Origin of the sequence: Neobacillus muris (assembly GCF_943193175.1) — a bacterium.
In the GTDB taxonomy this organism is placed as follows: domain Bacteria; phylum Bacillota; class Bacilli; order Bacillales; family Cytobacillaceae; genus Neobacillus; species Neobacillus muris.
Genome location: NZ_CALPDF010000013.1, coordinates 1 through 57,671 on the forward strand (window position 1 = coordinate 1; position 57,671 = coordinate 57,671).

58 protein-coding genes and 1 pseudogene (1 of these 59 running past the window's edge) are annotated in these 57,671 nt (G+C 46.8%); 46 read left to right on the forward strand and 13 right to left on the reverse strand.

Translation table 11 applies throughout. The features are described 5' to 3' along the window. Positions 1–247 precede the first annotated feature (247 nt). Positions 248–1,231 (reverse strand): nuclease-related domain-containing protein, encoded by a 984-nt coding sequence (locus tag NFS43_RS10885; protein ID WP_251551695.1) that lies wholly within the window; start codon positions 1,229–1,231, stop codon positions 248–250. 168 nt (positions 1,232–1,399) lie between these two features. On the opposite strand from NFS43_RS10885, the gene NFS43_RS10890 reads away from it, so the two are divergent. The 12 genes from NFS43_RS10890 (at position 1,400) to NFS43_RS10945 (ending at position 14,692) form a co-directional block, all read left to right on the forward strand. Then, positions 1,400–2,023, forward strand: coding sequence for a TetR/AcrR family transcriptional regulator (locus NFS43_RS10890; RefSeq protein ID WP_251551696.1), 624 nt, complete (start codon positions 1,400–1,402; stop codon positions 2,021–2,023). 14 nt (positions 2,024–2,037) lie between these two features. After that, a complete protein-coding gene (locus tag NFS43_RS10895) occupies positions 2,038–2,922 on the forward strand; it encodes an ABC transporter ATP-binding protein (RefSeq protein ID WP_251551697.1) in 885 nt (294 codons plus the stop codon). 6 nt (positions 2,923–2,928) lie between these two features. Next, positions 2,929–3,726 (forward strand): ABC transporter permease subunit, encoded by a 798-nt coding sequence (locus NFS43_RS10900; RefSeq protein WP_251551698.1) that lies wholly within the window; start codon positions 2,929–2,931, stop codon positions 3,724–3,726. A gap of 14 nt (positions 3,727–3,740) precedes the next feature. Beyond that, a complete protein-coding gene (locus NFS43_RS10905) occupies positions 3,741–4,538 on the forward strand; it encodes an ABC transporter permease subunit (RefSeq protein ID WP_251551699.1) in 798 nt (265 codons plus the stop codon). A 162-nt stretch (positions 4,539–4,700) separates the two neighbouring features. After that, complete coding sequence (locus tag NFS43_RS10910) at positions 4,701–6,428, forward strand: ABC transporter ATP-binding protein (RefSeq protein ID WP_251551700.1); 1,728 nt, start codon at positions 4,701–4,703, stop codon at positions 6,426–6,428. Then, positions 6,429–8,276 (forward strand): ABC transporter ATP-binding protein, encoded by a 1,848-nt coding sequence (locus NFS43_RS10915; protein WP_251551701.1) that lies wholly within the window; start codon positions 6,429–6,431, stop codon positions 8,274–8,276. It begins immediately after the preceding gene. Positions 8,277–8,565: 289 nt separating this feature from the next. Next, on the forward strand, positions 8,566–9,810 hold the full coding sequence (locus tag NFS43_RS10920) for an MFS transporter (protein WP_420910322.1): 1,245 nt from the start codon (positions 8,566–8,568) through the stop codon (positions 9,808–9,810). Between the two features lie 297 nt (positions 9,811–10,107). Continuing rightward, the gene (locus NFS43_RS10925; RefSeq protein WP_251551702.1) at positions 10,108–11,289 is read left to right on the forward strand and encodes an ABC transporter substrate-binding protein; all 1,182 of its coding nucleotides are present in this window, start codon (positions 10,108–10,110) and stop codon (positions 11,287–11,289) included. A 71-nt stretch (positions 11,290–11,360) separates the two neighbouring features. After that, complete coding sequence (locus NFS43_RS10930) at positions 11,361–12,242, forward strand: branched-chain amino acid ABC transporter permease (RefSeq protein WP_251551703.1); 882 nt, start codon at positions 11,361–11,363, stop codon at positions 12,240–12,242. Positions 12,243–12,254: 12 nt separating this feature from the next. After that, entirely contained in the window at positions 12,255–13,229 is a 975-nt protein-coding gene (locus tag NFS43_RS10935) for a branched-chain amino acid ABC transporter permease (RefSeq protein WP_251551704.1), read from the forward strand. After that, positions 13,207–13,983, forward strand: a complete 777-nt coding sequence (locus NFS43_RS10940) for an ABC transporter ATP-binding protein (RefSeq protein WP_251551705.1) — start codon at positions 13,207–13,209, stop codon at positions 13,981–13,983. The genes NFS43_RS10935 and NFS43_RS10940 overlap by 23 nt, the downstream gene beginning before the upstream one ends. A 1-nt stretch (position 13,984) precedes the next feature. Then, positions 13,985–14,692: an ABC transporter ATP-binding protein gene (locus NFS43_RS10945; RefSeq protein ID WP_251551706.1), complete on the forward strand. Its 708-nt coding sequence runs from the start codon at positions 13,985–13,987 to the stop codon at positions 14,690–14,692. Between the two features lie 41 nt (positions 14,693–14,733). Here NFS43_RS10945 and NFS43_RS10950 read toward each other — a convergent pair whose 3' ends face one another. After that, entirely contained in the window at positions 14,734–16,542 is a 1,809-nt protein-coding gene (locus tag NFS43_RS10950) for a TIGR04190 family B12-binding domain/radical SAM domain protein (RefSeq protein WP_251551707.1), read from the reverse strand. 372 nt (positions 16,543–16,914) lie between these two features. On the opposite strand from NFS43_RS10950, the gene NFS43_RS10955 reads away from it, so the two are divergent. Beyond that, positions 16,915–18,756, forward strand: coding sequence for a GAF domain-containing sensor histidine kinase (locus NFS43_RS10955; RefSeq protein ID WP_251551708.1), 1,842 nt, complete (start codon positions 16,915–16,917; stop codon positions 18,754–18,756). Continuing rightward, positions 18,731–19,393 (forward strand): response regulator, encoded by a 663-nt coding sequence (locus tag NFS43_RS10960; RefSeq protein ID WP_251551709.1) that lies wholly within the window; start codon positions 18,731–18,733, stop codon positions 19,391–19,393. The genes NFS43_RS10955 and NFS43_RS10960 overlap by 26 nt, the downstream gene beginning before the upstream one ends. 121 nt (positions 19,394–19,514) lie before the next feature. Here the strand turns inward: NFS43_RS10960 and NFS43_RS24390 are convergent, their stop codons facing one another. Further along, on the reverse strand, positions 19,515–19,646 hold the full coding sequence (locus tag NFS43_RS24390; RefSeq protein ID WP_277613935.1) for a hypothetical protein: 132 nt from the start codon (positions 19,644–19,646) through the stop codon (positions 19,515–19,517). A 94-nt stretch (positions 19,647–19,740) separates the two neighbouring features. Between NFS43_RS24390 and ybaK the strand changes: the two genes are divergently transcribed. Then, positions 19,741–20,217 carry a Cys-tRNA(Pro) deacylase gene (gene ybaK / locus NFS43_RS10965; protein ID WP_251551710.1) on the forward strand — a complete coding sequence of 159 codons (477 nt, stop codon included), beginning with the start codon at positions 19,741–19,743 and terminating at the stop codon, positions 20,215–20,217. Positions 20,218–20,355: 138 nt separating this feature from the next. Next, positions 20,356–21,456: a PRK06851 family protein gene (locus NFS43_RS10970; RefSeq protein ID WP_251551711.1), complete on the forward strand. Its 1,101-nt coding sequence runs from the start codon at positions 20,356–20,358 to the stop codon at positions 21,454–21,456. 67 nt (positions 21,457–21,523) lie between these two features. Here the strand turns inward: NFS43_RS10970 and NFS43_RS10975 are convergent, their stop codons facing one another. Then, entirely contained in the window at positions 21,524–21,676 is a 153-nt protein-coding gene (locus tag NFS43_RS10975) for a hypothetical protein (RefSeq protein WP_251551712.1), read from the reverse strand. A 136-nt stretch (positions 21,677–21,812) separates the two neighbouring features. On the opposite strand from NFS43_RS10975, the gene NFS43_RS10980 reads away from it, so the two are divergent. Genes NFS43_RS10980 through NFS43_RS10990 form a run of 3 tightly spaced genes read left to right on the forward strand, consistent with a single transcriptional unit; the run spans position 21,813 to position 24,493 of the window. Then, positions 21,813–22,505 (forward strand): DNA alkylation repair protein, encoded by a 693-nt coding sequence (locus NFS43_RS10980; protein ID WP_251551713.1) that lies wholly within the window; start codon positions 21,813–21,815, stop codon positions 22,503–22,505. A gap of 48 nt (positions 22,506–22,553) precedes the next feature. Then, the gene (locus tag NFS43_RS10985; RefSeq protein WP_251551714.1) at positions 22,554–23,408 is read left to right on the forward strand and encodes a Cof-type HAD-IIB family hydrolase; all 855 of its coding nucleotides are present in this window, start codon (positions 22,554–22,556) and stop codon (positions 23,406–23,408) included. Positions 23,409–23,422: 14 nt separating this feature from the next. After that, complete coding sequence (locus NFS43_RS10990) at positions 23,423–24,493, forward strand: PQQ-dependent sugar dehydrogenase (protein WP_251551715.1); 1,071 nt, start codon at positions 23,423–23,425, stop codon at positions 24,491–24,493. A gap of 218 nt (positions 24,494–24,711) precedes the next feature. Here the strand turns inward: NFS43_RS10990 and bshB2 are convergent, their stop codons facing one another. The 3 genes from bshB2 to pdxK form a co-directional block, all read right to left on the reverse strand. Continuing rightward, the gene (bshB2, locus tag NFS43_RS10995; protein ID WP_420910323.1) at positions 24,712–25,380 is read right to left on the reverse strand and encodes a bacillithiol biosynthesis deacetylase BshB2; all 669 of its coding nucleotides are present in this window, start codon (positions 25,378–25,380) and stop codon (positions 24,712–24,714) included. An 81-nt stretch (positions 25,381–25,461) separates the two neighbouring features. Then, positions 25,462–25,833 (reverse strand): YojF family protein, encoded by a 372-nt coding sequence (locus NFS43_RS11000; RefSeq protein WP_420910324.1) that lies wholly within the window; start codon positions 25,831–25,833, stop codon positions 25,462–25,464. A 117-nt stretch (positions 25,834–25,950) separates the two neighbouring features. Next, the gene (pdxK, locus tag NFS43_RS11005) at positions 25,951–26,763 is read right to left on the reverse strand and encodes a pyridoxine/pyridoxal/pyridoxamine kinase (RefSeq protein WP_251551717.1); all 813 of its coding nucleotides are present in this window, start codon (positions 26,761–26,763) and stop codon (positions 25,951–25,953) included. Positions 26,764–27,314: 551 nt separating this feature from the next. Between pdxK and fdhD the strand changes: the two genes are divergently transcribed. From fdhD to NFS43_RS11070, 14 genes and pseudogenes are all read left to right on the forward strand, one after another. Further along, entirely contained in the window at positions 27,315–28,091 is a 777-nt protein-coding gene (gene fdhD, locus NFS43_RS11010) for a formate dehydrogenase accessory sulfurtransferase FdhD (RefSeq protein WP_251551718.1), read from the forward strand. Positions 28,092–28,171: 80 nt separating this feature from the next. Continuing rightward, positions 28,172–28,744, forward strand: a complete 573-nt coding sequence (locus NFS43_RS24650) for a twin-arginine translocation signal domain-containing protein (protein ID WP_478354351.1) — start codon at positions 28,172–28,174, stop codon at positions 28,742–28,744. 12 nt (positions 28,745–28,756) lie between these two features. Beyond that, a pseudogene (fdnG, locus tag NFS43_RS11015) lies at positions 28,757–31,153 on the forward strand (formate dehydrogenase-N subunit alpha); the annotation flags it as partial. A 2-nt stretch (positions 31,154–31,155) separates the two neighbouring features. Next, positions 31,156–31,980, forward strand: coding sequence for a 4Fe-4S dicluster domain-containing protein (locus NFS43_RS11020; RefSeq protein ID WP_251551720.1), 825 nt, complete (start codon positions 31,156–31,158; stop codon positions 31,978–31,980). After that, complete coding sequence (locus tag NFS43_RS11025; protein ID WP_251551721.1) at positions 31,973–32,677, forward strand: formate dehydrogenase subunit gamma; 705 nt, start codon at positions 31,973–31,975, stop codon at positions 32,675–32,677. Before NFS43_RS11020 ends, NFS43_RS11025 begins: the two co-directional genes overlap by 8 nt. Positions 32,678–32,834: 157 nt before the next feature. Next, positions 32,835–33,644, forward strand: coding sequence for a formate dehydrogenase accessory protein FdhE (locus tag NFS43_RS11030; protein ID WP_251551722.1), 810 nt, complete (start codon positions 32,835–32,837; stop codon positions 33,642–33,644). Positions 33,645–33,657: 13 nt separating this feature from the next. Then, positions 33,658–34,257 carry a molybdenum cofactor guanylyltransferase gene (mobA, locus tag NFS43_RS11035; protein WP_251551723.1) on the forward strand — a complete coding sequence of 200 codons (600 nt, stop codon included), beginning with the start codon at positions 33,658–33,660 and terminating at the stop codon, positions 34,255–34,257. Between the two features lie 15 nt (positions 34,258–34,272). Further along, positions 34,273–35,505 (forward strand): molybdopterin molybdotransferase MoeA, encoded by a 1,233-nt coding sequence (locus NFS43_RS11040; RefSeq protein WP_251551724.1) that lies wholly within the window; start codon positions 34,273–34,275, stop codon positions 35,503–35,505. Positions 35,506–35,518: 13 nt separating this feature from the next. After that, a complete protein-coding gene (locus NFS43_RS11045; RefSeq protein ID WP_251551725.1) occupies positions 35,519–37,441 on the forward strand; it encodes a molybdopterin biosynthesis protein in 1,923 nt (640 codons plus the stop codon). 12 nt (positions 37,442–37,453) lie between these two features. Further along, a complete protein-coding gene (locus NFS43_RS11050) occupies positions 37,454–37,921 on the forward strand; it encodes a molybdenum cofactor biosynthesis protein MoaE (protein WP_251551726.1) in 468 nt (155 codons plus the stop codon). Continuing rightward, positions 37,914–38,147: a molybdopterin converting factor subunit 1 gene (gene moaD / locus NFS43_RS11055; RefSeq protein WP_251551795.1), complete on the forward strand. Its 234-nt coding sequence runs from the start codon at positions 37,914–37,916 to the stop codon at positions 38,145–38,147. The genes NFS43_RS11050 and moaD overlap by 8 nt, the downstream gene beginning before the upstream one ends. 198 nt (positions 38,148–38,345) lie before the next feature. Beyond that, positions 38,346–39,368, forward strand: coding sequence for a thiazole biosynthesis adenylyltransferase ThiF (locus tag NFS43_RS11060; RefSeq protein WP_251551727.1), 1,023 nt, complete (start codon positions 38,346–38,348; stop codon positions 39,366–39,368). 258 nt (positions 39,369–39,626) lie between these two features. Next, positions 39,627–39,902: a YwdI family protein gene (locus tag NFS43_RS11065; protein ID WP_251551728.1), complete on the forward strand. Its 276-nt coding sequence runs from the start codon at positions 39,627–39,629 to the stop codon at positions 39,900–39,902. A 16-nt stretch (positions 39,903–39,918) separates the two neighbouring features. Then, positions 39,919–40,290: a DUF423 domain-containing protein gene (locus NFS43_RS11070; RefSeq protein WP_251551729.1), complete on the forward strand. Its 372-nt coding sequence runs from the start codon at positions 39,919–39,921 to the stop codon at positions 40,288–40,290. A 37-nt stretch (positions 40,291–40,327) separates the two neighbouring features. Here the strand turns inward: NFS43_RS11070 and gerQ are convergent, their stop codons facing one another. Both gerQ and hemQ read right to left on the reverse strand, forming a co-directional pair. Next, positions 40,328–40,837, reverse strand: a complete 510-nt coding sequence (gerQ, locus tag NFS43_RS11075) for a spore coat protein GerQ (RefSeq protein WP_251551730.1) — start codon at positions 40,835–40,837, stop codon at positions 40,328–40,330. A 239-nt stretch (positions 40,838–41,076) separates the two neighbouring features. After that, complete coding sequence (hemQ, locus tag NFS43_RS11080; protein ID WP_251551731.1) at positions 41,077–41,826, reverse strand: hydrogen peroxide-dependent heme synthase; 750 nt, start codon at positions 41,824–41,826, stop codon at positions 41,077–41,079. Between the two features lie 268 nt (positions 41,827–42,094). Here hemQ and pta point away from each other — a divergent pair, with 268 nt between their 5' ends. Continuing rightward, complete coding sequence (gene pta, locus NFS43_RS11085) at positions 42,095–43,066, forward strand: phosphate acetyltransferase (protein WP_251551732.1); 972 nt, start codon at positions 42,095–42,097, stop codon at positions 43,064–43,066. A gap of 99 nt (positions 43,067–43,165) precedes the next feature. Next, positions 43,166–43,990, forward strand: coding sequence for an octanoyl-[GcvH]:protein N-octanoyltransferase (gene lipL, locus NFS43_RS11090; protein ID WP_251551733.1), 825 nt, complete (start codon positions 43,166–43,168; stop codon positions 43,988–43,990). An 85-nt stretch (positions 43,991–44,075) separates the two neighbouring features. Here the strand turns inward: lipL and NFS43_RS11095 are convergent, their stop codons facing one another. After that, on the reverse strand, positions 44,076–44,828 hold the full coding sequence (locus NFS43_RS11095) for an RsfA family transcriptional regulator (RefSeq protein ID WP_251551734.1): 753 nt from the start codon (positions 44,826–44,828) through the stop codon (positions 44,076–44,078). Positions 44,829–45,181: 353 nt separating this feature from the next. On the opposite strand from NFS43_RS11095, the gene NFS43_RS11100 reads away from it, so the two are divergent. From NFS43_RS11100 to NFS43_RS11115, 4 genes are all read left to right on the forward strand, one after another. Next, complete coding sequence (locus tag NFS43_RS11100) at positions 45,182–45,403, forward strand: YuzB family protein (RefSeq protein ID WP_251551735.1); 222 nt, start codon at positions 45,182–45,184, stop codon at positions 45,401–45,403. A gap of 275 nt (positions 45,404–45,678) precedes the next feature. Then, the gene (locus tag NFS43_RS11105) at positions 45,679–46,974 is read left to right on the forward strand and encodes an HD domain-containing protein (protein WP_251551736.1); all 1,296 of its coding nucleotides are present in this window, start codon (positions 45,679–45,681) and stop codon (positions 46,972–46,974) included. A gap of 34 nt (positions 46,975–47,008) precedes the next feature. Continuing rightward, on the forward strand, positions 47,009–47,530 hold the full coding sequence (locus NFS43_RS11110) for a YwgA family protein (RefSeq protein WP_251551737.1): 522 nt from the start codon (positions 47,009–47,011) through the stop codon (positions 47,528–47,530). A gap of 131 nt (positions 47,531–47,661) precedes the next feature. Beyond that, on the forward strand, positions 47,662–47,874 hold the full coding sequence (locus NFS43_RS11115; RefSeq protein ID WP_251551738.1) for a hypothetical protein: 213 nt from the start codon (positions 47,662–47,664) through the stop codon (positions 47,872–47,874). A 57-nt stretch (positions 47,875–47,931) separates the two neighbouring features. Here NFS43_RS11115 and NFS43_RS11120 read toward each other — a convergent pair whose 3' ends face one another. After that, on the reverse strand, positions 47,932–48,249 hold the full coding sequence (locus NFS43_RS11120) for a 2-hydroxymuconate tautomerase (RefSeq protein WP_251551739.1): 318 nt from the start codon (positions 48,247–48,249) through the stop codon (positions 47,932–47,934). Positions 48,250–48,353: 104 nt separating this feature from the next. Between NFS43_RS11120 and NFS43_RS11125 the strand changes: the two genes are divergently transcribed. Continuing rightward, positions 48,354–49,004 (forward strand): site-2 protease family protein, encoded by a 651-nt coding sequence (locus NFS43_RS11125; protein ID WP_251551740.1) that lies wholly within the window; start codon positions 48,354–48,356, stop codon positions 49,002–49,004. Positions 49,005–49,020: 16 nt separating this feature from the next. Next, positions 49,021–49,533, forward strand: a complete 513-nt coding sequence (locus NFS43_RS11130) for a YwhD family protein (RefSeq protein WP_251551741.1) — start codon at positions 49,021–49,023, stop codon at positions 49,531–49,533. Positions 49,534–49,671: 138 nt separating this feature from the next. Here the strand turns inward: NFS43_RS11130 and NFS43_RS11135 are convergent, their stop codons facing one another. After that, positions 49,672–51,744 carry a transglycosylase domain-containing protein gene (locus tag NFS43_RS11135; RefSeq protein WP_251551742.1) on the reverse strand — a complete coding sequence of 691 codons (2,073 nt, stop codon included), beginning with the start codon at positions 51,742–51,744 and terminating at the stop codon, positions 49,672–49,674. 483 nt (positions 51,745–52,227) lie between these two features. Between NFS43_RS11135 and speE the strand changes: the two genes are divergently transcribed. The 5 genes from speE (at position 52,228) to NFS43_RS11160 (ending at position 56,765) form a co-directional block, all read left to right on the forward strand. Then, positions 52,228–53,058: a spermidine synthase gene (gene speE, locus NFS43_RS11140; RefSeq protein ID WP_251551743.1), complete on the forward strand. Its 831-nt coding sequence runs from the start codon at positions 52,228–52,230 to the stop codon at positions 53,056–53,058. A gap of 92 nt (positions 53,059–53,150) precedes the next feature. After that, positions 53,151–54,023, forward strand: coding sequence for an agmatinase (gene speB, locus NFS43_RS11145; RefSeq protein ID WP_251551744.1), 873 nt, complete (start codon positions 53,151–53,153; stop codon positions 54,021–54,023). A 229-nt stretch (positions 54,024–54,252) separates the two neighbouring features. Then, complete coding sequence (locus NFS43_RS11150) at positions 54,253–54,672, forward strand: YwiB family protein (RefSeq protein WP_251551745.1); 420 nt, start codon at positions 54,253–54,255, stop codon at positions 54,670–54,672. Beyond that, positions 54,669–56,339, forward strand: coding sequence for an arginine--tRNA ligase (argS, locus tag NFS43_RS11155; RefSeq protein WP_251551746.1), 1,671 nt, complete (start codon positions 54,669–54,671; stop codon positions 56,337–56,339). The genes NFS43_RS11150 and argS overlap by 4 nt, the downstream gene beginning before the upstream one ends. 246 nt (positions 56,340–56,585) lie before the next feature. After that, positions 56,586–56,765, forward strand: coding sequence for an H-type small acid-soluble spore protein (locus NFS43_RS11160; RefSeq protein WP_251551747.1), 180 nt, complete (start codon positions 56,586–56,588; stop codon positions 56,763–56,765). A 102-nt stretch (positions 56,766–56,867) separates the two neighbouring features. On the opposite strand, the gene NFS43_RS11165 is transcribed toward NFS43_RS11160, so the two are convergent. After that, a protein-coding gene (locus tag NFS43_RS11165; RefSeq protein ID WP_251551748.1) for a phospholipase D-like domain-containing protein crosses the window boundary here: on the reverse strand, positions 56,868–57,671 show its 3' portion. 111 nt of this gene lie beyond the right edge of the window; the window shows 804 of its 915 coding nt (coding positions 112–915); the start codon falls outside the window, past its right edge; the stop codon is at positions 56,868–56,870.

Consider the following 57,671-nt stretch of genomic DNA (forward strand, 5'->3'; position numbering starts at 1 on the left):
GCAACTGTCGGGAGAGAAGCCGCCACTGTCGGAAAAGCCGAGCTAACTGTCGAAAAGGAATGCCACTGTCGGATAGGTGAGCGCAACTGTCGGGAGAGAAGCCTCCACTGTCGGAAAAGCCGAGCTAACTGTCGGGAGAGAAGCCGCCACTGTCGGAAAAGCTGAGCTAACTGTCGAAAAGGAATGCCACTGTCGGATAGCCTAGTCCAACTGTCGAAAAGATAGACCACGCCAAGTCACATAAAATCTATTTTTTATTAAAACTACTAACATCCATTAGATACTTCAAATATCTAAACTTGCCTTCAGTCTGCCAATTCATGCTTTGCAACACACGTTTTGCTACCTGGATATCCTCTATCCCCAAAAACTCCCGGCATTCACGATTTGTAATATCTCTCTTCATCAGCAAAAACCAATCAAGCAAATTTTTTTCATGAGCAAGACGGTCATTAACCAAGCAAAAAGGGCAATGCCAAGTCCTGGGAAGCTTAATCATCCCAATTCTGCCGCAATGAAAGCAACGCACTCCAGGCCGGAAAGCACGGCCGGATACTCCATAGGATTCAGAAATTGGTCTGGGGATATAGGGACGATGGCTATGAAGCAGTTCATCGGAAAGCCAGGTAAATGTTTCAAGATCCAGCTTCTTGGTTTGCTGGGGAATACTTTTCATCATGAAGGGAATGGAGTTGGGGAACAAAATCTTCGTTTTAGCCGGGGCAGCCGTAACAATTTGTTTGGGATAGGCCAAAACGACAGCACCGAAGATAGGGAGCCGAATATTATGATGGGCAAGCCAATCTCTCAGCAATTCACAATTTCGGTCTAATTGGGCGACTGGACTTTCAAACCCGTCTCGCTGGCCGTCCTCCCTTGTTCGGATTAACTGTGGAGGGTTATCCCTAAATTCCAGCATGCCCGCAATATTTTTAACTTCTAAAATAAATCCATACCAAGGAGTCTGCACATAGGTGTCCATCTGAAAGCCCTCGTCAGAGGAAGGAGATAAATCGTGAAAGACATGATGTTCAAATGGAATAGGGCTCCTCCTCAGAACCTCAGCCACCCTCTCCTCCCCGCCAATCCCGGCCTCCACCGCCGACTGCTTGGCAGCCAAAATCGGAAGCAGCGGATGCCCCTCGGACAGCCGGGCCTGTCCGGCTAACAATCCTTGAAGCTTCAAAGAAAAATCTCTTTCTTTTACCGTACAAATAGCAACCACCTCCATAAAAATGCCTTACACCATGCATCGTAGCACACCCATTTGCGCGATACTATGCGTGTATGGGCAATTTCATAATTTTGTAAAAAACAACTATTGACCACGGTAGTCAACGGAGGTAAAATTTCATTGACTCATCTGGTCAATCTCTAAAAAAAGGAGGGAATCGATCAATTGTTTTCCAAATTTTTTAGCCTGGAGAAGGAGAAACAAGACCGAATTATTAACGCAGCCATCAAGGAATTTGCCCGGAAAGGATATGATCGGGCGTCCACCAATGAAATCGTCAAAGAAGCCGAAATCTCCAAAGGGCTGCTGTTCCATTATTTCGGCAACAAAAAGAAGCTGTTTTTTTTCCTGTTTGATTATTGCATCGAATTAATCACCGAGGAATTTTATAAAAAAATGGATTTTCAAGAGACCGATTTTTTTGCCCGGATATGGAAGGCCATCTTAACAAAAATGGACCTCCTGGCCATTCATCCTGACCTCTTCAAATTTTTCGAGCATATGTTTCTCGATGAATCAGCAGAAATAAAAGAGGAGCTGGAAACACGAAAAAAAGAAATAACCTCGATAAATTTTGGCCGAATTTATGAAGGAATCGACATGACCAAATTCAGGGAAGATGTTGAACCTGAAAAAATCTTGAAGATCATCACCTGGACATTTGAACGATTAAGTGACGAAGCACTCCGGGAAGCAAAGCTGACGCCAGAGCGAGAAATCAATTATCCACAAGTGGTAGAAGAAACGAAAGAATATATCGAAGTGTTAAAACAAGTTTTTTACCAATAAGGGGGCTTGCAAAAATGAATGTAATTGAGATCAAAAACCTGACAAAGAATTACGGCAAATCAAGAGGGATCACCGACATCAGCTTTAACGTCGAAGAGGGCGAGATTTTCGGGTTTATCGGGCCAAACGGCGCCGGCAAGTCCACCACCATCCGCACCCTGCTGTCATTAATCTATCCGACCAGCGGCAGTGCCGCGATTTTCGGTAAGGACTGCATCCAATATGCCCCGGAAATCAAGAAGGAAATCGGCTACCTGCCTTCTGAAGTTTTTTACTATGACAATATGAAGGTAAAGGACCTATTAAACTATTCCGCCAGTTTTTATAAAAAAGACTGCAGCAAGAGAATCAAAGAGCTGGCCGAAATCATGGACCTTGATCTCAATAAAAAAATCGATGACCTATCGCTTGGAAACAAAAAGAAGGTTGGGATTGTCCAAGGGCTGCTGCATTCGCCTAAGCTGATCATTCTCGACGAACCGACCAGCGGCCTCGACCCGCTGATGCAGCAAAAGTTTTTTGAACTGCTGGAAGAAGAAAATAAAAAGGGCGCGACGATCTTATTTTCTTCGCATATCCTCAGTGAAGTGCAGCGATTATGCAACCGAGTAGCCATTATCAAGGAAGGCAAAATAGTTACCGTTGAAAAAATCAGCACCTTAAAGGAAAACAACTATAAGAAATTCAAGGTGGAAACAAAAGAGCCGCTTGACGCCAATTATTTCAATCTTGACGGCATCAACAATCTAACTGTTGACGGCCCTATCACCAGTTTCCTGTTCAGGGGCAACATCAATGCCGTGATGCAAAAGATTGCTGCAATTGACATTGCCAACCTTTGGATTGAAGAGCCTGATCTTGAGGAGATTTTCATGCATTACTATGAAAAGGAGGCCTAGGAAACTATGAATATATTCATGCATGAAATGAGGGCGAATCGGAAATCAACCATCATTTGGTCCATCTCCTTGATCCTGTTGACCATTTTGTTTATGTCGATGTACACAGCCTTCTCAAAGGATGCGGAGGAATTTATCAACGTCATGTCCAATTATCCGGAGCCGGTCAGAAGAGCATTCGGGATTAATCTTGATGATTTTTTTTCGATCCTTGGTTTTTATAGTTATCCGCTTTCAATCATTACTCTTTGCGGCGCAATTCAGGCGATGAATCTCGGGACGGGGATTGTCAGCAAGGAGATCCGGGAAAAAACAGCCGATTTCCTCCTGACAAAACCGGTCACAAGGACCGCTATTTTAACGGCAAAGGTATTGGCAGCCTTTTTTTCGCTTGTCATCACATTCGTCCTTTTCTTTGCAGCGGCAGTTCTTATGGCAAACGCCGTAAAAACGGATGACTTCAGCCTGAAAATCTTCTTTTTGCTGTCACTGACTGTGCTGTTGGTGCAGTTGATCTTCATGGCGATTGGCATCATGGTTTCGGTCATTGCCCGGAAACTAAAATCAGTCCTGGCTGTGTCGCTTCCGATTGTCTTTGCCTTTTACTTTGTGGGGATGTTCTTTGATACGACAGAGGAGGAAGCCAAACGTTATATCTCGCCATTTAAATATTTTGATACAGCCTATATCATGAAGCATGCGGGCTTAGAAGCGCCGTTTTTACTGGCAGGGGCGATGATTGTCATTCTGGCCATTGCCGCGAGTTATTTTGTCTATTCCAAAAAGGATATCCACGCGGTGTAAAGGGGGCGTAAATCATGAATATATTTTTAAAAGAATTGAAGTCACACCGGAAATCACTGATTTTTTGGTGCATTGGCGTCTTTTTGATGGTCGCATCGGGGATGATGAAATATGAAACCTATAAGTCCTCTGGCCAATCGCTGGAAGATATGATCAAAGAGCTGCCTAAATCGCTGAGAGCTGTACTGGGTTTTAATGATTTGGATGTCACGAAGGCGAGCGGCTATTTTGGCATGCTAGTCATCTATTTGCTCCTCATGGCCACCATCCACGCCGCCATGCTCGGAGCGGCCATCATCGCGAAGGAAGAGCGGGACAAAACATCGGAGTTTTTGTTCGTTAAGCCCGTATCGCGCCATACCATCATTACGGCAAAACTTCTGGCGGCCTTCGTGAATATTGTCATTTTCAACCTGGTCACCTTTGCATCATCCGTTATGTTGTTGAACCAATACTCTGATGGAGAGGATGTCACTGGCAATATCGCCGTCAACATGGCGGCCATGTTCATTTTGCAAGTCCTGTTTATGGTTATCGGCACCGCCCTTGCAGCTTGGAAACGAAGGCCCAAGAATGCTGCTTCGCAGGCAGCGGGTATCCTGCTGCTGACCTACGTGCTGTCGATTGCCATCGATTTGAACGAAAAAATGGAAAATCTTAAATATCTCACTCCATTTAAATATTTTGAGGCCAAAAACATCATGGATGGCGGCGGATTAGATGGGGTGTTCGTACTGATATCGATGGTGCTCATAGCTGTCCTCACAGCTGTTACGTATCTGTGTTATCGAAAAAGAGACTTGAGTGCATAAAGGAAGGACCGGGTTGGCTGCCCCGGTCTTTTTGCGGCTTATAAGGGTCTGTCAGACGCCGGGTTTTCTTTTCTGGATAAAAATGAAAGCTTTATTAGTTGTTTATTGGAAGGAATCAAACCTATAATACAGTTATTCAGATTCAAGCACCGAGGTGGGACCATGGGGTTTTTTAAAAAATACATAAAGAAATATTGGAAGTCGTTTAGTACCGCGGTTTTATTCCTTACGATTGAGGCGGTCTGCGATCTGCTGCAGCCAACGGTGATCGCCCATATTGTCGATAATGGCGTCGCCAATAAGGATTTGCATTACGTGTTAAAAATGGGCGGTTTGATGCTTGGCATTACTGCGATAGGTGCTGTTGCCGCCTCGACCCGAAGCATTATGGCCAGCATCACGTCACAAGGCTTTGGCACAGAGCTGAGAAGTGATTTGTTTAAAAAAGTCCAAACCTTATCTTTTAAAAATCTCGATAAATTTGAACGGGCCTCGCTTGTTACAAGGCTCACCAATGATGTCACGCAGGTACAGGTGTTTGTTAACGGGCTGATGCGGATCTTCGTCAAGTCGCCGCTGCTGGCCATTGGCGGGCTGATCATGGCTTCAAGGCTGAACATGCACCTCGCGGTTGTCCTTGCGGCCGTCGTGCCAATTGTTGCCATTTTAATTGTCCTCAATATGAAATTTGGCTTTCCTTTATTCTCCAAGGTCCAGAATGCCTTGGACCGGGTCAACCTGGTGATGCGGGAATATTTATCCGGAGTCAGGGTAGTTAAGGCATTTAACCGGTTCGGCGTTGAAGTGGAGAAATTTTCTAGGGCAAATGAACAGTTCAAGGATCAATCGATTGCTGCCAGCCGGGTAATGGCGGTATTCAGCCCGGCAATTATGCTGACCGTGAATTTGGGGATTGTGGCGGTGCTTTGGCTAAGCGGGATCGGGGTCGAATCAGGAACAGTCCAGGTTGGCCAAACCATTGCATTTATCAACTACATGACGCAAATTTTATTTTCCTTGATGATGATTTCCATGGTATTTAATATGTTTGTCCGTGCCAGGGCATCTTCGGCAAGAATCGGAGAAGTATTTGCCGAAGAGGATGATTTCTCCTGGACAAAGGAAACCATCTCCTCCCCTGCTGAGACCGGAAGAATTGATTTTGAAAATGTCAGCTTTTCCTATGATCTGAATGGTGAAGAACCAGTATTGAAAAATATCAATCTGGCTATCCTTCCCGGGGAAACCGTCGGGATCATCGGCTCCACAGGTTCCGGAAAAAGTACATTGGTCAAGCTGATTCCCCGCTTTTATGACGTGGTGAGCGGCTCGATCAAAGTGGACGGAGTGGATGTCAAGGATGTGAATCCAAAGGCACTGCGTGAGAGGATCGCTTTTGTTCCGCAAAAAAATATTTTGTTTACTGGAACCGTGGCGGAAAATATCCGCTGGGGCAAAGAGGATGCGGACCTGCCAGAAATTGAGGCAGCCGCACAGGTTGCCTGTGCTGAGGAGTTTATTGCGGCTTCCCCGGAAGGTTATGAAACCAAAATTGGGCAGGGCGGTGTTAATTTTTCGGGCGGGCAGAAGCAGCGGCTGGCGATTGCCAGGGCTTTAGTCAAAAAACCGGAGATCCTGATCTTGGACGACAGCACGAGTGCCGTTGATGTCGCCACTGAGGCCAAAATGAAGGCAGGCTTAAAAACCTATGCCAGCGGAATTACCTGCATTTTGATTGCCCAGCGGATCACCTCGATGATGGATGCGGATAAAATTGTGGTGCTGGATCACGGAGAAATTGCCGGTATCGGGACCCATGACCAGCTCTTAAAGGAATGTACGGTTTATCAGGAAATTTATCGGTCACAAATGGGCAAGGAGGTGGTGTAGATGGCAAACGGGACACCACAGAAGAACAACCCTCCGGGACCGCCGCCGCTTCGGCCTGGCGGTCCACACCAGCGCGGGCCGGTTGTCAAACCAAAGAATTTTAAAGGCACGCTTAAGCGGTTGTGGGATTATTTTGGAAAAGAAAAAAAGATGCTGACGATCATCTTTATGTTTATCATCATCGATGCAGTTCTGGTTCTGCTTAACCCCTATTTAATTGGCAAAGCGATCGACGCGATGAGTGTAACAAAAGGGGGAGTCAATTTCAGCTTTCTGGAAGTCATGATTATCGTGCTGATCAGCGCCTATGCGGCAAGTGCGGTCCTCAATTTCTTGCAAGGCTGGCTGATGGCTGGCGTTGCCCAGCGGATTGTCCGGGAATTAAGAGATTCCCTGTTTAAAAAGCTGCAGCGGCTGCCGGTGGCCTTTTTCGATAAACGGCCGCACGGCGAATTGATGAGCAGGCTCTCAAATGATGTGGATAATGTCAGCAGCACGATTTCGCAGTCAACCACCCAGTTAATGTCCGGGCTGATTGGCATTGCCGGGTCGCTCGTGATGATGCTCGTGTTAAGCCCTATTTTAACATTGGCAAGTTTAATTACGGTGCCGCTTGTCTATTTGCTCACTAGGAGCATTGCCAAGCGGACCAGTGTGCTATTTAAAAATCAGCAGGTTCAGCTGGGAAAATTGAATGGCCAGATTGAAGAAACGATTTCCGGAATTGAAGTGGTAAAGGCCTTTAACCATGAGGAGAAGGTGATTGAGGAGTTTGATGAGGTCAACACGAAGCTGCGTGAGGTCGGCCTTAAGGCGCAAATTTGGTCGGGATTTTTGATGCCTATCATGAATGTCATCGGAAATCTTGGCTTTGCGGTGGTGGCGATCGTGGGCGGTGTGCTTGCAGTCAATGACCTGATTACTGTTGGGGCAATCGCCAGCTTTATCACCTACTCCAGGCAGTTTGTCCGCCCGCTCAATGATCTTGCGAATATTTTTAATATCCTCCAGTCCGGTGTGGCCGGGGCTGAGCGTACTTTTGAGGTTATCGATGAGCAGGAGGAGCCGGATGATCCGCCTCACGCCGTTCGGCTTGAGAGTCCCCGCGGCCATGTGGCCTTTGATCATGTCAGTTTTGGCTATCGTCCGGATGTGCCGATTTTAAAAAACGTCAGCTTTGAGGTCGAAGCGGGTACGAGTATCGCCTTGGTCGGCCCGACCGGCGCCGGGAAAACGACGGTGGTAAATCTCCTGACAAGGTTTTATGATGTGACAGCCGGCAGTATCCGGCTTGATGGCCGCGACATTCGCGATTATACAAGGGACAGCCTGCGGCGCTGTTTTGGGTTCGTCCTTCAGGATACGTATTTGTTCACTGGGACGATTAAAGAAAATATTAAGTACGGGAAGCCGGATGCAACGGATGAAGAAATCGTTACGGCGGCCCGGATGGCGGGGGCGGATGGCTTCATCAGGCGGCTCCCGCGCCAATATGAAACGCTTTTATCGGAAAATGGCGGGAATTTAAGCCAAGGGGAGCGCCAGCTGCTGGCAATTACGCGGGTCATGCTGGCAAAGCCCTCCCTATTGATTTTGGATGAGGCGACAAGCAGTATTGATACGAGGACCGAGCTCCATATTCAGAAGGCGATGCTTGCCCTTATGGAGAATCGCACCAGCTTTATCATTGCTCACCGGCTGAACACGATTCGTGATGCCGACATCATAATGGTCATTGATCAAGGTGAAGTGATCGAGGCGGGCAGTCATGAGCAGCTAATGGCGAAACAAGGAAGATATTATCAGATGTTTTCCAGCCAGTTCAAAAATGCGGAAACAGCTAGCTAAAACGGTTGGCCACTGACAGAGAGCAGTGGCCATTTTTTTATTGGTAGATTTCCTGATATATTGATTATTTTCCTGATAAATCTCAAATTTTGCTGATATAGATCATTTTTTGCTGATATATTTAAATTTTTCCTGATAAATTTGCCGGCCCAATTTATTGGTTAGGCATTATTTTTTTGATGACAACTGTAAAGACACCTGTTAAACTAGTCCGTAGATCGCTTTTTCCTAGTGTAAAATGATTTTTGGGGAATAATGTAAATAGCATGCTGAACTTGGAGGGATTAAAATGAATGGCACAAAACAGGCTGCCGGGGGACAAATCTGGGGATTGAAGAAGGAGTCCGCTTCCAGCCGAAAATTATTGGGGATCGCCGGCATGGGCTGGATGTTTGATGCGATGGACGTCGGAATGCTGTCATTTATCCTGGCCGCCTTGCAGACTGAGTGGCAGCTGACCCCGGGACAAATGGGCTGGATTGGCAGCATCAACTCCATCGGGATGGCTGCCGGGGCATTTATTTTTGGGATTATGGCCGATAAAGTCGGACGTAAACAGGTCTTTATCATTACGTTATTGCTGTTTTCATTAGCGAGCGGTGCATCGGCCTTTGCCACCACGTTTACCGTCTTTATTATACTAAGATTTCTCATTGGCATGGGATTGGGCGGAGAACTTCCGGTCGCCTCTACGCTGGTTTCGGAGAGTGTTCCGGCTGAAAAGCGCGGCAGGACAGTCGTTCTCTTGGAAAGCTTTTGGGCTGGCGGCTGGCTGGCGGCTGCCGTCATTTCCTATTTTATCATTCCAAAGTATGGCTGGCAGACGGCCCTCATTATAAGCGCCCTCCCTGCCCTGTATGGATTGTATTTGCGGATTGGGCTTCCGGATTCGCCAAAATACACCGAGATGCAAGCAAAGCCAAAGCCAACGGTTGCCCAAAGCTTAAAGGATTTATGGTCCAAGGGTCATGGCCGGCAGACGGCAGTACTGTGGATTGTCTGGTTTTGTGTGGTGTTCTCCTACTATGGCATGTTTTTGTGGCTCCCGAGTGTCATGGTGATGAAGGGCTTCAGCTTAATTCAGAGCTTTCAATACGTGCTGATCATGACACTGGCACAGCTGCCAGGCTATTTTACCGCTGCTTGGTTTATTGAAAAAATCGGACGGAAATTTGTATTGGGCGCCTATCTCATCGGGACTGCCGTGAGTGCCTATTTCTTCGGCACCGCTGACTCGCTCGGCCTGTTAATGGCATCCGGCATCCTGCTATCCTTTTTTAACCTTGGAGCCTGGGGCGGCCTTTACGCCTACACGCCGGAGCAATACCCGACCTCGATCCGGGCAACTGGAACAGGAATGGCGGCGGCGGTCGGAAGGCTGGGAGGCGTGCTGGGACCGCTGTTGGTCGGCAGCTTTGTTGCGCGGAATGTATCGGTATCGATGATTTTTACGATCTTTTGTATAGCCGTCTTAGTTGGCGCCTTTACTGTCTTATTTTTGGGAAAAGAAACGAAAAAACAAGAATTAGCATAATAAATTAGGGAATAGGATCTCTCGCTTGAGAGGTCTTTTTTTATGTTGGAAAAACCGAAATCATTTTGGGACAAAACTTTTAGGAACCTAGCTGTTTTCCAGTCTTTGGTCCTTTATTGAGTTAACACTATAAAGACTATAGAAATATTAATATTTATTATTTTCTAAATTATTTTAAAAAAACAAATCTTTTGACTAGACGAACGACCTATTATTATGTACAATGTTTTCAGAATATTATCTCTTTTTAGATAAGTAAAGATAACTTGGGAAATTTTATAAAACGGGGGTAAAGAAATGAGAAAAAGAAAACTTGCTGGAATATTCATGTCGCTAATGGCAGCGGCAGGTGTTATTGCCGGCTGCAGTTCATCCAGTTCAAGCGGCGGCGGAAGTGACGAAGGCGGAGAGATCAAGATTGGCGCGAACCTGGAACTGTCGGGCGGTGTGGCATCCTACGGCCAATCTATTAAAGAAGGCATTGATTTGGCACTCGAGGAAATTAACAAAGAGGGAATTGACGGGAAAAAGATCAAGCTTGTCACTTATGACAATAAGTCAGAAGCACCAGAAGCAATTGCCGGTGCAACCAAGCTGATCAGCCAGGATAAGGTTGCGGCGATCATCGGCTCAGCGACGAGCGGAAATACGAAGGCCCAAATTGAAATTGCCCAAAGCAACAGCACACCTTTATTAACACCTACTGGCACGGCTTCTGATGTAACCGTGAAAGACGGCAAACTGAATGATTTCGTTTTCCGTACCTGTTTCATTGACCCGTTCCAAGGGACGGTTGCAGCCCAGTTCGCAGCGCAGGATCTGAAGGTAAAAACGGCAGCGATCTTTATTGACAGTTCAAGTGACTACTCAAAAGGTTTGGCCGATTCCTTTAAAGAGAAATTTGAGGCAGAAGGCGGAAAAATTGTAACGCAAGAGGCATATGTGGCAAAAGATACTGACTTTCATTCCCAGTTAACGAATATAAAAGGAAAAAATCCTGATTTCGTGTTTATTCCTGGCTATTATGAGGAAGTCGGCCTGATTGTCAAACAAGCCCGTGAATTAGGCCTTACGGTTCCATTAATGGGAGCTGACGGATGGGATTCTCCTACATTAGTTGACCTTGCTGGAAAAGAGGCATTAAACAATACATTTATCACAAATCACTATTCCTCTGGCGATGACGATGCTAAGGTACAAGAATTTGTCAAGGCATTTAAAGCCAAGTACAAGGACAAATCTCCAGATGCCTTCAATGCTTTAGGATATGATTCTGCTTATTTCATTGCCGATGCGATTAAGCGTGCCGGCAGCAGCGACCCTAAGAAAATTCAAAAGGCGCTTGCCGAAACAGATGGACTTGAGCTGGTTACGGGTGTCATGAAGCTTGATAAGAACCATGATCCGATTAAGTCTGCGGTCATCCTTGAATATAATGATGGCGAGCAGCAATTCAAATCAAAGGTAGACCCTGAATAGAATAGCAATGAATAGGGAGAGCGGGGTCTCCCTATTCGCTTTTAAAGTCCTTTCTAAGGAGTGTTTTGGACATGGAACAATTTATACAGCAGCTGGTTAACGGTATTTCCTTGGGGAGTATCTACGCGTTGATTGCCCTTGGCTATACGATGGTATACGGAATTGTGAAACTGATTAACTTCGCCCATGGGGACGTCTTCATGGTCGGCGCATTTATTGGCTTTTATTCGATTACGATATTAGATTTGGGATTTTTCCCGGCATTGTTAATCTCCATGGCAGCTTGCGCCATCTTTGGGGTGTTAATTGAACGGATTGCTTACAAGCCGCTAAGGAATGCGACAAGGATTGCGGCATTGATCACCGCCATAGGCGTATCGCTGTTCATTGAGTATGGAACGATTTATCTTCGCGGTGCACAGCCGGAGGCGTACCCGAATGATGCAGTTCCGTTAAAAAGCATCGAGCTTTTTGGTGTGAAAATCAGCGGCCAGTCGATTCTGATACTAGCCGTATCGATCATCTTAATGATTGTCCTTCAATTCATTGTCCATAAAACCAAGATTGGCAAAGCCATGAGGGCGGTTTCCCATGACATGGATGCAGCCAGATTAATGGGGATTAATGTCAACAACACGATATCTGCTACATTTGCGATCGGCTCTGCTCTTGCCGGGGCTGCCGGCGTCATTTTTGGCATGTATTATACAAAAATTGACCCATTAATGGGGATTATCCCGGGATTGAAGGCATTTGTCGCGGCAGTATTAGGCGGAATCGGCATGATTCCTGGCGCGATGGTCGGGGGATTGCTGCTCGGTGTTATCGAGGCTCTCGTAAGTGCAGTCGGCGGTTCACTATGGCGCGATGCCGTTGCCTTTGTTGTCCTTATTTTAATATTAATTTTCCGCCCTGCCGGCCTTTTTGGCAAAAATGTCAGGGAAAAGGTGTAGGGGGCGAGAGATATGGCGAAAAGTACAAAAAATGTAAAGAGTTTTTGGGGCACCATCGTGTTAGTGATTATTTTGTCCGTCGTCATCCAATTTCTCATTAATGGGGGTACGCTAAACCCGTTTTATGTCAATACCTTATATTCGATTGGCATTAATATTATCTTGGCTGCCAGCCTGCATTTAATTATCGGGATTACCGGGCAGTTTTCGATTGGACATGCTGGCTTCCTTGCTGTTGGTGCCTATGCCTCGGCGATTGTCACGATGAAATTGGCGCTGCCGTTCCCGGTTGCCATAATAGCCGCAGGGCTGGCTGCAGCGGTTGCCGGATTGATTATCGGGATTCCGACATTAAGGCTGCGCGGCGATTATTTGGCAATTGCTACGCTCGGGTTTGGCGAGATTGTCCGGATTGCCTTTTTAAATATTGACTATGTCGGCGGTGCCAGCGGGATGACGGTTTCCCATCTGATCACCTGGCCAATTCTGATTACCTGTGTCTTGATCACCATCATTGTTATTGTGAACTTTACGAATTCCACCCATGGCCGGGCATGTCTGGCGATAAGGGAAAACGAAATTGCGGCAGATGCGATGGGAATCAATACGACCTTTTATAAGGTCATGGCGTTTGCGATTGGCGCCTTTTTTGCCGGCGTGGCCGGAGCCCTGCATGCCCATAACTTTTATATTATTCAGCCTGTCAACTTTGGCTTTTTAAAATCGTTTGATATTTTGATCTTTGTGGTGCTTGGCGGACTTGGCAGTATGTCCGGATCCGTCATCGCGGCGATTTTACTGACGATTATTTCCACCTTCCTGTCCAGCTATCCGGAAGTGCGGATGGTCATCTACAGCCTGGTGCTGATTGTGATGATGCTGTTCCGTCCGCAGGGGTTAATGGGCACCAAAGAAATTACCGCATTCTTTAAGGCTGGCCGGTCTGCTAAAGGAGGCATGCAAAATGACAAACACACCGTTGCTTAAAGTCGATCATGCCGGCATCCGCTTTGGCGGTTTAAGGGCTGTATCGGATGTTAATATGGAATTGAAAGAAGGAGAATTGGCCGGATTAATTGGTCCTAACGGTGCTGGAAAAACTACCTTTTTCAACCTGCTGACAGGGGTTTATGTTCCAACCGAGGGCAGCATTTTGCTGGATGGCAAAAGGTTAAACGGTCTGGCCCCGTATAAAATTACGAAAAAGGGCATCAGCCGGACGTTTCAAAACATAAGGCTATTCAGTGACTTGACGGTATTGGATAATGTAAAGGTGGCTTACCACTCGCTTGCCAAACATTCGATCGCCAGCTCAATCCTGAGGCTTCCTTCCCACTTCTCGGGAGAGAAGGAAATGGAAGAAAAGGCGATCGAATTTTTGAAAATTTTTAAGCTGGATGGCGTGATGGAGGAGCAGGCAAAAAATCTGCCGTACGGGCAGCAGCGCCGGCTGGAAATTGCCCGGGCTTTGGCTGCAAATCCGCGGCTGCTCCTGCTCGATGAACCGGCGGCTGGGATGAATCCTCAGGAGACAGAGGAACTGATGAATCTTATCGCGTTAATCCGGGAGAAATTTTCATTAACGATTTTGTTGATTGAGCATGATATGAATCTAGTAATGGGTGTTTGCGAGAGGATTTATGTGCTGGACCATGGCCAATTGATTGCCGACGGCACGCCGGAACAAATCAGAAACAATCCAAAAGTCATCGAAGCGTATCTCGGCGAGGAGGTCTCTTAACATGCTGAAAATTAAGGATATCAACGTTTATTACGGCAATATTCATGCCTTAAAGGGAGTCTCGCTGGATATTCAGGCTGGTGAGATTGTGACACTAATTGGGGCCAATGGGGCGGGAAAAAGTACGCTGTTAAAAACGATTTCCGGTTTATTAAAACCAAAAAGCGGCGAGATTCTGTTTGAAGGCGAGCATTTGGCAGGCAAGGTTCCGCAGACGATTGTGAAACGGGGAATTTCGCAGGTCCCGGAAGGACGCCGCGTGTTTGCAAATATGTCGGTGGAGGAGAATCTGGAATTGGGTGCTTACCTGCGCAAGGATAAAAGTGGCATCCAAGAGGATTTCCAGAAGGTCTATCAATTATTTCCACGCCTGCATGAACGCCTTAAGCAGCAGTCCGGCACGCTGTCAGGGGGAGAACAGCAGATGCTGGCAATGGGGCGTGCGTTAATGGCCCGCCCTAGGCTGCTTTTGCTTGATGAACCATCGATGGGGCTGGCACCGCTGCTGGTCAAGACCATCTTCCGGATCATTGAGGAAATCAACCAAACCGGAACAACCATCCTGCTCGTAGAACAAAATGCCAATATGGCACTATCGATTGCTGACCGTGCTTATGTCATCGAAACAGGAAAAATAGTCGCCTCGGGCACAGCTGAAGAACTAGGGGAAAGCGACCAAATTCGAAATGCCTATCTTGGCGGGCACTAAAAAAAAGAAGCGGGATTTGGAAGATCCAATTCCCGCTATTTTTACATATCTGCCTTTCTCCGTTCAGCATCGAGCTTGAATTGATATCGGTGCTGCGGCTGGAGCATATGTTTGAACTTGATTTTATATTCCTCATACAGTTGTTCAAGACCCACCAATGCAAGGGAGAAGAAGTTGGCATAATTCTTTTGTACCTCCCACTTCAACTCGTTCTTGCCGCAAATGCTGTACTTGTTTAATTGTTCAATTTCCTCTTGGAGCTTATCCAGTTCCGGCTTTTGCTGTTCCACAGGAAGCGCCAAAATATAGTCGATTTTTTCAATATATGCCTGTGATTTTTCAATCTTCTCTTTGATTTCAAGATGTCCGGCCTTGTCAATCAAGTGATACCTTAATTTAAAGTCGTTCAGCTTCTGGGCGGCTTCATAGGTCGAATTGACGATGTCATCCCGGGTCATTTCCTTTGTTTCGAAGCTTAACATATGCTTCCAGGATGGCTGGCATATTGCCTGGCGGTGATCCTCCAGCGTGTGGCAGAATTTTTTATAGCCATAGATTTCCGGATGCTCAAATGCCGGGCTGGCCGGATCCAGGAACGGCGCCAGCGGGGCAACAAAGTAGAAAATTCTCGGATCCTTGTTGCAGGCAAGATGGATTTGCTCGCAAAAATCAATGTTGGCAACGGCGCTTTGATACGTCTGGCCAGGCACTCCGACCATGAAGAACAGGTCGATTTTTTTACAGCTGTGCTTTAACGCGAAATTTAAGGTTTCGATAACCTTTTGGTTGGTGCAGTTAAATTTCCCATTGAATCGGCGGAGGCCCTCTTCATAGGTTTCCAAAGTAATTTCAATGCTGTATTTTGGACAGCTGTCCTCCATCATTTTAAAGAATTCCTCATCGGCATATTGGAATAATTCAAACACAATTTCATTTTTCAAATTCAGTTCTTTTAATCCGCTGAAAAATTCCCTCACATACTCGCGTCCGCCTTGGCGCAGATCATGCAGGATAAAGATCGGCGCCCGGCTGAATCGGGAAATAAATTGGATATCCTCAATCAGCTTTTTCGGGGACCGTAACGCCAGCTGGTTCCGGTTGCAGTTCTGGTCGTAGGCATCTCGGGAACCGCCGCAGATCAGGCAGTTTTGTGTGCAGCCGCGGGCTGTCAGCAAGGCGGTGTTCGGGTATTGCAGCCAGCCGTTGTATGGCAGCGGATCAAGGAAATTCCGGTATTTGAACACGGAGCGCACCGTATAACGGTAGCCAGGAACGTCCACATCATCCAAGTCGGAAGGGACATACGTAATGGGGTTATAGCCGATTTCCTTGCCTTTTTTCCAGGTCAGATTCGGGATATCCGCATAATGGGTATTTCCGGTCTCCAATTTATTCATCAATAGCAGCATCAGCTTTTCGGTGGAGTCACCGCGCATTACGAAATCGATGAACGAATATTCAATCAATTCCTTGTGGTAGTAGGTCGAGGATAGCCCGCCGAAGATTATTGGCGTTGTTGGGTGGAGCTCCTTTACCAGCTTCGCCAATTCAATGCTGCCATGGGCATGCGGCAGCCAGTGCAGGTCAATTCCGAACGCACGTGTTTTTATATTTCTTAGTTTTTTCTCCACATCAAAGGATTCGCTCATTAACATTCTGTTTGCTATATTGATAATCTTGACCCGCAGGCCGTATTGTTCTAAATAATCCGCAATGCTCGTAAGCCCTATCGGATACATTTCAAAAACGGGCGATGATGGGACCACATCGCTGATTGGGCCGGCAAGCAGGGAATTTTTCCGAAAGTCGTAAACACTTGGTGCATGCAGCAGCACTAAATCATATTTCATCCTTCTCACTCCAACTCGTATTTGCTGAAAGACAGCATATTTTTATGTCATAAGTCCACAAGAGGCTTGGATTTGTGATGTTTTTCACAAGAATAAGTAAATGACTATAGAAGAAATTCTATCTTGCTGCTACTAGTTTACTATAATAAAAGCTTGCTGCATGGCGAAACATTGACGAATTTTCGTTAATTTTGTGGAAATTCTGTGGAAATGGTTTGTTTTTATTGGGAAAATTAATGAAATCATAGGAATACTTTACTCCTATATTGTGTTTTGATATGTAAATAAAGTAAACTTAAATTAACAGAAAATTGGATAATTTAGCGGCGGAATGGTGGTGCTAGGGGAATGGGCAATCCAGGTGAATTTCAGATGAGAGAAAGGCTGGCAAGAACCCTAATGTGGCTGACTACCTTTATTGGTGCTTGGCTTTTCCTTCAATTCGGCATCTTGCAGCTAACCGATCAGGCAGAGCCGGAGATTTTGGCCCTATTAGTGATGATGCTGATGGTGGTGGAGCTGTTTCCCCTGCCAATTTGGAGGGGAAGTGTAACGGTTTCTTTCCCGATTGTTTATGTCATTTATACGGTTGGCGGGCTGCCCTTTACGCTAGCAGCCTTTGGAACGATTGCCGCAGCCGTGAATCTCCTCCAAAGGCGGCCGCTTCGGATTGCCCTATTTCATCCGGCTTTATTAATCATTAGTTTTCTTTGTGGTTATTGGATAACGGATGCGCTGTTCCCTTTGCTGCCGTATGGGGGAGTCTCAACAGTGGCAAGGGGCATGGAGCATTTTAGCCTTTTCATGCTTCCGTTTTATATGATGAATAATTTCATCATCGCGCTTTTGCAGGTGATCCAGCCGCAATCTTACGGCTTTCAGGCTTGGAAGCGGAAGCTGGTCCAAGAAATCAATAGTTTTCTCATTTCTTTCAGCTATTTAGTGCTGTTTGTTGTCGTTAGAATCGAGAACCGAGGAGTCATTGATGCATTCTCTTACTTTTTCTTTTTCTCGCCGCTGGTATGCTTTGCTTTGCTCAGCTCTATTATTGCTAATTTAAAAAAAGAAAAGGCAAAGCTCAAGGCGCTTTTCAGTATTTCGTCCGAGTTGAATAAGAAGATTGCTTTTTCGGATTGGTTAACTTTTTTAAAAGAGAACCTTCAGAAATTTATTGATGCAGAAGCTTGGATTTTATGGAAACGGGACAAGGAAGGCTGGAGGCTGTGCTTTGCTTCAGGGCTCGACAATCAGAAAATAGACTTAGTGGACAGGCTTCCGGAAGGCTTGGACAATATGAGAATGTTAACAGTTTACCATGATACGGCCAAAGCCTCCGGACCGGCTGGAGAGTGTTTCAAAAAAGAGGTTCGTTCCTTGTTGTATGCCCCCTTAATCATTGAAAAGGAATTGGTAGGAATGTTTGTTTTTGGGCGCAGAAGGACAAAAAGCTTTAGGGAGGAAGATATGCAGGCTGCCGCTACACTGGCCAATCAGCTGGCTGTCCTGATCAAAACCAAGTGGCTGTTTGATGAGCAGAAAAAGCGGTTAATTTTGGAGGAAAGAAACCGGATTGCCCGGGATATCCATGATGGGGTGGCACAATCGCTGGCTGGTGCGATCATGAACCTGGAAACCGCCCAGCGCAAGTTCAACAAGCTGCCTGGCGATTCGTTCCGATTAATTCAGGAAAGCACGGAAAAATTGCGGAGGAGTCTTAAAGAGGTCCGCGAATCGATCTACGCTCTTCGTCCCTATCCGACAGAACGGGTGGGTCTCAAAACAGCCATTTTATCCAAAATCAAAACCGTGCAGCAGGAAACGGGTTTACAATTCAGTCTGGAGACGAGGGGGCTGGAGTTCCAGTTAAGTCCGATGGTGGAAAAAATTTTGTTTGATATCTCCCGGGAAAGTGTCCAAAATGCCATAAAGCACGCCCAATGCACGAGAATTGAGATTCTTCTAAGCTACCAAAAGGAAAATGTTTTATTAAAGATCAAGGATAATGGCAAAGGGTTTTCGCTGTTTCAAGCCATGGTCAAGGCACGAAAAGACCCGCATTTTGGAATATTGCATATGAATGAAGCGGCAGAAAAAATTCATGCATCCTTGCAAATCGACAGCAAGCCAGGGGCCGGGACGGAAATTACGTTGACGGTGCCAAGAATGGGAATTGAAGGTAGGGATAAACTTGATCAATCTTATGTTAGTCGATGACCATGCCGTTCTAAGGGATGGGCTAAAAAATATTATTGAAATGGAAACTGATATCCAGGTCGTGTCAGAAGCGGTGAATGGAGACGATGCGATTGCCAAAGTAAAAGAGTCCCAGCCGGATGTGATTCTGATGGATATCAATATTCCTGAAAAGAACGGGATTGAAGCGACGAGAGTCATCAAAAAGCTGTTCCCGGAGATTAAGGTTTTAATGCTAACGATGTATGATCATGACGAATATTTTATGTCCGCCATCCGGGAAGGGGCAGATGGCTATCTGCTGAAGGATGCTCCTTCGCAGAATGTCATTGATGCGATTCGCGGGGTGTCCAATGGGCAGTCTGTGATTCATCCGGCGATGACTAAAAAGTTTTTAGGCTTTTGCCGGCCGAAGGAGGCGGAACCGGAGCTGGAGCCGGCTGAGGGACGGCTGGAATTCACGCTGACGGATCGGGAGAAGGAGGTCTTGTTATGCTTGGTGAGAGGGATGAATAATAAGGATATCGGGCAAACACTCTTTATCAGCGATAAGACTGTAAAAATCCATGTCAGCAATATTTTTAAAAAGCTTGGTGTAAAAAGCCGTTCCCAAGTCGTTATTTATGCGGTGCAGCACCAGCTAGTACCATTTACATAGGATTTAAGGATATAACTTTAGTTAATGGGTAATAGTACCAGTTATACATCTTTTGTTAAATCGTATAGTGGTGTTGGAGGGGGTTCACTTTAAACGTGATCCTCTTTTTTGATTACTGGGCTTAAGTGCCGGTAAACGACTGGAAATGGTTGATAAGTGGAGGAGAAACGCCGGTAAAGTGTGAAAAAGTGCCGATAAAATAGTGAACTTTGCCGGTAAACGAGTCAAAAGCGCCGGTACCCGCTAGAAACACCTTCAGACTTTACAAAATCCCCCAGCACACCACTAGAGCATGGGCCAAACCGGCTGTTATAATAGGTATAATTTTTAATAAAGGGATGATACACATGGCTCTATCAAAAACAAATGCAATGCGGATCCTCGATTCACACAAAATCAGCTACGAAATGCTTACATATGAGAACAAAGACGGCAAAATTGACGGGGTCTCGGTGGCAGAGAAAATCGGCCGGGATCCAAAGGAAGTCTATAAAACACTTGTCACTCAAGGCGCGAGCAAAAACCTATATGTGTTTGTCCTACCAGTTGCAACAGAGCTGGATTTAAAAAAAGCAGCAAAGGCGGCCGGCGAGAAGAACGTGGAAATGATTCCAGTAAAGGATATCCAAAAATGGACAGGCTATATCCGCGGCGGCTGCTCCCCCATCGGCATGAAAAAGCAATATAAAACCTTTATTGATGAAACCTGCCGCCAAATCGATACGATTATCGTCAGCGCCGGAAAAATCGGTGTGCAAATGGTACTGGCACCCGATGAGCTTCAAGAAGTCACCAATGCTGAAATATCTGACATCATCAAATAGCCGATATGGAAGAAAAGCTGCCATAGGCATTCACCTATAACCCCACCTTGGCATAGGCTATGGTGTGAAGATCATGCTGCATCATCTGATCAAAAAGCCAGATTGCAGTGGATTCGTGGAAAAAGGGAGAGTTGATGAATGGCAGGGAAAATAAAGCATTATTTCGCAGGGGGCAACACAGCCAGAGGGTTTTATAATCTGTATGATTCCAATCTCCAGGGACTGGACCGGCTGTTTATTTTAAAAGGCGGTCCGGGAACCGGGAAATCATCTTTGATGAAAAAAATCGGCAGCGAGTGGGTCGAGAAAGGCTTTGATATTGAGTTCCTTCATTGCTCTTCAGATAACGATTCGATTGATGGCGTGCTGATTCCCGCAGTAAAAGTGGGAATTGTGGACGGTACTGCCCCTCATGTCATCGAACCGAAGGCGCCCGGAGCAGTAGAAGAATACATCAACCTGGGTGAAGCATGGGATGCCAAGGTTCTTAGCTCCCATAAGAAAACCATCCAGAAGCTGACCAAGCAAATCAGTGAATCATTCCAAAAGGCGTATGACACGTTTAAGGAAGCGCTGGACATTCACGATGATTGGGAGAAAATCTACATCAACAGTATGGATTTCCAAAAAGCTGACCAATTGACGAAAAAACTGGCAGACGTGTTTTTTGGAAAAATGAAATTAAACAAACAGGCCGATGTCCGCCACCGCTTCCTTGGAGCGGCGACCCCGAAAGGTGCGGTCGACTTTGTCCCGAATCTGACGGAAGACATACAAAAACGGTACTTTATCAAAGGGCGCCCTGGTTCCGGGAAATCCACGATGCTGAAGAAGCTGGCCCAGGTAGCAGAGGAGCGAGGGGTCGATACAGAGGTCTATCATTGTGGCTTTGACCCGCACAGCCTAGATATGCTGATTTTCAGAGAACTAGGAATTGCCATTTTTGACAGCACGGCACCACATGAATATTTCCCAAGCCGCGATGGCGACGAAATCATAGATATGTATGAACTGCTCATTGAGCCGGGCACAGATGAACTATTTGCCGAAACCATCAGCAAAATATCCGCAAATTATAAAAACAAAATGGCCCAAGCCACCAGTCACTTGGCCCGCGCCAAACAACTTCACGACGAACTCGAAGAAATCTACATCACGGCAATGGACTTCTCAAAAGTAGAAAACATCCAACAGAAAATCGCAGAAGAAATCAACCAAATGGCAGGCGTAAGTGCCTAAAAGCAGTGGGGACAGTCCCCCGCCGCTTTAAAACGTTACTGTGCCGGGGGACAGTCCCCGGCACGTTTTAATGTGGGTTGGTTTTGCTTTGCTGGCTTTTGTTGCGTTTGTTGCCTTTGCTGTTGTCGCCGCTGGTGAATTCGGTGGCGAATTCAGCTTCGGCATGTCCGGCTTTTGGCGAGTTTTGGTTCATGCTGCTTTTATTAAATTTTTTTGTCATGATGCTGCCCCTTTCGTTTGGATTCATAGATAGTTTGGCAACGGCTGTCGGGTTTATTCATAGGGACAGTTGTAACGATGAAAAAGTTGGAAAATTAATGGAATTCCAGATAAACTAAAACATAGGAACCGAAACGATGAAAGGAAGGACCAATGTGCCGGCCATAACCGACCTTCTCAGACGATTATTTGAAGAAAACCGCGATCCTGTCAATTCGGAGCCGATGGCAAACTATATGAAAAACCATTTCCCCTTTCTAGGAATCAAGAAACCATTACGGTCCCAGCTCGAAAAGCAATTTTTTCAGGAAACAGGAATCCTTAAACAGCCGTTTAGCCCGGAGTTGGTTAGGGAGCTTTGGGACAAGCCGGAACGGGAGTACCAATACACCGCCTTGGTCTACCTGGAAAAAATGATGAACCAGCTGGAAAAATCTGATTTGCCGTTTATGCAACAGCTCATTACCGCGAAATCTTGGTGGGACACGGTGGACGCTATTGCTCCTAAACCGGCCGGGACGATTGCGAAAAAGGCGCCAGAAGTGATTCCTGAAACGATAGACCGGTGGTCGGTGCATGAGAATTTATGGCTGCGCCGGGCCGCGATTCTTTTTCAATTAAAATATAAGCAGAACACCAATGAACAGGTCCTATATCGATACATCGAGCAGAATGCGGCATCCAAGGAGTTTTTTATCCAAAAGGCCATTGGCTGGGCGTTGAGGGAATATTCGAAAACCAATCCCGATTCAGTCCAGCGATTTATCGAAAGTGCCGCGCTCGCGCCTCTCAGCGTGCGGGAAGGAAGCAAGTATCTAAACAAGCGATAATGGGAGTTTCATGATAGAATGGCAAAAAAGGCAGAGGGGTGTGGCAGCATGATTAAATGTATTGCAACAGATATGGACGGAACATTATTGAATACCATGCAAAAAATCACGGAGGAAAACCGGCAGGCCATTTTACAGGCGCAGTCGCAAGGGATTGAGGTTGTGGTGGCGACAGGCAGGTCTTATCAAGAGGCTATGTTTGTCTTACATGAAGCCGGTTTAACGACTCCGGTGATTTGTGTAAACGGAGCAGAAGTCCGTTCACATACAGGTGAGGTCATTTCTGCGATCCCGATCCCAAGGGAGTTAGTGAGAGAGGCCGCCAAACGGCTGAACGAACACGATGTATATTTTGAAGTTTACACCGATAAAGGCGCTTTTACGGTCGATGGCGGCCGGGCTGTATCCGTTCTTGTGGATATTGTCTTAAGTGTCAATCCGGATGTGAACCGTGAAGAAGTGGCATATGCTGCCGGAGCAAGGCTGCGGGATGGGCTGATCCATCCAATCGATGACTACGAGACTATTTTTTCGGATGAAACCTATCGGATCTATAAACTGCTTGCTTTCTCTTTTGAATTGGACAAGCTGGAGGCTGCGGGCAAGTCGCTATTCGGTTTCGAGGGGTTAACCGTGACGAAATCAGGCAATGAAAATATTGAAATCATGGCGAGGGATGCCCAAAAGGGGATCGCCCTTGAGGCATTTGTCCGTTCACAAGGGATATCCCTATCCGACACGATGGCAATTGGCGATAATTTTAATGACGTTTCGATGCTGGAGAGGGCTGGCATTTCGGTGGCGATGGGAAATGCCAGTGACGCAATTAAATCCATGTGTGATCGGGTAACGGACACCAATGAACATAGCGGAGTGGCTAAAGCGATTATGCAAGTATTATAGGAGGGAAGGGATTTATGCACCGGTTCAGTTCTATTTTACTCATGTTCATGCTGCTTTTGTCTGGCTGTTCTTTTTTTGAAAAAAATCAAGAAGACCAGGGGGATGAAGCAATTGTTCTTCAGCCTGATGTGGAGGTTGTCGCAGAACGCTTATCTGTGCCATGGTCGATTAATAAGAGGAATGGAACGTTTTACATCAGTGAACGGACAGGAAGCATTGTGAAGCTTGAAGATGGGAAAATGGAACGCCAGCCGGTACACCTGGAACATAAGCTTGCTCAGGCAGCGGAAGCCGGATTATTAGGGTTCGTATTGGACCCGGATTTTGCTGAAAATCAGAAGGCTTATGCTTACTATACCTACGCCGGCGAGGATGGCGGGCAATTTAACCGGGTTGTGGCGTTATCTGCGAATGGTGCCGGCTGGTCGGAGAATCAGGTCTTGCTTGATAAAATTCCGAGTGCCGCCTATCATCATGGAGGCAGGATTGAACTTGGGCCTGATGGAAAGCTTTATATCACATCAGGTGACGGGACCCATCCAGAGACCGCCCAGGATGTGAATTCGTTAAACGGAAAAATTTTGCGAATGAATGTGGATGGCACGATTCCGGACGATAATCCGTTTCCTGACTCCTATGTTTACAGCTATGGCCATCGCAATCCGCAGGGACTGGCGTGGATGGACGGGGGGTTATATGCAAGTGAGCATGGCCAATCCGCCCATGATGAAATCAACCAAATCAAACCAGGAGCCAACTATGGGTGGCCGGTGATTCAAGGGAATGAAAAGCAGGCAGGAATGGAAACGCCTTTGTTTCAATCCAGTGATGAAACTTGGGCCCCATCAGGGATGGAAGCCTATAATGGCAAACTGTATGCAGCGGCATTAAGAGGAAACGCTATCCGCGAGTATGACGTGAAGAATAACCAAACTAAGGCGGTAATCACAGGTTTTGGCCGAATTCGCGATGTGCTTGTGGATGGCGAGTATTTATATTTTGTCAGCAATAATCTGGACGGCCGGGGGACGCCGGATGAGTCGGATGATAAGCTGTATCGGGTGCTGTTGGGCAGTTTGAATTGACAGTAGAGCGGCACCATCTGACAGTTGGAAAAGATTATCCGGCAGTTGAGGGGTTGCAGACGACAGTTGAAGAGCTATTAACGACAGTGGCGGGCACTTGCGGCAGTAGGCTGTGTTTATCTTACAGTTGAGGAAGCGTAACCGCCAGTAATGCCACCCTGCGTCTTATCCACTCAAGACAATCTAAAAAGAAAAGCCCATCCATTTTGGAGGGCTTTTTACCATTTATAAGTCCAGAACCGTTCAAAATTGACCCGCGCTAACACCTGTGGGTCTTGATTCTTTAAACTTTCTTCCATTGTTTGAATCATCGCTTCCGTCTGAGAACGGTGCGCCTTAATCGCGGCTAGCTTTTGGCTGGAAACCGCACTGATATCGTTGATGACATCCGCTTCCCCAAGCGCCTCGACACAGTCATTGGAGAAAGCAACACAATGCAGGGCCGGACGTGCGGCAGGCGGAAGCTTCTCGACGGCCCGGATGACAGCCGCACCGGCTGCATCATGGTCAGGATGAACCGCATAGCCTGGATAGAAAGTAATAATCAGCGAAGGGTTCACCTCTTCAATAATCTCATAAATCCGATTGGCCAGTTTTTCATCGTCTTCAAACTCCACTGTTTTATCACGGTAGCCGAGCATGCGAAGATCTTGAATGCCTAACACTCTGGCAGCTTCTTTTAATTCTTCCCTTCTGATGTTCGGCAGGTTCTCCCGGGTCGTAAAAGGGGGGTTCCCCAAGTTGCGTCCCATTTCACCAAGAGTCAAGCATGCATAGGTAACGGGTGTGCCATTTTTGACATGAGTGGCTATCGTGCCGGATACCCCGAACGCTTCGTCATCCGGGTGCGGGAACACAACCAAAACATGGCGTTCTTTATTAATCATCCTCACTGCTCCTTCCAGAATAATTCTATTTTAAAAAAATGCCCAGCATCGGCAGCAGCCTGCTCGCCGGCGGACAACATTTTATTCGAACGGTGTCTTGCTAATTTCCAAAGCAACGGCCAATTTGCCGTCAAAACCATGGCCTGCCATCAGCAGCCTTCCCTGACTGTCCACTTCAAAATGTGTAATTCCTTCTGCATAGACCCAGCCAAGATTAATTTTCAAGCCGACCCGGTAAGGGCCAAAGCCTGTAATTTTCCCGATTTCATAACGGACCAAGGCATTGCGGATATAGGCTCCTGCCGAAAAGAAAGACTGATCGTTATGTGAGGCGTAGGCCCCGTTCGTGGTTTCAAGGTGAATATAGACATCTTGATTGGCAAACTGATTAATTACTTCCTGGACCTGCTTTACGTCAACTAACTCCACGCCCAGCTCCTCCTTCCCTTCCATACACTGGAAACTTAAAAATAAATTAATAATGCTATCATACTAAAATCAATAGAAAAATGCGAAATCCATGCTTTCAAAAAAAGATGCCCTCAAAACTTGAGGAGCATCTTCACCATTTTATTTATTTAATTTATGACGGTAAGCACCGTGCCAGGTTGGGCCCACGTATTCGTTTAATGGGAAGCCTTGCTCGATTGCTGCCGATACAAATGCCTTGGATACTTGCATGGCTTCATAGACGTTTTTGCCTTTCGCCAGCTCTGCGGCAATCGCTGCCGAGTTGGTGCAGCCAGCTCCATGGGTAAAGGCAGTGTTCACTTTTTCTGTTTCGTAAATTTTGAATTCTTTTCCATCATAGAGAAGGTCAAGCGATTTTTCTTCGGTCTGCAGCTTGCTGCCGCCTTTAATAACAACCGTTTTGGCACCCAAATCAAAAATTTTGGCTGCGGCTTGCTTCATATCATCCAAAGTTTTTGGCGTTTTCATGCCGGCAAGCTGTCCTGCTTCGAACAGATTGGGAGTCACCACTAGGGCACGCGGCACTAACAGTTCACGCATCGCATCAGCAGTTTCAGGGTTTAATACTTCGTCTTCTCCTTTGCAGACCATAACCGGGTCAATGACGACACGCTCTAATTTGTGTTCATCAATTTTTCTTGCAGTTAATTCGATAATATCAACGGTTCCCAGCATCCCGGTTTTCATCGAGTCGATGCCGACAGAAAGAATCGTTTCCAGCTGTTTCTCGACAAGAGCCGTTTCAATGGGAGCCACATGATGGTGCCAACCATTAGGGTCCATCGTTACAATGCAGGTGATCGCCGTCATCCCGTAAACACCAAGCTCTTGGAATGTTTTTAAATCAGCTTCCAGTCCGGCGCCGCCGCTTGAATCAGAACCAGCAATCGTCAGGGCTTTATTAATCGTCATATGTAATAACCTCCTAAAGGCTAATTAATGAATACCACTCACTTATTATAAAACATTGGGTAAATTATATCAGATTTACAGCATCATTTTGAATAAAAACAAAAAAACAGTTGAAAAATTTAGGGAAAGATATATGAAACTGGAAGATGATTTCGTTGGGGGACCGCTGAGGGACAGTCCCCTGCTGCAGTAAAGCATTACCGTGGCGGGGGACTGTCCCTTTAGTTGCCTTTAGGTTGTTTTTTATACCTTCAGTCCAATGGCGCTGGATTTCGACAAAAGAGAGTGAGAAATATTACATACAAAGAGGGCTCTGTAAATTTACTATAGAGATGATTCAAATCATGAAATGACGACACTCCGCTGTTTGGTATCGCTTACATTATTTGGGGTGTTCACAAAAGTGTCGCTAAATTGATGCTAAATCGCTATTAAATTGTCAATTTCTTGGGAGTTATTATAGCAAATAAGTTTTAGAATGTAAGTATAAGGGATATTTCAAAAAAACAAGCAAGCTATTTTTAAAAAATGGCAGAAGAGGAGGGGGAACCATGAATCACAAGGGCTGCCCTGATGAATTTCCAATTTCATTAGTCATCAACGGTTATGAGATTGCTGTGTTCCAGCTGACCAAATTCGATTTGGAAGATTGGGCCTTTGGCTATTTATTTTCTGAAGGATTTATTCAAAGTGCGGAGGATGTTGTGTCCGTTGCCATTAGCGAAGAAATGGGAAGCATTCATGTGACACTCCGTTCTAATTTTGACGAAGAACAATTTTTTTCAAAGAAAAAACATTATACAGCAGGCTGCGGCAGAGGTGTAACGTTCTTTTCAATGACCGATGTCAAGCAGTTTGACAGAATTGTTTCCGATAAAACCTATAAGCTTAGCTATCTACTAAAAAAACGCAGCGAATTTGCCCAGAACTCCCGGTTTTATTTAGAAACGGGCGGCATGCATGGGGCCTGCATCGTAGAAGAGGATGGAACCATCACGATTCGCGAAGACATCGGCCGGCACAACGCCGTCGATAAAATCATTGGCTTTTGCTTAAGAAATCACCTGGAGCCTGAAAATTTGATTCTTCTTACAACCGGAAGGGTTTCCTATGAAATGATTTCCAAAGCGGCCAAATTCGGCTTTCCAGTCATCGGCTCACGGACAGCTGCCACAAAGCAGGCGGTCCAGCTGGGCAAGTACTTAAACATAGAGGTTATTGGTTATTTAAGAGGGAAAATGGCGATGATTTATACCTCAGCTGGAAGAGTGCAAAATGACGTTAGCATAGAGCCTGTTTATGAACTGAGCATTGAAGGGGGGAATTAACAACCGCAAACCAAAACCTGCTAGATTAGAGAGAAAATCAAATTGGGATGTCTATTCAATAATAGGGAAGGAGAATAGTGATGGTTGAATTAAACTTAAACCGCCGGCAATTTTTAAAGCTCTCTGGCGCAACTGCTGTGACATTGGCTGTAGCGGAACTGGGCTTCAATGAGAAAAAAGCCTATGCCCAATCAAAAGAACTTAAAATTGCCAAAGCTGATGTAACACCAACCATTTGCTGCTTCTGCGGTGTCGGATGCGGAATTCTGGTCCATACCAAAGACAATACTGTGGTTTATACGGAAGGGGATCCGGATAACCCGATTAACGAAGGAAAGCTCTGCAGCAAAGGAACGACAATCAGACAATTATATACTTCAGAAAAAAGGTTGACCAAACCGCTTTATCGTGCGCCAGGCAGTGATAAGTGGGAGGAAAAAGATTGGGATTGGATGCTTGACACCATTGCCAAACGAACAAAAGAAACACGTGACAAATCATTTATCGAAACAGAAAACGGCATAACGGTAAACAAAACCGAAAAGATTGCCAGCCTAGGCGGAGCCGCTCTTGATAATGAGGAGTGCTATCTGCTTGCAAAAATGATGAGAGGGCTTGGTGTCACCTATTTAGAGCACCAGGCACGAATATGACACAGTTCGACGGTTGCCGGTCTGGCACCTTCATTTGGTCGTGGCGCAATGACAAACCATTGGAACGACCTGCAGTATACGGATTGTGCGTTAATCATCGGCGGGAATCCTGCTGAAAACCATCCGATCAGCTTTAGATGGCTGACAAAAGCAAGAGAAAATGGCGGAAAAATTGTCAGCGTTGACCCTCGTTTCACAAGGACGTCATCAATGGCAGACCATTATGCTCCGCTTCGCTCAGGAACGGATATTCCGTTTATCGGCGGGATGATAAATTATGCGCTTGAGAATAATCTTATTCATAAAGAATATGTTGCTAAATATACAAACGCCAGCTTTATTGTAAAAGAGAGTTATAAATTCGAAGACGGCTTATTTTCCGGATATGACGAAGCGAAACGTGCCTATGACAAAACCCTATGGGCATGGGAAACAACGGAGGATGGCAAGCCTGTAAAGGATGAAACATTAGAACATCCGCGTTCTGTCTTCCAATTAATGAAAAAGCATTACTCACGGTATGATGTCGATACAGTGACATCTGTAACAGGAACAGCAAAAGAGGACTATTTAAAGGTCTGTGAAATGTTCTGTTCCACAGGGAAGGCTGGCAAATCAGGGACGATCATGTATGCCATGGGCGCTACCCAGCACACGGTTGGAACGCAAAACGTCCGCGCTTATGCCATGCTTCAGCTTCTGTTAGGAAACATCGGATTGCCTGGCGGCGGAATCAATGCCATGCGCGGCGAGTCCAATGTTCAAGGCTCAACCGACTTTGCCCTGTTATATGATACTCTTCCAGGGTACCTGAATATGCCAAAAGCTACTGTTCCTGAGAATGCGACCCTTGCAGGGCATTTGGCAAAAGAAACGCCAAAATCAGGTTATTGGACGAATCGTCCGAAATTTATTGTCAGCTTATTAAAAGCTTGGTATGGACCGAATGCCACAGCTGAAAATGAGTTTGGCTATCAATTCCTGCCAAAAGGCAATAAAAACTACTCGCATATTAATCTGTTCAATGCCATGTATAAAGGTGAGCTGGAAGGTGCGTTCTTATTCGGAACCAACCCAGTTGTCGGCGGCCCGAATGCCGGCAAAGAAAAAGAAGCATTAGCCAACTTAAAATGGATGGTAGCCGTGGACCTATGGGAAACAGAATCATCTGCCTTCTGGCAAAAAGGAGCCGGCAGCGATCCATCCAAAATTAAGACCGAAGTCTTCCTTCTTCCAGCCTGTTCGTCTTATGAAAAAGAGGGAAGCGTCTCAAACAGCTCACGCTGGATGCAGTACCGCTGGCAGGCGATCAAGCCGCTTGGCGAGTCAAAAGCGGACTTAGAAATCATGAATGAGCTCATGCTGAAAATCAAGGCCCTTTACAAAAATGAATCCACTCCTGCAGCCAAACAAGTGAATGCTGTTTACTGGAACTACGGTGAGAAAGAAGTAGACATTGACCTTGTTTGTAAGGAAATCAACGGCTATGACACGACAACAGGCAAATTGATCAATGGCTTCGGCAGCCTCAAGGATGACGGAACGACCTGCAGCGGAAACTGGATTTATTGCGGATTCTATCCGGAAGAGGGCAAGAACTTGGCCCAGCGCCGTGACAATAAAGATACAGGCTTAAGCATGTACTTGAACTGGTCGTATGCATGGCCGATGAACCGGCGGATTCTTTATAACCGTGCATCTGCAGATCCAAGCGGAAAACCATGGAGCAAGGAAAAACAAGTGATTTGGTACGATGAGCTGCAGCAAAAATGGACTGGATATGACGTTCCGGACTTTGTGGCAACGAAGAAACCAACCGACCCTGGTTTCAGCGATCCGTTTATTATGATTGCAGATGGGGTAGCTGGAATGTATGCACCAACCTTAAATGACGGGCCATTCCCTGAGCATTACGAGCCATACGAAAGCCCGATTCCAAATCCGTTCTCAAGCCAGGAAATTAATCCTGCCATCCAGTTGTTTGATGGAGACTTCAACAAGCGAGGCTTTAAGGCAGACTATCCGATTGTAGCTACCACGTATCGGGTCAGTGAACACTGGCAATCCGGCACAATGACACGGAACCAAGAGTGGCTGTCAGAGCTTGTTCCATACATGTTTGTGGAAATAAGTGAGGAATTGGCAAAAGAAAAAGGCATCAACAACAAAGATGAAATCATCGTCACCTCAGCACGCGGTGAAGTCAAAGCCTATGCGATGGTAACTAAACGCTTTAAGCCGCATACCGTCAATGGCAAAAAAATTCATCAAATTGGAATGCCATGGCACTTTGGATACAAGGGGATTGCAACCGGGGATACGGCCAACCGCCTGACACCGCATATCGGGGATGCCAACACGACCATTCCTGAATACAAAGCTTTCCTCTGCGATGTTAGGAGGGCGTAAAGATGACCAAATATATAAAGTATGTCGATGTAACCAAGTGTGACGGATGCCGTGCCTGTATGGTGGCCTGTAAAAATTGGAACGACCTGCCGGCAGATCCTCAGGATTTCCAAGGCAGTGTTCAATCGCATCCAAAGGTATCAGCCGATACATGGAATGTCATGCAATATATCGAGCATGAGAATGGCAAAGGCGATTTGGAATACTTATTCCGCCATTCTGCCTGCTTTCACTGCACCGATGCAGCCTGTGAAAAAGTCTGTCCGGAAAATGCCATCAGCTATTCGAAATACGGAACAGTTGTCATTGATCAAGACAAGTGCGTCGGCTGCGGATATTGCGTGCAAAACTGTCCATTTGAAGTGATCTCGTTAAAAGAGTATGTTGATAAAAACGGTGACAAATACAGAAAGTCTCAAAAGTGCACCATGTGTACCGACCGTCTCGAGGAGGGCCTGCAGCCTGCCTGTGTTACCACTTGCCATACAGGTTCTTTGGAATTCGGCGAAGAATCTGCCATGATTAAGAAGGCAGAACAGCGGGTAAAGGAAATGAAAGATCGGTTCCCGAATGCACAGGTTTACAATCCGCAGGGAGTTGGCGGTACCCATACGATTTATGTATTGGCTGAAAAGCCATCCGTTTACGGACTTCCTGAGAATCCAAAGGTTCCAACTTCCGCTGTGATTTGGAAGGATTATGCGCAGCCAATCGGAAAAATGATGATTGGGGCAACCACGATGGCGGTTGTCGGTGCATTCGTCACGAACAATATCATCAGCAAACGTAAAGCCTTGAAGGAAGATAGAGGTGAAGACCATGAGTAACCAGAATAAACCTGATGTTCAAGTCCGGCGGTTCTCTAAAGGGTTTGTATGGGCACATGCGATAAATGGTATTGCCTTCTTTGCCCTGTATATCACGGCATTGCCTATGTATACCGAGTTCTTTGACTGGCTGTATCCTGTACTCGGCGGTCCCGAAGGGGCACGGCTGCTCCATCGGATTTTCGCCGTCATCTTCTGTACACCGACATTGATTTATTTGATCTTTGACCGGAAAGGCTTTTTCCGCTGGATGAAAGAACTTGTTACCTGGAAAAAGAGGGATTTGCAATTTTTTACCGAATTTGTAAAAGAGCTGTTCGGCTTTAATTTCAAGCATGTCAGACAAACCTTCTTCAATGCCGGTGAAAAAATTAACTCGATTATTCAAATTCTCTGTGCCATCCTGATCATCTTCTCAGGCTTCACGATGTGGTTCCCGCAATTTTTCCCAAGAGCCATCGTGCAATGGGGCTACGTTCTTCATAACGTTGGTTTTGGTCTGGGGATTGCGGTTATTGTAGGTCACGTCTACTTGAGCGTTGTGCACAAAAACTCACGCCCAGGCTACTCCGGAGTCGTTACCGGCAAAGTGCCGGCGTGGTGGGCAAACGACCACTACACGGAATGGTATGAAGAAGAAGTTAAAAAAGGGAATTTTCCTGACTTAAACGACCCAAAATATAAAAAAGAAGCTTAATAGAGAAAAGCGGAAACGCTCTGGTCAGCGCCTTAGCTGGACAATTCTCAAAGCCGAAAATAGGCAAAATGGTAAATTTTCTAAGTGGATGGCTGTCTGTAGTACATGGACAGCCATTCCTCTTACATTGATAAAATGAAAAAGAGGTGCAGCAGCGATGATGAAATCGGTTGTTTCAAAAGAATACCAGGAGCTGCAAAAAAGAATCGTCCAATTGCAGGAGCAATGGAAGCAAAGCATCAATCCGGAGACCATACGGCCGAGCCTGGATAAAGCCGCGATGGCAGCAGGGATGCCAGCTGTGTCGCAGACGGCCATTGATTTTGATATTTCACTATTCTTACAGTGGATAGCGGAGTTAAATCAGACGCTGATCGCCAATAATCCAGATCTCGAACCCAAGCTGGCGGCGGTGGTCGATGTGTTGACAGAAGAAACGGTTATCCGCTGGATTGAGGAGGCCTATTCCTTCAACCAAATCTATTTTGAAAAATTTGCGGATGAGCACGGAGTGGACCAATGGATCCCGCCATTTTTAGCGGAAACCGCGCTCCGCCCTTATTTGCAGCTGACAGCTGAAAAAGTGCAGCCTGCCATCACACATGGGGTGCCGGGAGCCGGCTGTCCAGTTTGCGGCGAACCTGTCCGCTTGGCGGCGCTTGAAGAGGAGGGCAAAAAGGTGGTTCACTGCCCGCGCTGTCTCGCGCATTGGCATGCCCGCCGCCTGGAATGCTCACACTGCGGCAATACCGACCATGAAAAGATTCATTTTTTGACGATTGAAGGGGATCCCGTTTCGCAAATACAGGTTTGCGAGGAGTGCAATGGCTATATTAAAATCATTGATACACGACAATATATCGAAAAACCGTCCGCAGCCCTGATGGATTTAAACTCGATCCATCTTGATTTTGTGGCCCAAGAACACGGTTATTCCAGTATGGACGAAAAAAAGCAGAATTCTTAAGCAGGTGTTGACTATGAAGGCTGGGGCAATTATTCTATCCGGCGGAAAATCAAGCAGAATGGGGACCAACAAGGCCCTGTTGAAAATAAACGATAAACCGAATATTGAGAGAATCAGAGACGCCTTAAAGGAATACTTTAACGAGATCATTTTAGTCACAAACGAGCCTAAGCGCTATGAGTTTTTAGGATTAAAAATCACTTCCGACCAATACCCCGGCATGGGTCCGCTTGCTGGCCTCCATGCCGGATTGATGGCGTCCGAAGCCGATATAAATCTGCTCGCTGCCTGTGATATGCCGTTTGTCTCAGGAGAACTAGCTTCTGCCTTGGCCGCACGCTGCCAGGGCTATGATGCGGTCATTCCTGTCATAGACGGCAAACAGCATCCGTTATTTGCCGTCTATCATAAATCGGCAGCAAAGGCAGCGGAAGCATGTATTAAAACCGGAAATCTCCGGATGAAACACCTATTGGACCAGTTAAACGTGCTATACTTAACAGAAAAGGAATTTGGCAGTTTTAGCCAATTGGATATAGAGAAAAATTTTTTCAACATGAATCATCCAAGTGAATATGAGGATGCAAAACGGCAGGCTGAAAGCGATAGATAGGGGAGAGGGAGAACCATGCAATTTTTTAAAGTAAAAACAGTGGAAGAAACCTTTGCTTTAATTGATGAACAGGTAGCCGCAATTGAGCGGACTGAGACAAGGAAGCTGACAGAGGCGCTGCACTATATTCTCGCGGAGCCAGTCCTGGCAAAGGAAAATGTTCCCGGTTTTGACCGCTCTACTGTTGATGGTTATGCAGTCCGAGCAAAAGATACGTATGGTTCATCCGAATCGATGCCCGGCTTTTTGGCTGTTGCTGGTGAAGTGAAAATGGGCGAAGTCCCAAAGATGCGGGTGGGGCCGGGACAGGCCGTCTATATCCCAACCGGAGGGATGCTCCCAGCCGGCAGTGACAGTGTGATCATGATCGAGCATTGCGAGGATGCGGACGGATTATTAAATGTGTACAAGCAAATCGCTCCGGCAGAAAACGTCATTCGTGCGGGCGAAGATATCCGTGCGGGCGAGGTGGTTCTCGACAAAGGAACCAAACTCCGGCCGCAGGAATTAGGGGCGCTGGCATCGCTTGGGATTACCGAGGTCAAGGTGTATCGGAAGCTTAAGGCCGGCTGCCTGTCTTCAGGCGATGAAATTGTCCCCTATCAAACTCAAACATTGGCGATGGGGCAGATACGCGACATTAACTATTTAACGATTGCCGGGCTGGCCAATGAATGGGATGTCGAAGTGGTCTATGGCGGCATCGTCAAGGATGACTATGAAGAGTTTAAGAGAAAAGCCCGCGAATTATATGACCAAGTCGATTGCTTAATTCTTTCCGGCGGCAGCTCCGTCGGGGCAAAGGATTACACAACCGAGGTGATCGAGTCATTGGGGGCACCGGGCGTGTTTGTGCACGGCGTTTCGATTAAACCGGGGAAGCCGACGATTTTGGCCATGGCGGACGGCAAGCCGGTGATTGGCCTGCCGGGACATCCGGCCTCCGCGATGATCATTTTTCAACTATTTGGGTCACGGATACTAAGAAGATTAAAGGGCGAAAAAATCGAACGCAAACCGGACCGGATTTATGCCCGCATGACGAAAAACATTGCCTCCTCGATGGGGAGGGCCGACTATGTCCGCGTCCGCTTGGTGGAACAGGACGGACAATGGTGGGCCGAACCAATAATCGGCAAATCCGGCCTGATCACGACGCTGGTCAAAAGCGATGGGATTGTCGAGATCCTTTCAGAAAAAGAAGGAGTATCGCAGGGTGAATTGGTTCCTGTGATTTCATCGAGATAGGGGGAGAGTAGGAATGGAACAGCAAAAATTCAAACGAAAAGTTTATTTGGAGGACAAGCCCCGGGACAAAGCCAGAGAAGAACTGCTGGAAGCCTTCAGTCTGACTCCTGAAATCGAGACCATCCCCGTCACAGAGGCATTAGGACGAGTCACAGCCGAACCGATTTATGCCCGTGTATCGACGCCGCATTACCACGCCTCGGCAATGGACGGCGTGGCGGTGATCGCTGAGAGCACCTATGAGGCGCATGAGCAAAACCCGCTATTTTTGAAAAATGGCAGCCAGTTTGTCTATGTTGATACAGGTAATGCAATTCCTTCTCCGTTTAATGCGGTGATTATGATTGAAAACGTCCAAATTGTCGATGACGAAACGATCGAGATCATCGAGCCGGCAACGCCTTGGCAGCATATCCGCCCAATCGGTGAGGATATCGTCCAAGAAGAAATGCTGTTTCCACAGGGCCATATCTTGCGGCCTGCGGACCTGGGCATTTTGCTGGCTTCTCAGGAGCTCGTGGTCCGTGTTGTGAAAAAGCCGGTCGTGACCGTCATTCCCACAGGCAATGAATTGGTGGAAGCTGGTTTGGAAATGGTCCCCGGGAAGATTGTAGAATTCAATGGGACGGTATTCAGCAGCTTCATTAAAGAATGGGGCGGAGAACCGCGGCTTCATAAGATTGTCAAAGACGAACCGGAACAAATCAGGAAAGTCCTGTTAGAAGCGGCTCAAACGTCAGACATCATCGTTATCAATGCTGGTTCTTCTGCAGGGCGGAAGGATTTTACGGCCCATATTATCGGCGGAATCGGCACCGTGTTTACCCATGGAGTGGCAGCCCGTCCAGGCAAGCCAGTTATTTTAGGAAAAATTAACGGCACCATCGTGGTTGGAGTGCCTGGCTACCCTGTATCCGCTTATTTGGCGTTAGAGTGGTTTGTCCGGCCGCTGATCTGCAAGTATTTGCAAATACCTGAGCCGAAGCGGCAAACCATCCAGGTGAAACTGGGACGGCGGATTGTCTCATCCATGGGGGCGGAGGACTTTGTCCGGATGAATATCGGCTATATCAATGGCCAATTTGTGGCCAATCCGCTGACAAGAGCAGCGGGAGTCACGATGTCCTATGTCAGGGCAGACGGCCTGTTAATTGTTCCGCCTGACGTGATTGGCTATGAGCAGGGAGAAATGGCGGAGGTGGAGCTGCTCCGGCCGCTGGAGGAAATCAAGAGTGCCATAACGGTGACTGGCAGCCATGACATGACGATTGACCTATTGTCCTCCCATTTGAAGCGAGTGAGGACGGAGATGCGAATCGTTTCGTCCCATGTCGGCAGCATGGCAGGAATCATGGCGATCCGTAAAGGCGAGGCCCATGTGGCGGGCATTCATTTATTAGATCCGGAAACAAAGGTTTATAATATATCATATGTGAAAAAAATGCTGGCTGGACAGGATGTGGTTCTGTACCCATTTTTGAAACGGAAGCAGGGCTGGATTCTTCCGGCTGGAAATCCGCTTGGGATTGGGTCCGTTGTGGATTTGCCACGGGCAGGCGCCAATTTTGTCAACAGGCAAAAAGGGGCCGGCACAAGAATCCTGTTTGATCTGCTCCTGGAAGAGGCGGGGCTGGACCCGGAAGACATTACCGGCTATGACCGCGAGATGTTTTCCCACTTAGCTGTCGCGGCAGAAGTGAAAGGCGACCGTCATGGAGCGGGTCTCGGAATTTATCCGGCTGCTAAGTCGATGGGCTTGGAATTTATTCCGGTGGCGGATGAGGAATATGACCTGCTGATGACGCGCCAATTCTACGAAAGCGAAGCCGGCAGGCTGCTGGTCAGCATTATTCAATCGCCGGCCTTTAAGGCGCAGGTGGAAGCAATCGGCGGCTATGAAGTGGTAGAAAATGCCCAGCCCAAAAGCTTGGACTAAGAGGTGATTTGATTGAAATATTACGAAATCTCGAAAGAACCGATTCAAATACAAGAAGTGATTGATAAGGTGGTCCAGCGCGAAGCTGGCGCCATTACGACATTTATCGGCACCGTCCGGGAATTGACGCAGGGGAAAAAGACGTTGTTTTTAATCTATGAAGCGTATGAACCAATGGCGGTGAAGAAGCTCGAGCAAATTGGCCGGGAAATCGAGGAGCGCTGGGAAGGTGCCAAGGTGGCGATTACCCACCGTGTCGGCCGCCTCGACATTACCGATGTTGCGGTGGTGATTGCGGTTTCAACACCGCACCGTGCTGATGCCTATGAAGCCAATCGTTATGCGATTGAACGAATTAAAGAAATTGTTCCGATTTGGAAAAAGGAGCATTGGGAAGACGGCGAAGAATGGATCGGCAATCAGCTGGAGACGGTCGCTTATCCAAGCGGCAAGCCGGAGGAGGATGACTTGCATGAATAAGGTATTATTTTTCGCCCATCTGCGCGATGCAGTCGGGGAAGAGTCCCTAACGCTGGATGCGGGCGGGAAAACGGTAGCTGAGTTGAAGGCTGATTTGGCAGCGAGCTACAACCTTCCGAAGATGGATACCGTGATGACGGCTATCAATGAGGAGTTTGCCTCGAACGATGAAGTCATCCAGGACGGCGATGAGATTGCGTTTATTCCGCCAGTCAGCGGCGGCTGATTTGCTTAGGGTTTGCCGATTCGCAAATAAAAGGCGGCAATTCGCAAATAAGAGGTTAAAATTCGCGAATAAGCCATCTGAATTCGCAAATAAAAGGTTTATCTTGGCGTAATATAGATTTTTACAGGAAGAGAATTCTTGAAAGGCCCTGAAAAGCTCGCCATTTGGCGAGTTTTCTTTAAAAAAGGGGGGGAACCAATGAACGAACGCTATTCACGGCAAATCCTCTTTCCGGGAATTGGCCAAGACGGCCAGGAAAAGATCCGTCATAAGCATGTGTTAATAATTGGCGCAGGAGCGCTTGGATCAGGAAATGCGGAGGTGCTGGCCCGGGCCGGAGCCGGTAAAATCACGATTATTGACCGGGACTATGTCGATGCCAGCAACCTGCAGCGCCAGCAGCTTTATACGGAGGCCGATGTGGCTGAAAAAATGCCAAAGGCAGCGGCAGCGGAAAAAAGGCTGCGGGCGATTAATTCAGATGTCAGCATTCGGTCAATTATTGGCGATGCCACAGCCGAAATGCTGGAGGAATTGGCTCGGGACGGTGTCGATGTGATGATCGATGCGACCGACAATTTTGAAACCCGGATGATGATGAATGATGTGGCGCAAAAATACAAGATTCCTTGGATTTACGGGGCATGTGTCGGCAGCTTTGGCATGAGTTTTTCGATTATTCCTGAAAAAACGCCGTGCTTAAATTGTTTGCTCCGCTCGATTCCACTCCAGGGGATGACCTGCGATACGGGAGGAATTATCGCTCCGGCTGTCCAGATGGTCATTGCCCACCAAACCGCGGAAGCGCTCAAGATGCTGGCTGAGGATTGGGAGGCCATTCGAACAACGTTTGTCAGCTTTGATTTGTGGAGAAACCAGTATGCGAGTTTGAAAATGTCCAAAGCGAAATTTGCTGGCTGCTTATCCTGCGGCGAGGAGCGGACTTATCCATACCTTGACCAAGAGAATTGGACGAAGACGTCGGTGTTATGCGGCCGTGACACCGTCCAAATCCGCCCTTCCACTTCAGGTGAGGTCTCATTGGAGCAGCTTGCCGGTCAGTTAAGCTCGCTTGGCTATGCTGTTAAAGGCAATCCCTATTTAATTTCGGTCGACATGGGCGGCCAGCGGATGGTGATTTTTCAAGATGGCCGCGCCCTGATTCATGGAACGAAGGACATCACGCAAGCGAAATCGATTTACCAGAGAATCTTGGGATAACAATGAAGGACTCCTCAGCGGGGTCCATTTTGATTTATTCGGCAAAATTGGGGCGGGATTCTACATAATTTAAAGGAATTCTACAAATTTAGGGGCCGATTCTACAAAAATTGGATCATGCTGGTGGACGGAGGCTGGAACCTGTCTTGATTCGACGTGTTTCACGTGAAACAAGAGAAAATTGTCGGGTTAATTTTTTGAAAAAAATCACTGCTCATGTAGAATAGAATGAGACTGTAAAATTTGAGGTGCCGTTTCGTGAATATATCCGTTCAAAAACTGTTATCAAAAATAGAAGAAGAGTTAAAGCAGGCCCAAACCGCCCAAAAGGAAGAAAGCTTGCGGGAAAAGGTTTACTCTATCAAAATACTATGCGAATTGATTCTCGATGAAAAATCGGCGGGCAGCGCCAAGCCAATGCCGGTGGCGCCGATGGTTCAGCCTGCTGTTTTTCAGCAGCCGGCATCCTTGAACCAGCCAAAGAAACTCGAGCTTGGGGATGAAGCAAATGGCGATTCGCTGTTTGATTTTTAAAAAAGGGGGAACTGTGATGAAGTTATTTATTATCGCGGGTGCGGTCAACGCCTTTTTGGCAGTCGCCTTGGGGGCGTTTGGGGCACATGGATTAAAGGACAAGCTGGATGCCTATTATTTGGGAATCTGGGAAACAGGTGTGCAATATCAGATGTTTCATGCCGCTGGGTTGTTAGTAGTGGGCCTGTTGATTGGAAAAATGGCAGCCACTCCGTTGTTTACCTGGTCCGGCTGGCTGATGCTCGCTGGCATTATCCTGTTCAGCGGCAGCCTGTATGTATTAAGCTTGACCAAGGTCAGTGTCTTAGGGGCGATTACCCCTCTTGGCGGGGTCTGTTTTTTAGCAGCCTGGCTGCTGATGGTCATTGGTGCAGCTAAATATTTATAAAAAAGGTATTGGGGACTTTCCCAATACCTTTTTTCAATTACCTCGGCGGAAAAGTACTTAAGTTCGGACCGCCGCCGTATGGATATTCGTATTCGATTTCCTCGTCAAAGGTGATATAATCAACAGCCACCATTGGAATTAAGAAACGCCGGCCGGTTTGCGGATCACTTAAGATCACATGGTCTCTTCCTGCCGCTTCAATAATGCCGGTGAATTCCTTTGAATTCCATTGCGTGCTTCCTTCGAATGTGGCAAACAAATGAACAAGCTTTCCTTTGTTTAACCGCAAAATATTTTCAATATAGGATTGCTCAATCGGCAGCATGCCAGGCACTTGGGCGCCTGCCCCGCCTGAAGGTGCAGCCGGAGCGATTGCCCCTCCCGTTCCTGCTGGCGGGAATTGCGGAAATCCAGTTGGCTGCCCTGGGTACATTCCCGCTGCCCCGATCGGCCCACCTAAAGAACCTGCCATTGGCTGGCCTGCCTGCTGCCCTGCTGCCCCGGTGGTAAAAGGCTGCATACCTTGGGGATTGTAAAATTGGCTCATTTTTTTCCCTCCTAAAAAATGAATAAATGAATCATTGGCCCAACAGTGTATTCATACTCCCAAAAATGCAAAATGGTGACCCGTTTGGAAGAAAATTTTTGCTTTTCTCACCTTAGGAAAATTTGAAAAGATTCGCTGTTTTAATAGTATGAAGTGAGGGGCACATATATGCCAATATCCATAGGGGAAAAAGCAAAAAGTTCCCGGACTTGCTGGGAACTTTTTAGATGGTTATATAGTTATAATTGAAGGAAGCTTACGACCCGGTCTTCATCTAATAGATTGCCGACAAAGAAGGCACCAAACTCGCCGTAGCGGGCGCTTACTTCATCGAAACGCATTTCATAAACAAGCTTTTTAAACTGCAGGACATCATCAGCAAATAAGGTAACGCCCCACTCGTAATCATCAAAGCCCACGGAGCCCGTGATGATTTGTTTCACTTTGCCAGCGTAGGAACGGCCAATCATGCCATGGCTGTGCATCAATTTGCGGCGATCCTCCATCGGCAGCATGTACCAGTTGTCATTGCCTTGGCGGCGCTTATCCATCGGGTAAAAACAAACATATTTTGATTTTGGCAATGTTGGATAAAGGCGGGCCTGGACATGTGGATTTTTGTAAGGATCCGCACTTGAATCCGCTGGCAGATAGCTGCTTAGTTCCACAACAGACACATAGGAAAAGGCCGGAACCGTAAATTCCGCCAATTTGCTTTTATTGAATTCCGTTTCGATTTCATTCAATTCTTCCATGGTCGGACGGAGAATCATCATCATGAAATCCGCTTTTTGGCCAACAATCGTATATAAAGCATGGCTGCCTTCTTTACGTTCTTGCACAGTATTCCATTTTTCGACGAGACCTAGAAACTCGTGGATGGCAGCTTGGCGCTCTTCGCTTGGGACCATCTTCCAAGTGGACCAATCAATTGTCCGGAAATCATGCAAACAGTACCAGCCATCGAGCGTTTGTGCGGCTTCACTCATTATCATCACTCCTATGTCATGATTCTTCATTATCATACTAACTATATCATAGTTTGACCAAGACTTGCTTTTATGAAACTCGCTTGTTCGTCAAATTCTGCAAACCATGGATATTATGAATGGATCATGAGAATAGTAAAAGAGTGAGCGAAATTTTTGCAATTAATTGATTTTTTTATGTAAACGCTGTCTGTGACTTTGTTTGCTTGAAATTTTACCATGGTAAAGTATGCTAATAATTGGAGCTTTTATTTAGGAGGGTTACATAGTGAGCGATTTATTTGAGGGATTAAAGCAGAAAATTTCTGGACGCGACCTGCGAATTGTTTTTCCAGAAGGCTTGGATGAGCGGATTGTCAAAGCCTGCGGTCGATTGGCAGAAGAAAAATTAATAACGCCGATTTTAATCGGAAATGTGGAGCAGGTTCAGGCGAAAGCGGGAGAGCTGGGCGTTTCATTGGATAATGCCGAGATTTATGACCCAGCAAGCTATGCAGGCATGGACGAGCTAGTGGCTGCATTTGTGGAGCGCCGTAAAGGGAAAGCAACCGAGGAGGATGCCCGCAAAATGCTGCTCGATGAAAACTACTTTGGCACGATGCTGGTTTATCTAAATAAAGCAAACGGCCTTGTCAGCGGTGCGGCCCATTCAACAGCTGATACAGTGCGCCCGGCCTTGCAAATTATTAAAACCAAAGCAGGCGTAAAAAAGACATCCGGCGTGTTTATCATGGTTCGCGGCGACGAGAAGTATGTGTTTGCGGATTGCGCCATCAATATTGCGCCAGACAGCATGGATTTGGCGGAGATTGCGATTGAAAGTGCGAAGACTGCCCAAATGTTTGATATGGATCCGCGCGTTGCGATGCTGAGCTTCTCCACTAAGGGTTCTGCAAAATCACCTGAGACCGAGAAAGTGGCAGAGGCTGTAGCAGAAGCGAAGCGCCGTGCCCCTGAGCTCGTGCTGGATGGCGAGTTCCAGTTTGATGCAGCGTTTGTTCCATCTGTTGCCAAAAGCAAGGCACCAGGTTCTGTTATCCAAGGGGATGCCAATGTGTTTATTTTCCCAAGCCTTGAGGCAGGAAATATCGGCTATAAAATTGCTCAGCGCTTAGGCGGTTTTGAAGCAGTAGGTCCGATTTTACAAGGTTTAAACGGTCCGGTGAACGACTTGTCACGCGGCTGTAATGAAGAAGATGTGTACAAGCTGGCGCTGATTACGGCGGCACAAGGATTGTAATCGAATGGGGAGGAGCTGGTTCCATGGGAGCTGGCTCTTTTTTTGCTTAGTTTTTATATGCTAAAATAGCCCTATCTAAGTTTGCAAGGAGTTATTATTATGGAAAGTTTACTGCACCAGCCAGAATGGCGGATGATAGACCAGTCCTCTGTGGGTCCGCATTTTCAAGCGTTACAGTCATTCGGCATGGATGATACCTTATGTGCCTCCGTCGGGGCCGGCCAGGCACCGGCTACTGCCCGCACATGGGTTCATCATAATACGATTGTACTGGGCATCCAGGATACGAAACTGCCATTTTTGCAGGATGGGCTGCAATTTTTAAAACGGGAAGGCTGGCAGCCGATTGTGAGGAATTCAGGCGGTCTGGCTGTTGTGCTGGATGAAGGGGTTCTTAATCTATCGTTAATTTTGCCGGAAGCCGAGAAAGGCATCGATATTAACCGCGGGTATGACACCATGTGGCGGTTAATCCAAGAAATGTTTGCCGATTTTCCGCAGCCGATTGAGGCACGTGAAATTGTCGGATCGTATTGTCCCGGGAGCTATGACCTCAGCATCGGCGGCAGGAAGTTTGCCGGCATTTCGCAGCGGCGGCTAAGAAAGGGCGTGGCGGTGCAAATCTATCTTTGTGTCAATGGCAGCGGCAGCCAACGGGCGGAATTGATAAGGGAATTTTACCGGCTCGCCAAACGGGAGCAGGAAACCAAATTTGATTATCCTGAAATCAAGCCCGAAGTGATGGCCTCCCTATCAGAGCTGCTCAATATGCAGCTTTCTGTCGGCGATGTCATGCTCCGGCTCTTGACCCAGCTGAAGCAAAACAGCGATCGGCTCTATGCTGGACAACTGAACGCGGTTGAACTGGAACTCCTGCCAGGCTATTATCAAAGAATCGTAGACCGGAATCAGAAATTTTTGTGAAGCAAAAAACCGTAAATCCTGTTCATTCGGATTTACGGCTTTTTTTGGTAGGATGCTGTTTTGGTTCTCCTCTTGTCTCTGCCTGTTATTCTGCCACTTTTTCCAGGTTTCCGTTCCGGTCCATTTTGAATTTGGTGGCAGGTCTTTCTTCTTCCTCAAATAGGACCAGTTTGCGGGCACGGTTCATGATTTTCATTAAGGTCTCGTAATCTTCCTGCATCGTTACGGAATTTTCCTCGAGGCTCTTCACCTTTTCACCTAGTTCTTCATTTTGCTTCTTTAAATCGGCGATTTCCCGCTTCAATCTTTCATTCTCGGTTTTTAATACTTCATTTTGCAGATTGGAATGTTTAAAGTTTTCCAAGTAGGCAATCACGCTGTCTATGGTCATTCCCGATACGGCTGGGGCTGGGCGGTACACTTGTACGGCAGGCTGTACATAGGTTTCTTCCGCCATTTCGGCTGCCAGGCTGCCTGTTTCCATTTCTGCTGTTTCCATGGATTCTGGTGCCATTTCTGCTTGAATCGGCAATGCATCTAAATCGGACGCTTGCGGTACAGGCGGCTGATACAGCAGTTTTTTCTTTCCGCCCTGGTCTCTCCCTAGGATTCTTTGCCTTTGTTTCCGCTGTTTTTTGGCCAATGCCAAGGCTTTTTCATATTGATGGCGGACAACGGCGTTCCATCTGAATCCGCAGGCCGCAGAGGTGCGATTGAGCTTGTCCCCTACTTCCTCAAATGCATTCAGCTGGGTGCTTCCTTCTCTGACATGGCGGAGGACCGTTTCAGCCAGAAGAAGATCGTTTTCTTCTGTCCATGCATCTTGACGAACTTTCATTTTTTTCATCTCCCTAAACATAATTTCCGAATAAAAGGGCCAGAACTAAGTCTGACTAAATTTTTAAAAAGTTCTAGTCTTAGGATGGACAAGTTTTTTGGGCTTTATACCAAATTGTTAAAAGGATAATAGATTTTTTTATCCGCTGACCAAGGCTCGTGCGTGTTTCTTATAGATTGCTAAAGATTGCAACTTGCATAACCTAATCAGAAACTGTAAAATACCTTAGGAGTTAAACGGCCGAAATCGTATGTAAACGGGCTGTTTTTTAAAATGAAGTTTTGGGTGAAAATCCACGAACCTAGTGGGATAAACTATGATAAATAGATTGAACGCAGAAAGGGTTGTACCAAATGCCAAACGAATTTCGCGTTTGCGACGATTGTCAGGCGGTAAATTTAAAGACATTGATCCCTCGGTTGAAAGAAATCGATCCGGATGCTGAAATCAAAATCGGCTGCCAGTCTTACTGCGGACCTGGCCGGAAAAAGACCTTTGCCTTCGTGAATAACCGTCCTTTAGCCGCCCTGACGGAAGAAGAATTAATGGAAAAAATCAATAAAAAACTAAAATAAGCAGACACGCCAGCCTAAACGTTCGGAACTGGCTGTCTAACGAATCACCTTCTGCTGCATCTAAAAGGTGATTTTTTCTTTGTATCATAACGCTGGCCAGGGAGCTTCCGCTTTTCGAATTTGTCGAAAAATGCTGGGGAATTTTGCTGAACTGCAGGAGGATTTTGGGATATAATAGAAAAAAGTGCTTGTGATTAGCGAACGGTTTCGCAGAAGTTTTAATAGTGGAAACAAGAAGCCGATCGGCCGCGAGAGGAAAAGGAAGAGGGAACTGCATGGATTATTCGGCGGAAAAACTAAGCGAAGAGAAAGTATTTAAAGATCCGGTACATCGCTATGTCCATGTGCGGGACCGGGTGATCTGGGATTTAATCGGAACAAAGGAATTTCAGCGTTTGCGGCGGATCAAACAGCTGGGAACAACGTTTTTGACCTTCCATGGAGCAGAGCACAGCCGGTTTAGCCATTCTCTGGGCGTCTATGAAATTATTCGCAGGATCATCGATGATGTATTTGCCGGCAGACCGGAATGGAATGATGGGGACCGTCTTCTTGCCTTGTGCGCAGCCCTGCTTCACGACCTGGGGCATGGCCCGTTTTCCCATGCGTTTGAAAAAGTCTTCGGTTTTGACCATGAAGACTTTACCAGGGCGATTATTTTAGGAAACACGGAAGTGAATCAAGTTTTGGCAAAGGTAGAGGCTGATTTTCCTAAACAAGTCGCTGAGGTGATTGCTAAAACCTCGGAAAAGAAACTGGTCGTCAGCCTGATTTCCAGCCAAATTGACGCTGACCGGATGGATTATCTGCAGCGGGATGCCTATTTCACCGGGGTGAGCTACGGCCAGTTTGATATGGAGCGGATCCTGCGGGTCATGCGCCCGAGAGAGGACCAGTCCGTGATCAAAAAGAGCGGAATGCACGCGGTAGAGGATTATATCATGAGCCGGTATCAAATGTACTGGCAGGTCTATTTCCACCCGGTTTCCCGCAGCGCCGAGGTCATTTTAACGAAAATCCTGCACCGTGCGAAGCAGTTATTCAAGGAAAATTACACGTTTAAATACGAACTGGTTCATTTTATCTCATTGTTCCGTGAGCAAGTGACATTAGAAGACTATTTAAAATTGGATGAATCCGTGATTATGTACTATTTCCAAATCTGGCAGGAAGAGCAGGATCTTATTTTGAGCGACCTGTGCAAGCGGTTTGTCAATCGGAATTTGTTTAAATATGCGGAGTTTGACCCTGCCCGCGAATACAAAAAGCTGGCGCAATTGACCACGCTGTTTATGAAAGCGGGGATCGATCCTGATTACTACTTAGTTGTCGATTCCTCTTCCGATCTTCCGTATGATTTTTACCGGCCAGGAGAGGAAGAAGAGCGGCTGCCGATTCATCTGCTGATGGAGAACGGCGACCTCAGGGAGCTGTCCCGCGAATCGGAAATTGTTGATGCGATTTCAGGCAAAAGACGAACGGACCATAAGCTGTATTACCCGGCTGAAGTAATCGAGGATGACTCGACGGAAGCGGAATGGAAAAGGCAGATCCGCAGCCTGTTAAACTAGAGATTTGTGTAAATGGACGAGGAGATGACGAACATTGCTAAATGACCATGCGAAGCTGATGCAGGCAATCAGGGTGTCCGGAGAAATTGTCGGCAGAAAGAAGCTGCAGAAGATGATTTATATTGCGAAAAAAATAGATTTTCCGTTTCAGGACCGGTTCCAGTTTCATTTTTACGGCCCTTACTCAGAGGAATTGACGACCCGGGTCGAGGAGCTGTGCAATATGGGCTTTCTCAATGAGGTGAAGGAAAAAAAAGGCGGATATTTCCAATACCGCTATACGCTGACAGAGGAAGGCAAGGAGTTTTTAAGCCTGAATCAAGTGGAAATGCCCCATTTGGAGGACATTCTGACCGATATGAATGGCCAGAATGCTAGATTCCTTGAGCTTGTGTCTACGGTCTTGTATTTTGATAATCTTTCAAAGGAAGAAGTGGCCGACAAGGTGTTTACCTTAAAAAGCAGCCAGCGCTATACGCTAGAGGAAATTGACGAAGCCTATCAGTATATTGAGGCACTAAAAGGCAAGACAGCCGCCTCAGCCGAAGTGAACTAACGAATGCCAGGACCGAACATAGGGTCCGGCGTTTTTTTTGGTATCTAAATGGAATAATTTGTTTGAATATACTACTTTTTCCTGAAATTTGGTATGATTTGACTAGGACTTTTACTTAGGGGGACTAAAAAATGATTATTGGAGCAATCGCAGTTTGTATACCCATTGTGGCGATAGTAACAGCCCATTTTCAAAGTCAGGCAAAGATAAAGGCAGCGATGCTGAAGGATCAGCTGGAGCTGGAGCGAATTAAACAGCAGAACTTTATCATGGAAACAGAGAAAATGAGACTGGAGCTTCAAAAAATGACGCTGGATCAGCCGAAGGATGAGTTTAAATTATAAGGAGATTTTTTAAAAGAGTGTGGACGAGTTGAAGTCCACACTCTTTTATGGATGGGGCTATTGGTCGCTGGCTCTGACGCCGGCAACACCGTAATGGTTTTTGGACATTTCCTCAATAAACACGGTAACCTTTTCTTTCGGTGCACCGGTTGTTTCGCTGACAGCTTCGGTCACTTTTTCAACAAGTGCCCGCTTTTGGTCATCGGAACGGCCTTCCAGCATTTTGACTGTTACATACGGCATATCGGATTCCTCCTTATTTGTTTTGGCATAAGGCTGCGGGTGCCAATGCTGCTCTCGTGATCGTTCTCCAAGCCTTTGCTTTTCCTTTGTAGTGTTCCATAAAAGAGCGAAAAGTGCAACAATTGGCGGCACATATATTTTCTTTTTTATCAGGCAATCATGTATACTAAAAAGTAAAGCGCAGCCGCTGGGGGAGCCTGAAAAAAGACAGACCCGTTACAGGAAGGAGAAACCAATTGGAACAATTTTTAGCTTATCCAATTAAATTGATTCCTTATGTCGCGATCACTTTGATATTTGCTTTTACGTTTCACGAATTTGCTCATGCCTTTGTGGCTTATAAATTTGGGGATACGACCGCTCAAAAGCAGGGGCGGCTTACGTTAAATCCAATCAAACATCTCGATCCGATTGGAACGATTTTAATTTTTATTGCTGGTTTTGGCTGGGCAAGACCGGTTCCAGTGAACCGGTTCTTTTTTAAAAAGCCAAGGCTTGCCGGGGTTTTGGTATCTGTTGCCGGACCGCTGTCCAATCTGATTTTGGCGTGCATTGGGTTTATGATTGGCTATGGATTCAATCGATTCGGTGCCGGCACTTCCGATCATTTTATGGTGTTTATCAACATTTTCATTAATTTGAACATTGTTCTGTTCATTTTTAACTTGATCCCGCTGCCGCCTCTCGATGGCTATCGAATTATCGAAGATTTAATGCCCCATGACATACGGGCGAAAATGACCCAATATGAACAGTATGGGATGCTGATTTTTCTCATATTAGTCATTACCCCGCTGGACAATTACACGATTCAGCCGATTTTTAATATTGTCGTCCCATGGGTTGCGGGCGGATTAAGTGACTTTTTCTTCAGTTTGTTTTTTTAAGGAGGTTTAAGCAGCAATGGAGGAAAAAAAGAAAAAACTCGGATTTAATATTATCAAGCCGGAGGACCCGATGAAGGGCCATAAAGGCTATGGCGCGGGGGTCCTGAGCTTGGACAATATCTCGCCAGTGATCATCGATATTGAAGCGGGCGAGGCAGAAATTGATGTCGGGGCGATGCATGCCCGCAGTGCTGTTGAGAAAGGGATTAAGTTCCTGAAGAGCCAGGAAGAGGTTCCAAATGGGAAGCCGTATTGGCTTGTCTGGGTGACGATTGACCGCACCGAAGAGGGGCCGTATTATGCTGGTGTGACAGCCTGCTATATGACAGTGGACCGTTCGATCCGCCGCGGCTACAAATCACTGCCGGAACATGTGAACCGCATGGATAAATCGCTGAAGCGCCATATTATCGTCGATCATATGGATGGAAAATCAAAGCGGATTTTAGCGGAGTTTTTGCGCAGCCACAATGAGGATCTTTGGAATAATTCCACGGATGAGCTGAAACAGGGACTGCTTGCGGAGTGATATTTTTTCAAAAAAATAATTGAGCGCAATCGCTTGTAGTTTTATAAAAAAATGGTACGATATAAGCAGTGTGAAAGCACTGTAAAACTAGGACAGGAAAAGGCTCCGGGGAATTCCCCGGAGCCTTTTCTATTTATATTAGCTGCCCCATGGAAAAACCCGCTTGTACCATGGGACCTTTCTTTCCTTCGCTGATTTGTCCTGTGGAGCTTCGTCGCGGTCATGGATGTGCTCGGTGCAATAATCGGCAGGCTCGGTTCCTTTTTCAAAATAGGTGAAGCGCTTGACCGGGCAATCCTTCGTTGCCAGTTTGCCGGTTGCCGGATCTACATAAACGCCGATGACTCCTTCCTTCGGCGGCTTGAATGTTTTCACCGGCTTGCCGTCAAGGGCCTCCTCCATAAAATGCGCCCAGACGTTTTTCGCATAGGTTTTTTCGGCTGCCGCTTCAAAAGGCTTGCCAAGGTCATACCCTGCCCACACGGCGGTAACGAGCTGTGGTGAATAGCCAATCATCCAGCTGTCTGTTTCGGTGGAACCGGATTTGCCGGCATACGGCCTTGTCAATGTATCGACCACCGTGCTGCCGGTTACCTTGGCATAGCCATTGAGTTTCGGGTCAAACACACCGGTCAGCATCTGTGTCATGACAAATGCCTTTGCCGGATCCAGGACCTGCTCGGGCTCTTGCTTATTTTCAAAAATCACATTGCCGTTATAGTCTTCAACTCTTGTAATCAGGGTAGGTGTGACCTTTTTTCCGCCATTGGCCAGCAGGCTGTAGGCGTTGGCCATCTCGATCACCCTGACGCCGGATGTGCCTAAGGCGAGCGACGGCACTTTTTCCATTTTGGTCGATAGTCCAAATCTTTTCGCCGTGTCGATCAAGGTTTCTTCGCCCAGGAACAAGTGAGTTTTGACGGCAAAAATATTATCGGAAACGGCGAGTGCCTGAGCGAGGGTAATTTCCCCGTCGGCATATTTATTATTAAAATTATGCGGCGTATATTCGGCATTTCCATCGTCAAATTGGAAGGTCGTATATTCGCTCCGCATGGTCGACGATGGGGTGAAGCCATGCTCTAACGCCGCGTAGTAGAGCAGCGGCTTAATGGTGGATCCGGGCTGGCGGATGGCCTGAACAGCCCGGTTGAACGGGCTTTTTTCATAATCCCGTCCCCCCACCATTGCCTTCACATTTCCGTTTTTCGGGTCCATGGCAACGAGCCCGATTTGGATTTCTGACGAATCGGAAACATATTTGTTTGCTTCAAGTTCGGCTGCCTCCTGCTGTTTCAAATTCAGGGTGGTGTAAACTTTTAAGCCGCCCAGTGCAATGGTGCGGTCATCTAAACCAAGCTGATTTTTCAGCGCATTTTTGACAGCATCCTGAAAATAAGGGGCAATTTTGGCCTTTTTAGTATCATGTTCCCCGTTTAATTGGAGTTTTTGGCTGGCGGCCTGTTCCGCTTTATGTTTTGAAATATAGCCGTTTGTGACCATGCTTTGCAAGATGATTTTCTGGCGGGACTTGGCATTTTCCATCGAACTGAGCGGAGAATAAATTCCTGGTCCCTTAGGGATTCCAGCCAGCATGCTGGCTTCACTGAGAGTCAGCTTGGAGGCTGATTTTCCAAAATAGTACTGGCTGGCTGCTTCCACGCCATATGTGCCGTTGCCGTAGTAGATGGTATTTAAATAGCCTTCTAGAATCTGTTTTTTTGTATAATTCATTTCCAGACGGATCGTATAAAACGCTTCGAGCAGCTTGCGCTTCCATGTTTTATCGTGTTCGAGAAATAGGTTCCGCGCGTACTGCTGGGTGATGGTGCTGGCCCCTTGGACCTTGGCCATTGCTTTAAGATCGGCAAGGATGGCCCCGGCGACACGTTTGTAATCAAAGCCGTGGTGGCTGAAAAAGTTTTTGTCCTCAATGGAAATGGTCGCATCGACCAGATCTGGAGAAATATCTTCGAGCTTGGTCCAATAGCGTTTTTGGCCATTATTGGATTCGCCGACCAGTGTGCCGTCGTCGGCGAAAAACAGTGTCGACTGCGGAACAGCCAACGGCGGCGCCCCGAGTATTTTGGCATAGCCGAGGATGCCCATGATGAGTATGAACATACAAATCATGCCAATCAAGCCGATGAAAAAAAGTGCACGCAAGTATTTAACGGTTTTCCGAAACCCGTGATTTGTCATGATTTCCATGCTGTTCTCCCGCCCCCTCAAGTCTGAATTTCCCAGTGCCGATTCTCAGCTGGCTTCGCCGATTTAGCGGCTGGTGATATTTGTAAAAACATAGATAGTAATAGTATTGAAAAAAGAGTGTAGTTTTAAACCTATTTAGGATAAAAATCAAATACTTCATAAATTTTGCTAGACTTTTTTGTGTGTTTGTAATTCAATAGTTTGGGTAGTATAAAAGAAAAGCGGAAGCGCCCTGGTCAGCGTCGTATGGCCTGGAGTACTCCAACTGAGATAAAGGAAACACGAAGAGCCCGGGGCGATTCGATGTTGACTTATCGTAGGGCGGAGTACGAAGGACTTTAGACGCTAGGGCGCTGGAGCTGGACAATTTTCGAAGTCTTATTTTTACTCTAGTTGTAAAGAAAAGCGGAAGCGCCATTGGTAATGCTCTTCGTGTTCAATGTTTCATGCAGTAAAATTTACAATGAAAGAAGGAAGACGAATATGGGTGGACTTTGGTTTACTGAAAAGCAGACCGAGAACTTTGGCATTACGATGAAAGTGAATCGTACCTTACATACAGAGCAAACAGAGTTTCAAAAGCTGGATATGGTAGAAACGGAAGAATGGGGCAATATGCTGCTGCTGGATGGCATGGTGATGACGTCTGTCAGGGATGAATTTGTCTATCACGAAATGGTCGCCCACGTTCCATTGTTCACGCATCCGAACCCGGAGAATGTCCTGGTGGTCGGAGGCGGCGATGGCGGCGTTATCCGTGAAGTGCTCAAGCACCCCAACGTGAAGAAAGCAACTCTTGTCGATATTGATGGAAAGGTGATCGAGTACTCGAAGAAGTATCTGCCGGAGATTGCCGGCAAGCTCGATGATCCGCGTGTTGATGTCAGAGTCGATGACGGGTTCATGCATATCGCCAACAGCGACCAGGAGTATGACGTGATCATGGTGGATTCGACAGAACCAGTCGGCCCGGCGGTGAATCTATTCACGAAAGGATTTTATGCCGGAATCGCTAAAGCCTTAAAAGATGATGGCTTGTTTGTAGCACAGTCCGACAACCCATGGTTTAAAGCCGATTTAATCCGCAACGTCCAGCGCGATGTCCGTGAGATCTTCCCGATCACCCGCTTGTACCTGGCCAATATCCCAACCTATCCAAGCGGCCTATGGGCATTCACCATCGGATCCAAAAAATACGACCCGCTGGCAGCAGCCGATAACAGCTTCCACGAAATCGAAACCAAATACTACACCAAAGAACTACACAAAGCAGCATTCGTTCTGCCCAAATTTGTAGCAGACTTAGTGAAATAATGGGGACAGGCCCCCGCCGCAGTAATGCGTTAAAGTGATGGGGGACAGGCCCCGCAGCAAAGGGAGAGAGTTCCCAAGGAGGAGTTGTGTTTATGCGTTTTGATGAGACGTATTCAGGGAATGTGTTTATTAAGAGTCATCCTGTGCTGGAGGAGAGCCGGGTCGTGCTTTATGGGATGCCGATGGATTGGACGGTCAGTTTCCGTCCGGGTTCCCGGTTTGGCCCGACCAGGATTCGCGAGGTGTCACCAGGTTTGGAGGAGTATAGCCCTTACCTTGACCGTGAGCTAGATGACGTAAAATATTTTGATGCGGGTGATATTCCGCTGCCATTTGGCAACGCTCAGCGCAGCCTTGATATGATTGAAGAGTTTGTCGATCAGATCCTTGATGCCGGCAAATTTCCGCTTGGAATGGGCGGCGAGCACCTTGTTTCTTGGCCGGTCATGAAGGCTGTTTATAAGAAATACCCAGATTTGGCGATTATCCATTTTGATGCACATACTGATTTGCGTGAACAATATGAGGGCGAACCGCTGTCACACTCTACCCCAATCCGCAAGATTGCCGAGCATATTGGGCCAAAGAATGTTTATTCGTTTGGCATCCGTTCCGGCATGAAGGAAGAGTTCGAGTGGGCAAAGCAAAACGGCATGCATATCAGCAAATTCGAAGTGCTGGAACCGTTAAAACAGGTTCTGCCGCAGCTTGCCGGCCGTCCGGTTTATGTCACCATTGATATTGATGTCCTCGATCCGGCGCATGCGCCTGGAACCGGTACTGTCGATGCCGGCGGGATTACCTCTAAGGAGCTGCTGGCTTCCATCCACGAGATTGCCCGTTCCGAGGTCAACGTGGTCGGCGCCGACTTGGTCGAAGTGGCTCCGGTTTGGGACCCTTCAGAACAGACTGTTAACACCGCAAGCAAAATCATTCGTGAAATGCTGCTTGGCTGGGTCAAATAAACCCATAACCTTGAAGCGGATGCCTGTCCAAAATTTGGACAGGCATCTTTGATTTGTGCAGGCTCTATGTTTATAATGGATAAGTATGCATTTACAAGCTATCGTCAATGATAGAGACATCATATACAATAGAATGGCTGGTTTTAAAAGGAACGGGATCGTGCACTGGCGCTTTTTTTTAATGAAGCGGAAGAACCGTCCCATGATTCAGTTCGAGGAGGGATTCTGCTTGGCAAATGCGGAAATTCCGGTGAAAATTAAGGTGAAAACGACGATTGACCAGGAGGAGACAATGGAACTGGTCGTGTTTGGCCGCTATTTTCAAAAGGACAAAGCTTCCTATCTGCAGTATGAGGAAGCAATGGAGGAAGGCCGTGTCCGGACCATCGTGAAAATGTCGGCGGGAGATGCCTTGATTTTGCGCAGCGGTGCGGTGAAAATGCGGCTGCAATTTATCTTGCAAAAAAAGCTGCAGGGCAGCTATGAGATGCCATTTGGTATGTTTGAAACGACAACGAAGACGAAAAAATTGGAGTTTACCTATGAAAACGGCAGGGGCATGATGGATATCGTCTATGATTTTGCGATGCAGGGTGCACATGCCGGTACATATCATTTAGAAATTAGTTTTCAGGAGGACCAAGCATGAATATTGTTGAACAGACGCAAAGCAAATTAAAGGAAGAAATTCGCGCCGCAGTGCTGAAGGCCGGGCTGGCAGCCGAGGACCAGATTCCCGATGTGATCCTGGAGATCCCGAAGGAAAAGGCGCATGGCGACTACTCCACCAACATGGCCATGCAGCTTGCCCGCGTTGCGAAAAAAGCGCCGCGCATGATTGCTGAAGCGATCATTGAGCATTTTGACCGCTCCAAAGCTTCAATCGAAAAAATGGAAATTGCAGGTCCCGGCTTTATTAACGTCTTTATGAACAACAGCTATCTGACCGATTTAATTCCAGCTATCCTTGAGGCTGGGGAAAAATACGGCGAAACTACTGTTGGCGGCGGCCAAAAAATTCAAGTGGAGTTTGTTTCGGCCAACCCGACCGGTGACCTCCATCTTGGACATGCCCGCGGTGCGGCGGTCGGCGACTCGCTCTGCAATATTTTGGACAAGGCGGGATATAATGTTTCCCGTGAATATTATATTAATGACGCCGGCAACCAAATCAACAATCTGGCCCGTTCAGTTGAAGCCCGCTATTTCCAAGCGCTTGGCATGGAAAAGGACATGCCGGAGGACGGCTATCATGGTGCGGACATCGTGGAAATCGGCAAAAAACTTGCGGCAGAGTATGGCGATAAATTCGTCAATATGCCGGAAGAGGAACGGTTTGAATTTTTCCGCGATTACGGTCTGAAGACAGAAATGGCCAAATTGCAAAAGGATCTGGAGGATTTCCGTGTCCGCTTTGATGTGTGGTTCTCTGAAACCTCTCTTTATAAAAATGGCCAAATTGATGAGGCGCTCGCCGCCCTTCGCAAAACAGGCTATATTTATGAACAGGACGGGGCAACCTGGCTGCGGTCTACTGATTTCGGCGATGATAAAGACCGCGTGCTAATTAAACAGGATGGCTCGTATACCTATCTGACTCCCGATATCGCTTATCATAAAAACAAGCTTGACCGCGGCTTTGAAAAATTGATCAATATTTGGGGTGCAGACCATCACGGCTATATCCCGCGGATGAAAGCAGCGATTCAGGCACTCGGCTATGACCGCGAGGCGCTCGAGGTGGAAATCATCCAGCTCGTTCATTTGTATAAGAATGGCGAGAAGATGAAAATGAGTAAACGGACTGGAAAAGCCGTTACGATGCGGGACTTGGTCGATGAGGTCGGCCTCGATGCGACACGTTATTTCTTTGCGATGCGCAGTTCTGATACCCATCTTGATTTTGATTTGGATCTGGCGGTATCACAATCGAATGAAAACCCGGTATATTATGCCCAGTATGCCCATGCCCGGATTTGCTCGATTTTGCGTTCCGGTGAGGAGCAAGGCATGACGGCGGATACAAACGCTGATTTTTCTTTGGTTGGGGCTGAAAAGGAAATGGACCTGCTGAAGAAGCTCGGCGAGTTCCCTGCGGCTGTAGGAGAAGCGGCCCTGAAGCGGGTGCCGCATCGGATTACCAATTATATCAATGAATTGGCATCGGCATTCCATAGCTTTTATAATGCAGAAAAAGTGCTCGACCCTGAGCAGCCGGAGCGGACGAAGGCCCGCCTCGCGCTGGTAAAGACAGTACAAATTTCATTGAAAAATGCATTGGCATTAATCGGTGTTTCTGCTCCGGAAAAAATGTAAGGCTTATGGAGGCTCTCTCATTAGACATGGGAGGGCCTTTTTTGCATTTATCAGTAAAAAAATCGATATTTCAGCAAAAATTTTAATATATCGGGAAAAAAATCAATATATCAGTAAAACTGAGCATATATCGGGAAAAGCAAAGGAACCGCTATTTTCGCAGCCAAAAAATTCCTAAAACATGAATACCATCCAAAAAAATGCAAATATTATTAAAGACTTTTCAGTGAGGAGTGAACCGCACGCATGAATGTAGGAAGAGCAAAGGAAATCCTGGAATCTGCAGATATGATTAACGTGACCTATGAAGGAGCACCGGTCATTATCCAGCACATAGACGAAGCAGCCAAAATGGCCCGGATCTACTCAAGAAAAGACCCAGAAAACGAGCAAGACGTCCCAGTACTATACCTCATCGAAGAATAAAACAAGTCTCCGAAACCAAGTCGGAGACTTCTTTTTGCGGGGACAGTCCCCCAGCGCATTAAAGCGTTACCACAGCGGGGGACAGTCCCCAAAGGCACTTTCTTATAGGAAGAAGGTGAGGGCTTTGGCGGCTGCTTCTTTTAGGGAGCGGGCGAGGCTGGGTTTGTTAAGTTTATCTAGTGACAGCGGTTCAGAGTCGAGGATGTCTTTGTTTAAGATGGCCATAAGGCGTTCAATAAATTGGCGGTCATAGATGTAGCAATTGATTTCTTTGTTTAAAAAGAAACTCCGATTGTCAAAGTTTGCCGTCCCCACGTCGCAGATCTTATCATCAACCACAATGACTTTAGCGTGGTAAAATCCTTTTTTATACTGATAAACCTGAGCCCCTTCCTGCAGCAGTACCCGCAAAAACCGGAACGATGCTTCCTGGACCAATGGGTGGTCTGCCGTATAGGGCGTCAGGATCGTAAGGCTGACGCCGCGCCGCAGCGCCTCGATCAGCTCGCTGAACAATTTTTTGCTCGGGATAAAATACGGCGAACCGATGATAATCGCCCGCTCAGCCTGCCTGATCAGCCTGATTTGCCTCCCTTCAAGCTGTCCGGCTTCCGTTGGCACCAGCCGGTGGCGGATGGACCCTTGAGACAACTTAGGGAAATAGCCGGGGTCCCGCTGCAAATCCTCCCCAGCCGCTAACCGCCAATCAATAAAAAACTCACTCTGCAAAAAATTTACGCCCTCGCCAGTCATTTTTAAATGGTAATCGCGCCACGGGCACAGCTTTGGATCCTGATCAATATACTCTTTTCCGATGTTAAACCCGCCAAGATAACCGATTTTTCCATCAATAATCGAAATCTTCCGGTGATTGCGCACCTGTGACGTATAGAAAAGATACGGAAA

Excerpts from the sequence above, each read along its gene's own strand:
- NFS43_RS10885 (WP_251551695.1), bottom strand. The coding sequence starts at position 1,231 with ATGGAGGTGGTTGCTATTTGTACGGTAAAAGAAAGAGATTTTTCTTTG.
- NFS43_RS10895 (WP_251551697.1), top strand. The coding sequence starts at position 2,038 with ATGAATGTAATTGAGATCAAAAACCTGACAAAGAATTACGGCAAATCA.
- NFS43_RS10900 (WP_251551698.1), top strand. The coding sequence starts at position 2,929 with ATGAATATATTCATGCATGAAATGAGGGCGAATCGGAAATCAACCATC.
- NFS43_RS10905 (WP_251551699.1), top strand. The coding sequence starts at position 3,741 with ATGAATATATTTTTAAAAGAATTGAAGTCACACCGGAAATCACTGATT.
- NFS43_RS10910 (WP_251551700.1), top strand. The coding sequence starts at position 4,701 with ATGGGGTTTTTTAAAAAATACATAAAGAAATATTGGAAGTCGTTTAGT.
- NFS43_RS10915 (WP_251551701.1), top strand. The coding sequence starts at position 6,429 with ATGGCAAACGGGACACCACAGAAGAACAACCCTCCGGGACCGCCGCCG.
- NFS43_RS10920 (WP_420910322.1), top strand. The coding sequence starts at position 8,566 with ATGAATGGCACAAAACAGGCTGCCGGGGGACAAATCTGGGGATTGAAG.
- NFS43_RS10925 (WP_251551702.1), top strand. The coding sequence starts at position 10,108 with ATGAGAAAAAGAAAACTTGCTGGAATATTCATGTCGCTAATGGCAGCG.
- NFS43_RS10930 (WP_251551703.1), top strand. The coding sequence starts at position 11,361 with ATGGAACAATTTATACAGCAGCTGGTTAACGGTATTTCCTTGGGGAGT.
- NFS43_RS10935 (WP_251551704.1), top strand. The coding sequence starts at position 12,255 with ATGGCGAAAAGTACAAAAAATGTAAAGAGTTTTTGGGGCACCATCGTG.
- NFS43_RS10940 (WP_251551705.1), top strand. The coding sequence starts at position 13,207 with ATGACAAACACACCGTTGCTTAAAGTCGATCATGCCGGCATCCGCTTT.
- NFS43_RS10945 (WP_251551706.1), top strand. The coding sequence starts at position 13,985 with ATGCTGAAAATTAAGGATATCAACGTTTATTACGGCAATATTCATGCC.
- NFS43_RS10950 (WP_251551707.1), bottom strand. The coding sequence starts at position 16,542 with ATGAAATATGATTTAGTGCTGCTGCATGCACCAAGTGTTTACGACTTT.
- NFS43_RS10955 (WP_251551708.1), top strand. The coding sequence starts at position 16,915 with ATGAGAGAAAGGCTGGCAAGAACCCTAATGTGGCTGACTACCTTTATT.
- ybaK (WP_251551710.1), top strand. The coding sequence starts at position 19,741 with ATGGCTCTATCAAAAACAAATGCAATGCGGATCCTCGATTCACACAAA.
- NFS43_RS10970 (WP_251551711.1), top strand. The coding sequence starts at position 20,356 with ATGGCAGGGAAAATAAAGCATTATTTCGCAGGGGGCAACACAGCCAGA.
- NFS43_RS10975 (WP_251551712.1), bottom strand. The coding sequence starts at position 21,676 with ATGACAAAAAAATTTAATAAAAGCAGCATGAACCAAAACTCGCCAAAA.
- NFS43_RS10980 (WP_251551713.1), top strand. The coding sequence starts at position 21,813 with ATGAAAGGAAGGACCAATGTGCCGGCCATAACCGACCTTCTCAGACGA.
- NFS43_RS10985 (WP_251551714.1), top strand. The coding sequence starts at position 22,554 with ATGATTAAATGTATTGCAACAGATATGGACGGAACATTATTGAATACC.
- NFS43_RS10990 (WP_251551715.1), top strand. The coding sequence starts at position 23,423 with ATGCACCGGTTCAGTTCTATTTTACTCATGTTCATGCTGCTTTTGTCT.
- bshB2 (WP_420910323.1), bottom strand. The coding sequence starts at position 25,380 with ATGATTAATAAAGAACGCCATGTTTTGGTTGTGTTCCCGCACCCGGAT.
- NFS43_RS11000 (WP_420910324.1), bottom strand. The coding sequence starts at position 25,833 with ATGGAAGGGAAGGAGGAGCTGGGCGTGGAGTTAGTTGACGTAAAGCAG.
- pdxK (WP_251551717.1), bottom strand. The coding sequence starts at position 26,763 with ATGACGATTAATAAAGCCCTGACGATTGCTGGTTCTGATTCAAGCGGC.
- fdhD (WP_251551718.1), top strand. The coding sequence starts at position 27,315 with ATGAATCACAAGGGCTGCCCTGATGAATTTCCAATTTCATTAGTCATC.
- NFS43_RS24650 (WP_478354351.1), top strand. The coding sequence starts at position 28,172 with ATGGTTGAATTAAACTTAAACCGCCGGCAATTTTTAAAGCTCTCTGGC.
- NFS43_RS11020 (WP_251551720.1), top strand. The coding sequence starts at position 31,156 with ATGACCAAATATATAAAGTATGTCGATGTAACCAAGTGTGACGGATGC.
- NFS43_RS11025 (WP_251551721.1), top strand. The coding sequence starts at position 31,973 with ATGAGTAACCAGAATAAACCTGATGTTCAAGTCCGGCGGTTCTCTAAA.
- NFS43_RS11030 (WP_251551722.1), top strand. The coding sequence starts at position 32,835 with ATGATGAAATCGGTTGTTTCAAAAGAATACCAGGAGCTGCAAAAAAGA.
- mobA (WP_251551723.1), top strand. The coding sequence starts at position 33,658 with ATGAAGGCTGGGGCAATTATTCTATCCGGCGGAAAATCAAGCAGAATG.
- NFS43_RS11040 (WP_251551724.1), top strand. The coding sequence starts at position 34,273 with ATGCAATTTTTTAAAGTAAAAACAGTGGAAGAAACCTTTGCTTTAATT.
- NFS43_RS11045 (WP_251551725.1), top strand. The coding sequence starts at position 35,519 with ATGGAACAGCAAAAATTCAAACGAAAAGTTTATTTGGAGGACAAGCCC.
- moaD (WP_251551795.1), top strand. The coding sequence starts at position 37,914 with ATGAATAAGGTATTATTTTTCGCCCATCTGCGCGATGCAGTCGGGGAA.
- NFS43_RS11060 (WP_251551727.1), top strand. The coding sequence starts at position 38,346 with ATGAACGAACGCTATTCACGGCAAATCCTCTTTCCGGGAATTGGCCAA.
- NFS43_RS11070 (WP_251551729.1), top strand. The coding sequence starts at position 39,919 with ATGAAGTTATTTATTATCGCGGGTGCGGTCAACGCCTTTTTGGCAGTC.
- gerQ (WP_251551730.1), bottom strand. The coding sequence starts at position 40,837 with ATGAGCCAATTTTACAATCCCCAAGGTATGCAGCCTTTTACCACCGGG.
- hemQ (WP_251551731.1), bottom strand. The coding sequence starts at position 41,826 with ATGAGTGAAGCCGCACAAACGCTCGATGGCTGGTACTGTTTGCATGAT.
- lipL (WP_251551733.1), top strand. The coding sequence starts at position 43,166 with ATGGAAAGTTTACTGCACCAGCCAGAATGGCGGATGATAGACCAGTCC.
- NFS43_RS11095 (WP_251551734.1), bottom strand. The coding sequence starts at position 44,828 with ATGAAAGTTCGTCAAGATGCATGGACAGAAGAAAACGATCTTCTTCTG.
- NFS43_RS11100 (WP_251551735.1), top strand. The coding sequence starts at position 45,182 with ATGCCAAACGAATTTCGCGTTTGCGACGATTGTCAGGCGGTAAATTTA.
- NFS43_RS11105 (WP_251551736.1), top strand. The coding sequence starts at position 45,679 with ATGGATTATTCGGCGGAAAAACTAAGCGAAGAGAAAGTATTTAAAGAT.
- NFS43_RS11115 (WP_251551738.1), top strand. The coding sequence starts at position 47,662 with ATGATTATTGGAGCAATCGCAGTTTGTATACCCATTGTGGCGATAGTA.
- NFS43_RS11130 (WP_251551741.1), top strand. The coding sequence starts at position 49,021 with ATGGAGGAAAAAAAGAAAAAACTCGGATTTAATATTATCAAGCCGGAG.
- NFS43_RS11135 (WP_251551742.1), bottom strand. The coding sequence starts at position 51,744 with ATGGAAATCATGACAAATCACGGGTTTCGGAAAACCGTTAAATACTTG.
- speE (WP_251551743.1), top strand. The coding sequence starts at position 52,228 with ATGGGTGGACTTTGGTTTACTGAAAAGCAGACCGAGAACTTTGGCATT.
- speB (WP_251551744.1), top strand. The coding sequence starts at position 53,151 with ATGCGTTTTGATGAGACGTATTCAGGGAATGTGTTTATTAAGAGTCAT.
- argS (WP_251551746.1), top strand. The coding sequence starts at position 54,669 with ATGAATATTGTTGAACAGACGCAAAGCAAATTAAAGGAAGAAATTCGC.
- NFS43_RS11160 (WP_251551747.1), top strand. The coding sequence starts at position 56,586 with ATGAATGTAGGAAGAGCAAAGGAAATCCTGGAATCTGCAGATATGATT.